At 71.2% G+C, this 49683-nt stretch carries 40 protein-coding genes; 23 read left to right on the plus strand and 17 right to left on the minus strand.

Going from position 1 to position 49683, the window contains the following annotated elements:
- Window positions 1–411: 411 nt before the first annotated feature.
- The 6 genes from RIF68_RS00590 to RIF68_RS00615 form a co-directional block, all read right to left on the minus strand.
- Complete coding sequence (locus RIF68_RS00590; protein ID WP_309049132.1) at window positions 412–708, minus strand: hypothetical protein; 297 nt, start codon at window positions 706–708, stop codon at window positions 412–414.
- Complete coding sequence (locus RIF68_RS00595) at window positions 701–991, minus strand: hypothetical protein (RefSeq protein WP_309049133.1); 291 nt, start codon at window positions 989–991, stop codon at window positions 701–703. Before RIF68_RS00595 ends, RIF68_RS00590 begins: the two co-directional genes overlap by 8 nt.
- 343 nt (window positions 992–1334) lie before the next feature.
- Window positions 1335–2732, minus strand: a complete 1398-nt coding sequence (locus RIF68_RS00600; protein ID WP_309049134.1) for a replicative DNA helicase — start codon at window positions 2730–2732, stop codon at window positions 1335–1337.
- Window positions 2733–2818: 86 nt separating this feature from the next.
- Entirely contained in the window at window positions 2819–4114 is a 1296-nt protein-coding gene (locus RIF68_RS00605) for a hypothetical protein (RefSeq protein WP_309049135.1), read from the minus strand.
- Between the two features lie 585 nt (window positions 4115–4699).
- Entirely contained in the window at window positions 4700–5287 is a 588-nt protein-coding gene (locus tag RIF68_RS00610) for a GNAT family N-acetyltransferase (protein ID WP_309049136.1), read from the minus strand.
- Complete coding sequence (locus tag RIF68_RS00615; RefSeq protein ID WP_309049137.1) at window positions 5284–6084, minus strand: GntR family transcriptional regulator; 801 nt, start codon at window positions 6082–6084, stop codon at window positions 5284–5286. Before RIF68_RS00615 ends, RIF68_RS00610 begins: the two co-directional genes overlap by 4 nt.
- Window positions 6085–6576: 492 nt before the next feature.
- On the opposite strand from RIF68_RS00615, the gene RIF68_RS00620 reads away from it, so the two are divergent.
- The 13 genes from RIF68_RS00620 to RIF68_RS00680 all read left to right on the plus strand — a co-directional run bounded on the left by RIF68_RS00620 (window position 6577) and on the right by RIF68_RS00680 (window position 17806).
- Window positions 6577–6963 carry a hypothetical protein gene (locus tag RIF68_RS00620; protein WP_266478301.1) on the plus strand — a complete coding sequence of 129 codons (387 nt, stop codon included), beginning with the start codon at window positions 6577–6579 and terminating at the stop codon, window positions 6961–6963.
- Between the two features lie 112 nt (window positions 6964–7075).
- The gene (locus tag RIF68_RS00625; RefSeq protein WP_309049138.1) at window positions 7076–7495 is read left to right on the plus strand and encodes a hypothetical protein; all 420 of its coding nucleotides are present in this window, start codon (window positions 7076–7078) and stop codon (window positions 7493–7495) included.
- A 58-nt stretch (window positions 7496–7553) separates the two neighbouring features.
- Window positions 7554–9368: a hypothetical protein gene (locus tag RIF68_RS00630; protein WP_309049139.1), complete on the plus strand. Its 1815-nt coding sequence runs from the start codon at window positions 7554–7556 to the stop codon at window positions 9366–9368.
- 84 nt (window positions 9369–9452) lie between these two features.
- Complete coding sequence (locus RIF68_RS00635; RefSeq protein ID WP_309049140.1) at window positions 9453–10013, plus strand: hypothetical protein; 561 nt, start codon at window positions 9453–9455, stop codon at window positions 10011–10013.
- Between the two features lie 3 nt (window positions 10014–10016).
- The gene (locus RIF68_RS00640; RefSeq protein ID WP_309049141.1) at window positions 10017–10241 is read left to right on the plus strand and encodes a hypothetical protein; all 225 of its coding nucleotides are present in this window, start codon (window positions 10017–10019) and stop codon (window positions 10239–10241) included.
- Window positions 10242–10548: 307 nt separating this feature from the next.
- Window positions 10549–12750, plus strand: coding sequence for a hypothetical protein (locus RIF68_RS00645; RefSeq protein WP_309049142.1), 2202 nt, complete (start codon window positions 10549–10551; stop codon window positions 12748–12750).
- Between the two features lie 9 nt (window positions 12751–12759).
- On the plus strand, window positions 12760–13239 hold the full coding sequence (locus RIF68_RS00650; RefSeq protein ID WP_309049143.1) for a conjugal transfer protein TraB: 480 nt from the start codon (window positions 12760–12762) through the stop codon (window positions 13237–13239).
- Between the two features lie 108 nt (window positions 13240–13347).
- Window positions 13348–15717 carry a hypothetical protein gene (locus RIF68_RS00655; protein ID WP_309049144.1) on the plus strand — a complete coding sequence of 790 codons (2370 nt, stop codon included), beginning with the start codon at window positions 13348–13350 and terminating at the stop codon, window positions 15715–15717.
- 86 nt (window positions 15718–15803) lie between these two features.
- Window positions 15804–16304, plus strand: a complete 501-nt coding sequence (locus RIF68_RS00660; protein WP_309049145.1) for a hypothetical protein — start codon at window positions 15804–15806, stop codon at window positions 16302–16304.
- A gap of 14 nt (window positions 16305–16318) precedes the next feature.
- Window positions 16319–16657, plus strand: a complete 339-nt coding sequence (locus RIF68_RS00665; protein ID WP_309049146.1) for a hypothetical protein — start codon at window positions 16319–16321, stop codon at window positions 16655–16657.
- A gap of 101 nt (window positions 16658–16758) precedes the next feature.
- The gene (locus RIF68_RS00670) at window positions 16759–17220 is read left to right on the plus strand and encodes a Pycsar system effector family protein (protein WP_309049147.1); all 462 of its coding nucleotides are present in this window, start codon (window positions 16759–16761) and stop codon (window positions 17218–17220) included.
- A 19-nt stretch (window positions 17221–17239) separates the two neighbouring features.
- Window positions 17240–17548 carry a hypothetical protein gene (locus RIF68_RS00675; RefSeq protein ID WP_309049148.1) on the plus strand — a complete coding sequence of 103 codons (309 nt, stop codon included), beginning with the start codon at window positions 17240–17242 and terminating at the stop codon, window positions 17546–17548.
- Between the two features lie 3 nt (window positions 17549–17551).
- Window positions 17552–17806 carry a hypothetical protein gene (locus RIF68_RS00680; RefSeq protein WP_309049149.1) on the plus strand — a complete coding sequence of 85 codons (255 nt, stop codon included), beginning with the start codon at window positions 17552–17554 and terminating at the stop codon, window positions 17804–17806.
- 56 nt (window positions 17807–17862) lie between these two features.
- On the opposite strand, the gene RIF68_RS00685 is transcribed toward RIF68_RS00680, so the two are convergent.
- The 3 genes from RIF68_RS00685 to RIF68_RS00695 all read right to left on the minus strand — a co-directional run bounded on the left by RIF68_RS00685 (window position 17863) and on the right by RIF68_RS00695 (window position 20406).
- Window positions 17863–18762 carry a hypothetical protein gene (locus RIF68_RS00685; protein WP_309049150.1) on the minus strand — a complete coding sequence of 300 codons (900 nt, stop codon included), beginning with the start codon at window positions 18760–18762 and terminating at the stop codon, window positions 17863–17865.
- Window positions 18762–19532: a ParA family protein gene (locus RIF68_RS00690; RefSeq protein WP_309049151.1), complete on the minus strand. Its 771-nt coding sequence runs from the start codon at window positions 19530–19532 to the stop codon at window positions 18762–18764. The genes RIF68_RS00685 and RIF68_RS00690 overlap by 1 nt, the downstream gene beginning before the upstream one ends.
- A 181-nt stretch (window positions 19533–19713) precedes the next feature.
- The gene (locus RIF68_RS00695) at window positions 19714–20406 is read right to left on the minus strand and encodes a hypothetical protein (RefSeq protein WP_309049152.1); all 693 of its coding nucleotides are present in this window, start codon (window positions 20404–20406) and stop codon (window positions 19714–19716) included.
- 318 nt (window positions 20407–20724) lie between these two features.
- On the opposite strand from RIF68_RS00695, the gene RIF68_RS00700 reads away from it, so the two are divergent.
- Both RIF68_RS00700 and RIF68_RS00705 read left to right on the plus strand, forming a co-directional pair.
- Window positions 20725–21015, plus strand: coding sequence for a hypothetical protein (locus tag RIF68_RS00700; RefSeq protein WP_309049153.1), 291 nt, complete (start codon window positions 20725–20727; stop codon window positions 21013–21015).
- A 485-nt stretch (window positions 21016–21500) separates the two neighbouring features.
- A complete protein-coding gene (locus RIF68_RS00705) occupies window positions 21501–33926 on the plus strand; it encodes an SNF2-related protein (protein ID WP_309049154.1) in 12426 nt (4141 codons plus the stop codon).
- A 78-nt stretch (window positions 33927–34004) separates the two neighbouring features.
- On the opposite strand, the gene RIF68_RS00710 is transcribed toward RIF68_RS00705, so the two are convergent.
- Window positions 34005–34574, minus strand: a complete 570-nt coding sequence (locus tag RIF68_RS00710) for a peptide deformylase (RefSeq protein WP_309049155.1) — start codon at window positions 34572–34574, stop codon at window positions 34005–34007.
- Window positions 34571–35545: a helix-turn-helix transcriptional regulator gene (locus RIF68_RS00715; protein ID WP_309049156.1), complete on the minus strand. Its 975-nt coding sequence runs from the start codon at window positions 35543–35545 to the stop codon at window positions 34571–34573. Before RIF68_RS00715 ends, RIF68_RS00710 begins: the two co-directional genes overlap by 4 nt.
- 142 nt (window positions 35546–35687) lie before the next feature.
- On the opposite strand from RIF68_RS00715, the gene RIF68_RS00720 reads away from it, so the two are divergent.
- The 4 genes from RIF68_RS00720 to RIF68_RS00735 all read left to right on the plus strand — a co-directional run bounded on the left by RIF68_RS00720 (window position 35688) and on the right by RIF68_RS00735 (window position 39654).
- Window positions 35688–36842 (plus strand): glycosyltransferase family 1 protein, encoded by a 1155-nt coding sequence (locus RIF68_RS00720; protein WP_309049157.1) that lies wholly within the window; start codon window positions 35688–35690, stop codon window positions 36840–36842.
- The gene (locus RIF68_RS00725) at window positions 36839–37543 is read left to right on the plus strand and encodes a hypothetical protein (RefSeq protein WP_309049158.1); all 705 of its coding nucleotides are present in this window, start codon (window positions 36839–36841) and stop codon (window positions 37541–37543) included. Before RIF68_RS00720 ends, RIF68_RS00725 begins: the two co-directional genes overlap by 4 nt.
- Window positions 37544–37825: 282 nt before the next feature.
- Window positions 37826–38755 carry a hypothetical protein gene (locus tag RIF68_RS00730; protein ID WP_309049159.1) on the plus strand — a complete coding sequence of 310 codons (930 nt, stop codon included), beginning with the start codon at window positions 37826–37828 and terminating at the stop codon, window positions 38753–38755.
- Window positions 38755–39654, plus strand: coding sequence for a hypothetical protein (locus RIF68_RS00735; RefSeq protein ID WP_309049160.1), 900 nt, complete (start codon window positions 38755–38757; stop codon window positions 39652–39654). The genes RIF68_RS00730 and RIF68_RS00735 overlap by 1 nt, the downstream gene beginning before the upstream one ends.
- Here the strand turns inward: RIF68_RS00735 and RIF68_RS00740 are convergent.
- Both RIF68_RS00740 and RIF68_RS00745 read right to left on the minus strand, forming a co-directional pair.
- Window positions 39612–40142: an ATP-binding protein gene (locus RIF68_RS00740; RefSeq protein ID WP_309049161.1), complete on the minus strand. Its 531-nt coding sequence runs from the start codon at window positions 40140–40142 to the stop codon at window positions 39612–39614. The two genes, RIF68_RS00735 and RIF68_RS00740, sit on opposite strands and share 43 nt — an antisense overlap.
- 1481 nt (window positions 40143–41623) lie before the next feature.
- Complete coding sequence (locus tag RIF68_RS00745) at window positions 41624–42559, minus strand: hypothetical protein (protein ID WP_309049162.1); 936 nt, start codon at window positions 42557–42559, stop codon at window positions 41624–41626.
- 210 nt (window positions 42560–42769) lie between these two features.
- Between RIF68_RS00745 and RIF68_RS00750 the strand changes: the two genes are divergently transcribed.
- Together RIF68_RS00750 and RIF68_RS00755 are read left to right on the plus strand one after the other, a co-directional pair.
- Window positions 42770–43666 (plus strand): hypothetical protein, encoded by an 897-nt coding sequence (locus tag RIF68_RS00750; RefSeq protein ID WP_309049163.1) that lies wholly within the window; start codon window positions 42770–42772, stop codon window positions 43664–43666.
- Window positions 43667–44638: 972 nt separating this feature from the next.
- On the plus strand, window positions 44639–44998 hold the full coding sequence (locus RIF68_RS00755) for a hypothetical protein (protein ID WP_309049164.1): 360 nt from the start codon (window positions 44639–44641) through the stop codon (window positions 44996–44998).
- A gap of 231 nt (window positions 44999–45229) precedes the next feature.
- Here the strand turns inward: RIF68_RS00755 and RIF68_RS00760 are convergent, their stop codons facing one another.
- A complete protein-coding gene (locus RIF68_RS00760) occupies window positions 45230–45454 on the minus strand; it encodes a hypothetical protein (RefSeq protein WP_309049165.1) in 225 nt (74 codons plus the stop codon).
- A 209-nt stretch (window positions 45455–45663) separates the two neighbouring features.
- Here RIF68_RS00760 and RIF68_RS00765 point away from each other — a divergent pair, with 209 nt between their 5' ends.
- Entirely contained in the window at window positions 45664–46002 is a 339-nt protein-coding gene (locus tag RIF68_RS00765; protein WP_309049166.1) for a DUF6233 domain-containing protein, read from the plus strand.
- A 48-nt stretch (window positions 46003–46050) separates the two neighbouring features.
- On the plus strand, window positions 46051–47010 hold the full coding sequence (locus RIF68_RS00770) for an ATP-dependent DNA ligase (RefSeq protein WP_309049170.1): 960 nt from the start codon (window positions 46051–46053) through the stop codon (window positions 47008–47010).
- Window position 47011: 1 nt separating this feature from the next.
- Here the strand turns inward: RIF68_RS00770 and RIF68_RS00775 are convergent, their stop codons facing one another.
- The 3 genes from RIF68_RS00775 to RIF68_RS00785 all read right to left on the minus strand — a co-directional run bounded on the left by RIF68_RS00775 (window position 47012) and on the right by RIF68_RS00785 (window position 49217).
- Window positions 47012–47737 (minus strand): hypothetical protein, encoded by a 726-nt coding sequence (locus RIF68_RS00775; RefSeq protein WP_309049167.1) that lies wholly within the window; start codon window positions 47735–47737, stop codon window positions 47012–47014.
- A complete protein-coding gene (locus RIF68_RS00780; RefSeq protein WP_309049168.1) occupies window positions 47734–48321 on the minus strand; it encodes a hypothetical protein in 588 nt (195 codons plus the stop codon). The genes RIF68_RS00775 and RIF68_RS00780 overlap by 4 nt, the downstream gene beginning before the upstream one ends.
- A 209-nt stretch (window positions 48322–48530) precedes the next feature.
- Entirely contained in the window at window positions 48531–49217 is a 687-nt protein-coding gene (locus RIF68_RS00785; RefSeq protein WP_309049169.1) for a hypothetical protein, read from the minus strand.
- Window positions 49218–49683: the final 466 nt, after the last annotated feature.

Genomic DNA, 49683 nt, shown 5'->3' on the forward strand with positions numbered 1-49683 from the left:
GCCAGGCTCGCCGAAGGCGACCGCGTAGCGGCTTGGCCTGGCGGCCCGGCGCGGGCTGTGGTCCCCTCCGGGGGCCCCGTCGCGGAGGGAACCCCCCGACCCCACCCACCCCAGCACCACCCACGGGCCGCAAGATCAAAACGGCCCCCCTCCCCTCTGTGGAGGGCCGGGGGTGTGGGGGCGGAGCCCCCGCGTGCCTGAACCCGCACCCACTCCGTCAGCCCTGCGGCGAAATCACCTCTTAAGAGGTGAGGCGGCGCGGTGGCCGGACGACCGCCGGGTGCACGAGGCACGGCGCGGAGCGGAGCGGAGCGCCGTTCCTCGAGCACCGCCCCCGCCGGCGTCGCCGCCGTGAACGCCGAAGGGCCCGGCGGACGGGTGTCTCGCCGGGCCCCGGTCGGGCTGGTCGGGTCAGTAGAGCTGCACGCGGGTGAGGACGATGTGCGGCGGGTCGGCGTCGGCGGCGATGACGTACTCGGCGATGCCGAGCGAGCCGTCCGCGCCGAGCGGCATGCGCCGCTGCTGCGGCCACTTCGCCGACGCGGTGCTGCCCGGCACTTCCCCCCTCGTCTCGTTGATCACGACCGTGGCGGCCACGATCGCACCGAACACCGCGCCGGGCAGGCTCTTGTCCATGAGGAGTTCGGTGACCTCCTCCGACAGCACGCAGGGCAGGCCCGCCGGCTCCTCGCCGTACGGCTCACTCAACGGGCAGGCCCGCCTCACGGCGGCGGCGAACCGCGTCGGCCACCGAGGTGATCGGCAACGTGCCGTCGATCGCGGCCGCGACCAGACGGTCCCCTTCGGGGTCGGTGTCGAGCATGGCCTCGCACCACCAGCGACGCAGTACGCCCTCCGCCTCCTCGGGCGCGGCGGCCAGCAGCTCGCGGTAGAACTCCATGCGGCGGCCGCCGTCCAGCGCGGCCGCAATGCCCTCGGCGTTACGCGGCACCCGCTCCGGGTCGTGCGGGTGGATCGGCTGTGCAGTCATCGGGCGACGCCCCTTTCCGTCTCGTCTGAGTCTGCCCCTTGCGGGGGCTGGGAGTCGACCCGATGCACGGACACCACGCCTTCCCACTCAAGATGCCTTCGTCGTCGTGTAGGTTCTCGCGGCCCGTGTCATCTGCCGGGCCTCTGACCTGGGTGTTCCTTGGCCGTCTCACGCCGTGTCATTCGCTGGAGTCTCAGCTCCGTGTCATTTCCTCGCCGCTTCGGGCGGACCCGCCCGACGCGGTGAGTCTCTGACCTGCGCTGTCTCACGGGGATGTCATAAATGCCATCCAGATGACACAGCGGCTGAGAAAATGACACGGGATTTGAGAACCTACAGCAGGTCAGAAGCCCGTACCGAGGTCGCGGGCGCGGGCATAGTGCCCCTGGAAGGCCACGGTGACGGTGCCCGTCGGCCCCTGCCGGTTCTTGCCGATGATCAGGTCCATCTCGCCCGCCCGCTCGTGCTCCTTGTCGTACGCGTCGGGCCGGTGCAGCAGGATCACGGCGTTGGCCTCGGCCTCGATCGCGCCCGACTCGCGCAGGTCGGCCATCATCGGCTTCTTGTCCTCGCGCTTCTCAACCTCGCGGTTGAGCTGAGCCGCCGCGATGACGATGATCCTGAACTCGCCGGCCAGTTCCTTCAGGCCCCGGCTGATCTCGTCCACCTCGCCGGTGCGGTTCTGCCCGCCCTTGCCGGAGGCCTTCATGATCTGGAGGTAGTCCACGATCAGGACGCGCGGGAGCTTGCCCTGCGCCTGGAGCCAGCGCAACCGCGAACGGAGCCGGACGATGGTCGCCGCCGGGCCGTCGTCCACCACCAGCGGCGAGCCGCCGATGCGCAGTGCCGCGTCGTGGATGCGCTGCCGGTCGTCGTTCTGGTACTCGCGGTCCTTGACCCGGTTCAGCGGCACGCGGGCCTCGGCCGCGATGATCCGCTCCATGAGCTGGGAGTGGCTCATCTCCATGGACGACACCAGCACCTGGCTGCGGTGCTCGATCGCCACACACCGGGCGATGTCGAGCAGCACCACGGACTTGCCGATCGCGGGTCGGGCCGCGATCACGATCAGGTCGCCAGGCTCCATCGGGAGCATGGCCTGAAGGTCGGCGTACGGCAGGGGCAGACGCTCGGGCGGCGGTGCATCCATGCTGACGAGGTACTCCTCCAGCATGTCGTCCACGGTCGCGACCCGGTCCAGCCCCCCGCCGGCGCCGAGCTGTGCCGCCGACTGCATCTCGGCCTGCGCCGCGTTGACGACATCGGCGACCTCGCCCTCGGCCGCGTAGCCCATCTGCACAATCCGGGTGCCCGCCTCGATCAGGCGCCGCAGCTTGAACCGCTCGACCACGATCTCCGCGTAGTACGAAGCGTTCGCCGCCGTCGGCACCGCCTGCACCAGGGTGTGCAGGTAGGACGCGCCGCCGATCCGCTCGATGTCGCCGGACTTCGTCAGATACGCCGCGACCGTAATCGGGTCGACCGGCTGACCCTTCCCGTACATGTCCATGATCGCGTCATGGATGGTGCCGTGCGCGGGGCGGTAGTACGCCTCGCTGGTCAGACCGGTCTCGCTGACCTCGCCGATCGCGTCCTTGGACAGCAGCATGCCGCCGAGCGCGCACTGCTCGCCGGGCACGTCGTTCGGCGGAACACGCTCGAATGGAACGGGCTGGGGTCCCTCATCGAACAGTGAGCCGCCCTCGTCCTCGATGCCGTCGTGCTGAGTGGGTACGCTCATCGGTGAATCCCTTCTGAACTGGGTGATTCGAGCGGCGGCAGGGGCCTTTCCACGGGCTCCCCTGCCGCCGTTGTGCTGCGGAGGGTCTAGGCCAGCACCGACTTCTTGGCGTTGCTGGGGTGGCTCGGGTGGCACTCGCACCGGACCAGGCGGCCGTCGTCGGCCTCGCGCATCCGCTGGCCCGGCTGGCGGGGCTCGATGCCGTCGTTGCACTTGCCGCACCAGTCCGGCAGGGCCGGGCGCTGGCCGGGCACCGCGGTCTTCGGCGGGACGAACTTCTCCAGGTGACGCTCCAGCGAGTACCAGTTGGCCCGGCTGCCCATGTCGGCGGCCGCGGCGACCAGGTGCTCAACGTCGATGCCCTCGGCGAGCAGCGCGGCCGCGTCGCGGACCATCGCCATCCGACTGCGGGCCGGGACACCGTGCCCGTGCTTCTGGCGAGAGGCGATCCAGGCCTCCGTCACCCGCACGTCGTCGTGGGTGTCCGGCTCCTCGGCGGCAGCCGAGGGGGCGGTGTTGTTCTCCGGCGAAGCCGAAGTCTCCTCTCCTCGTCCCGTCCCGGCCTCGGCCGTGACGGTGGGGTCCGTTGGGGCACCCGAGTCACCAGAGAGAGAGGCTTCTTTGAGAGAGCTTCTTAGAGGGTGATCGTTTTCGCTGGTCAGGGGAAGATCCGTTCCAGAAATCTGGGCTGGCGTTCCAGTTTTCTGGAAGGGCGTTCCAGATTTCTGGAACGAAGGGGTCTCAGGGGCTCCGACCTGCGGCGTTCCAGTTTTCTGGAACGGCTCGCCGTTGGCGTCGACCAGCCGCACCCGGGCCCGGATCTGACCGTTCGGCGTGGTCTCGATGTCGGTGAGGTGGGTGGGCGGCGCCGGCGGGTTCTCCCGCCAGTCCGGCCGGTAGGCGTCGAGCTTGTCCCACGCGTTGCGCCACCCGGTGTAGGCGGCGTCGGGGGGCAGGTCGTTGACGATGAAGCCGCGGGAGATGCCCTTGGCGGCCCGCGCCTTGCCCTTGAGCTGGCTGATGCCTTCCAGCTCCAGCGTGTCCTTGGGTACGACGAGGTTGAGTTCCTCCAGCGTCCCCAAGACCTCGTACATGGTCGAGACGCTGGTGGGCTTGTCCTTCGGGCCGGGCAACAGCCAGCAGAGCTGGTCGATCGTCATGCGCCGCATGCCGTTCCACGACTGGCGGGAGGCTTCGGCGATCATCGACCGCAGCAGGCTGTAGAGCCGGTACGCGGTGTGCGTCATCCCCGGCATCAGCATCAGGTAGTCGCGGACCTGTGTGTACGACCAGTAGTCGGTGATGGTGCCGGAGAACTCGAACAGCTCGTCGCCGTCGTCTTGCGGGGCAGCAGCGGCCAGGGCCTTCTTCGGGCGCTTCACGGCGTCACCGCCTCGGCGGTGGAGTCCGCAGCGGACGCGACCGAGAGGGTCGGCGTCGCGACGCTGCGTGTCGTCAGGTGGATCTGGAACATCGTCTGGGGTCTCCCCTGGTGGGTTTGGGGAGTCGCAGACCGGCAAGTGACGGAAAAGAGACGTTGAGCTGGGGCACGCTGCTGCGTGCTGGGCGCTACTCGTTCTATCCTGGGAGTGGTGACCTCGGGCCTGTGGCAAGGCTCGGGCCCCGGCGTCATCGCCGACCTAACGACTCAAGCTGTGGAGGCTGGGAGTCGATCTAGATGGCCGTTCTGCTGGCAGGCAGGGCGGCCATCGGCGTATCAGGGCGCGGGTCCGGCCGGGCGGGCGGCCGCGCCGGCGGACGAACCGGCGACGCGACGGCGCATGTGTACGTGACATCCACCGATCTTGCCTCGCACCCTGCTCTCCGGTGAACGCGTTTTCAGCGAGTCGGAGCGGGGCGGCAGCGGACGGGCCGTCACCTTCGACGTGGAGGCGAAGGGCGATGCGGCCGGGGTGCACGTCATGTCTTGGAGCCTCAATTCCGTGGGCTTCACCGCGCGTACGCGGTTACTCGGATGCGGTGCCATCATGCCCTCTCCCGTTCGGCGATGGGACCGAAGGGGACGTCAGTCGGTGTGTCGCACCGAGACCGGACCGAAACTCGGCCGGTCGCTGGGCTGCCCAGCCCGAGACCACCTCCGGATCGTCGGCGGTCCGGACGTGGGTGAAGCCGTGTTCGAGGTAGTAGGCCTGGAGCCGCAGGTTCGTGCTCCAAGCGTCCAGCCGGAGCCACTTGGCCCCGTGCTGGACAGCCTGGTCACCCGCCCAGTCCAGGAGTGCGCTGCCGAGTCCCGTGCCGGCGTAAGCGCGGTCCACGGCGAGCTTGTGCACGTACAGAGCAGGCTCCGCGATTTCCTCCGGAGTCCACAGGCGGGTGTCAGCGTCGCGATCCAGGGTGATGGTCGCCGCAGCGTCCGCGTGGGGCTCCTCGCGGATCATGAAGACCTCGCCACGGCGGATCGAGTCAAGAATGTGGTCGGCCGGGAAGGGCTTGGCCCACTGGTCGGTGCCGAGAGTCCGCAGCCACGCGGAAGCATCTGTGCGGAACTTGATCAGCCGAGGAAGGTCGGCCTCTTCGGCGGGAGCGATGATCACGGGTTCCCCCACGGGATGCGAGGCGCGTCCGTACCAGCCTCGCGGTGGGTCTCGAACACGATCACGTGCCGATCGCCGGGGATGAGGTTCACGGTGACCTGGACCGCGTTGCCCTCGCTGTCGAAGGTGGTCGACAGGTGCTCGGCGACAGGGACGCCCGCACCGAGCTGAAGCCGCTGCACCTCGTCCGGCATGGGCATCCGGAGGTAGAACTCGTGGAAGCCGTAGACCAGCTCGTGGCCCAGTTCGCCCAGCACCGCGTTCGTGCCGCGCGCAACGTCGCCGGGGTGCATGAAGTCGGTCCCCTGAACGAGGGAAAGGCGCACGTACGAGTCGTTGAGGTTGTACGGGACGTCATCGAGCTTGCGCACTCGCCGGCGGGCGGCCGCCAGCTCGCCCGGCTCAAGGCCCAGGCGCTCGCGGATCGCGGGGGTGGGGTCCACGATCGAGACTTCGATCTCCTGTGACGGCGTCCGGCCGTCCTCCTCCTGGACCAGGTTCGTGAAGATGTCGACCTCGGGCGGCTTCTGCCTCAGCTCCGCCTGGGGGCGGTAGACCAGCCGCTTGCGCTGGATGACGAAGTAGCCCTTCGGGCGGCGAGCCTCGATCAGGCCTTCGTGCACGAGCACGCCCAAGCCTTGCCGGATGGTCTGCCGGGAGCGGACTCCGTGCAGCTCACCGTACTTCTCAAGGAGTTCAGCCTCGGTGGGCATCTGGGAGCCGGGCGGGAACGTGCCATCAGAAATCTGGCGGCGGAGATCATCAGCGATCTGTTGGTAGACGGGCGTGGGCTTCATGCCGTCATGTGTACAGCCCTGCCCCGCGCATTGTCCAGTCAATGCGTGCGGACTGGTTGATGTGCTTGACGTGGCGCCCGGTGGGTGTCAGAGTCGTCCTCGCAACGCATTGTCTGGTCAATGCAATTCGACCGGATGATCTGTGTTGCATGAATGATGCGCACTGCTACGCCGCATAGCGGTCCGGAACCAACGTCGAATGACGGAAGGCCGGTGCGGGAGCGTCCGTTCCTTGAGAACTCAACAGCGTGCCAAAGATGAGTAATTGGGCCGGATTCCGCCGGGCCTCCTCCCTATGGAGGGGCGCCCGGCGGCATTCAACGGCACAGGTCATGAGGGGCGTGCCCGACTGGTTCGGGCTCTCCGGAGACAGGGGTTCGAGTCCCCGCTCGCCTACCGCGCCGTCCCCAGTACGGCGCGACCCCCGACACGGCGTTGCAGCGCCAGATGTGCCGGGGGTCCACGGATCTACCAGCGAAGGAACCGATCCGCATGACCATCATGCCCGCCAACATGCCCTTCTCCGCCACCGGGATCGCCCAGGAGGTCCGGGAGACCGCCATCGAGGTCTTCCCCCTCTTCCAGTCGATCCAGAAGCTGGCCCGCCTCGGCGTGCGCATCGCCTTCGAGGTGGCGCCCTCGCGCATCGTCGCCACGATCACGGTCACCGCGGAGGCGGTGAAGGTCCTGCCGGCGCTGCTGGAGGAGATCGACGACGCTCGCCCGGGTTCGCTGCCGGACGGGAAGCTCGTCGTCACCGGCTCGATGTGCGAGGGGAACGTCACCCTGCGGGTGCTGATCCCGCAGGAGTGGGTGACCGCCGAGGAGCTGGCGGTGCTGACCGGCACCGCCGACGCCGACCCCTCCGACCTGCTGTGAGCGCCGCGTCCGAGGCCGCCGAGGCGGCCCGCAAGGCGGAGGAAGCCCGACAGCAGGCACAGGCCGACTTGCAGCGCCACGGCCAGACCATGACCAGGCTCGGAGGACGACGGTGACGATCAACCTGCTCAGTCGGCCGAAGAAGAAGGCCGTCCAGCACTTCCGCGACCAGCACGGCCCGATGGACGGCTGGACCGCCGATGACTTCGAGCACCTATTGGACCTGCTCGTCGTCGTGAACACCCCCGGCCCGCTGACCCGGCTCCGTCTGCGGCTGACGCTGCTGATGTGGACCGGCGCGGCGATGCCGTTCTACGCCCTCAGCGAGCTGCTGTGGGCCACGCAGAACCGGGTCTCCGAGCGGCTGACCACGGTCATGGACCGACTGGACGACCGGTGCTCGAACATCGAGGCCGCGTGCAGGCGGGCCGGTGACTACGCGCTGGTCGAGTGCGTCGGCGCCGCCATCGAGTGGATCTCGACCACGGCCAACTCCGTTGGCCGGACCGCCGCCCGCCGCGTGCGGGGCTGACGGACCGAACACCGAGGTGGCCGCCGTGAGGCGGCCACCTGCATGAGAGGAGGTCGGTGTGGGGGCCCGAAAGCCAGCCCGCAACGCCAACGCCCGGAAGACGACGACGCCGCGCCGCCCGGCCAAGGCGGCGGCCCCGCCGCCGAAGCCGGAGGCGCGGGAAGACGGCGAGGCCCTGGGCGCGGATCTCCGTGACCGCGCCGCTGACGTGATCGACAGCGCACGGTGGACCGGGGCGCAGGAAGCAGCGGCGCTGATCCAGGCCGCCAAGAGTGAGGTGGAGCAGATCCGCCGGGCGGCGGCCGCCGACGCCAAGCGTGTCCTGGTGGAAGCCGCTGAAGAGGTCGGGGAGCGGCTGCGCCGAGCCGAGCGCGACGCGGACACGATCCGCGCCGGTGCCCGGAGCGACGCGGGGGCGATCCTCGCCCAGGCCCGGACCGAAGCGGTCGCCGAGACCGAGGAGGTCATGGCGGATGCTGAGGAGCAGGCCAAGAGCCTGATTGCCGCCGCCGAGAAGCAGGTGAGCGTCGTGCTCGCCGAGGCGGAGGACCGGGCGAACGCTTTGGTGGAGCTGCGCCGCACCTCGGCGGAGGCCGCCTATCGCAAGGCCCTGGACGACGCCGCCCGCATCGTTGGTGAGGCGCAGGACCAGGCGGTGGAGATCCGCACGGCGCGGGCCGCCCTCGACTCGGAGCTGGAGCTGACCCGACGGTCGGCCCGGCTGGACCTGGACGAGGAGCTGAGCGCACGGCGCGCGGAGATCGACGCCGAACTCGCCGCGTACCGCGAGCAGGTGGACGCTGCCCGGGCGGAGATCGAGAGTCAGTTCCGTCAGCTCGGCGAGCAGCACGAGCGGGAGCGGCAGGCGCAGCGGGCTCGGCTCGCGGCCGAGTTCGAGAACCTGCGCAAGGAGGCGGAGCGGGAAGCCCGGACCGCCGCCGGCGCGGTGCGCAAGGAGGCGGACGCCAAGCTCGCGGAAGCCAACCGCGAGCTGGATGCCGCACGCGAGGCCCGCCGCATCGCCGAGAAGCGCGCGGCCAGCCTCAAGCGGACCCGGAACCGGGCGGAGGTCATCAAGCAGGGCAGCATCTGGGTCGCGCTCGCGGCCGTGATCGCCCTGACCGCCTCCGGCGAGTGGGCCTTCGCCCGGATGGTCGGCCTGGGTGACACCCCGTTCGGAGACCTGGGGTGGGCAATGCCGGTGGGCCTGGACGTCTACGCGGTCACGGCCTTCCGTATGCGGAAGGACGTGCCGTACGCGCTCGGGCTGATGGCCGCCACCAACATCACGTACCACGTGGCCGACATGACGGGCACGGGCGTAACGGTGGTCGACGGCAAGCAGCACCCGAGCATCGGGCTCATCGTCGTCGCGGTCCTTGTCGTTGTCGCCATCGTCTGGCGCGTTCACCGCCTCCTGGAGGACGACCACGAGGAGAAGGGAACGGCGACCGCCGAGCCCGCGACGGACGCGGCCGACCCGTCCGCCGGACGGGGCGAGCCGGACCGTACGGCGAACCCCGAGCCGGACCGTACGGCGAACCCCGAGCCGGACCGTACGGAACCCCGTACGGACCCCGCCCGTACGGGCCGTACGGACGCACCCCGTACGGACCGTACGGCGGCCCGTACGGCAAAGCCCCGTACGGCCCGTACGCCCGCCCCCCGTACGGGCGGCCGTACGGCGGCTGCCCGTACGGACGAACAGGCCATTCAGATCCTGCGGGACCTACCCCGTGGGGCCGACGGATTCGTCACCGTCAACGCCGCCCGTACGGCCGTCGGCTGCAACCGCGACCGGGCCGTACGGCTGCTGGACGAAGCGGGGCTCCTGAGCCCCGCGGACCGAGAGAAGCACCTCGCCGCTCGCTGACCCGCGCGGCGCCGTACGTCGCGGGCCGGGCCCGCCACTGCCCCCGAGAGTCGGCGGGCCCTTCCCCCGAGAGGAGATCACCCCGTGTCCAACATCGAGCACACGAACAACGACGAGGTCCTGAGCCGTGTGCCGGCGGAGTTCCGGCCGCTGCTCAACCTGGACCACCTGACCCATTGGACGCTGGACCGGCAGCGCGAGCACAACGCCGACCACGCCGACTACGAGGCGGCCCGCGCGATGTTCCAGGCCGTACTCCGCTCCCAGCACGTGGAGGGAGACGGCAGGTGGTCGGCCTGGTGGAGGGCCCGGAAAGTCGAGAAGCACCTGAACGCCCTGGTCAAGGCCTCGCGGGACCAGGCGCAGGCCGCAGAGGGCCTGCGTACCGCCTACGCCGACCACGTCCGCACCGTCGCCGCGCTGCCCGGTCAGCGGGCAGCCAAGGCCAAGGCGAAGGCCGACCGGCGCGGCCAGGTGAACACCTTCGCCACGAAGTCGCTGAACAAGACGGTCACCGCGATGACCGCCCGACCCGACAGCGACACCGAGGAGAGCGGCGAAACCGCAGGTCAGAGTGCTGGTAAGGCGTCCGGCGGCCGTACGGTCCGGGGCGTCAACGACCTGTTCGACCGCAAGGGAGCCTGATCAGTGCAGCAGGTGCCCTCGATCTCCGAGGTCCGCCGGGAACGCCGCGCCGCCCACTGGGCGGCGCGGCAGGCCCGGCAGGTCCAAGCGCGAGGCGACGCGGGTCTGGCCGACGCCTGGTGGGACCGGGCCCGCGCGCTCTGCAAGGCCAATCCGGAATTGTGGAACGACCTCGCGCGGACGCTGGAGAACTGGACCAGCCGTCACGACGGCAGTCACGGCGCGTAAGCGTCATCACCATCATCATCACCCGGGGGCGGACCGGTGTTGGGGGGCCAAGGCGGGCGCGCGGGCGCACGGGCGCGCGGGCGCGCGAGGATCTCCTATCCGGTCACCCTCTGTCAACCCTGGAGAGCACGTGGCTGATGACCCTCGGGACGACAACCGGAACGGCAACGTCGTCTCCTTCCGATCTCGGGGAGGGGCCCCGCCGGGGCTCCCCCCGATCCCGGGCGCCCCTCCCCCGGCGCCCCCGGCCCCGCCCGCCGAACCGCCTCCCCCGGCCTCCGGGCCGGAGGGAGGCGGCGGCGACGGAATGGTGGTCCCCTCCCGGCGGCGCCGGTCGGTGGCCGACTCCCTGGCCGACCTCACCCCGGCGCTCCCGCCGGCGCCCGGGTCGACCGGTACCGCGGGCACCGTCGCTCTCCGTTCGGAGGCGACGGCGCCCGCCCGCCAGGATGGCGGTGACGGTGAGGCGGACGGCCCGGGCGTCGCCGCCCTTGGACTCGCGGCGACCCTGGCCATCGCGCTGGCTGCGCTGCGGGGCACTGCGACCGCGCTGACGGACTGGCGCCAGCGGCGCCAGGAACGGGCTGAGGAGCTGGCCCCGCTGCGCGAGGCCCGCCTCAAGCACCGGCTCGCGGGCGAGGAGGCTGCCGCCAAACACGCTGTCGCCATGCAGAGCATCGGCGACAAGGCGGCGCAGCAGCGCAGCAAGTCCATCCCCTCCAGCCAGGACTACGGCCGTAAGGCGCTCGGCGGCGGCCGCGGCTCCCTCAAGGGAGGCGGCGGCAAGGGCCCGGGCGGCGGGCCCGTCGGCAAGGGTGCCGGCGGGACCGGGCCCGGCCGTGGCGGCAAGGGCGGCTCCGGCAGCGGGCTGACCCCGGGCGGCAAGAAGACCTCACCGAAGACATCCACCGGGCTGGGCTCGCTCGGCGCCAAGGGCAAGGGCGGCGGCTCGAAGTTGCCGGGCTCCGGGAAGAACGGCGGCTCGGGGTCGGGGATCAAGTCGCCCTCGGGCGGCAAGTCTCCCAGCTCGAAGAAGTCCAGCCCGGCGCTGGAGCGGGCCCGCGGCCGCCAGGAACGGGCCGCCGCGCGACAGGACGGCAAGAACCAGCGGCGCGCGGACCGGCAGGCGGCCCGGCGGGAGAACCGGGCCAAGGACCGGGACGCCGCCCGCGACCGCAAGACCCGCGCGGCGGACGCCCGGCAGGACACCAAGGACCGGGTCCGCAACGCCCGGGCCGACGCGAAGCAGGCTCGCCGGGAGCAGGTCCGCCAGGACCGGTTCGAGGCCAAGCAGAAGGCGCGCAAGGCCCGGGCCAAGGCCCGCCGCAAGAAGAAGGAGACGGCGGCCGCCGCCGACGCGGACCGTACGACGCTCGGGCAGGCCGTCGCCAAGGCGGCCCGGCGCCGGTTGAAGAAGCGCCGCAAGAACCTCTCCCCGCCGGTGCTGACCACGGTCAAGCGCAAGAAGTCGAAGAAGCCGAAGCCCGCCGGCGGGTCCGCGACCGGCGCCGGGCCGAAGGTCGACCTGACCAAGAAGCCCAAGCCGGGGGCCGCGCCGAAGGTCGACCTCACGAAGGAGCCGAAGCCCGCCGGCGGGTCCGCGACCGGCGCCGGGCCGAAGGTCGACCTGACCAAGAAGCCCAAGCCGGGCGGCGGCGCTAAGGCCTCCGGGCTCGGCAGGAAGAAGAAGGTCCGGGTGAAGTCGAAGTCGAAGAAGAAGACGCGCGGCTCCGCCTCGGGCACCGGTCCTGCCGACCGGCGCAAGGCCAGCCGCAAGGAGCGGGCCCGCCGCGCGAGCGAACGGGCCCGGGCTAAGGCGGAGGACGCCAGCGACTCCCCTGGGAGCGGCTGGGAGTTCTACACCCCGCCGCCGCGCGGGGAACGGCGCAGCGCCTACGACTCCATGCGGGACACCGACCCGCAGCAACAGGAGGTGTGGGTGGCGGAGCAGGTCTTCCCGCCCGGCTACCAGGCCTCCTCGCGTGAGCCCCTGACCACTGGGGCCCGCGGCCTTCCCGCCGGAACCGGCAGCCCCGCCACGAACACGAAGGAGACGCCCGTGGGCAACTCGCCCGCCGTCCCGACCGGAGCCGTCACGACCGCGATGGACGACGGCATGAACCCCGAGCACGCGACGGAGGTCACGCTCGATGACGTCGTGGACTTCCTGGACGAGGTGGTCTCGGAGGCCTTCGCCGCGCACGACGAATGCCTCCAGCTCTCCACGAAAGCCAAGGAGCTGATGTACGCGCTGGACGAGGTGGCCGCCCGGCTGGCCGCCAAGCACAACATCATCGGCACCATCACCGCCTGGGCGATGCGCAAGCTCTCCGAGTCGATGGAGGTCCTCTCCCGCAAGGCCGAGGAGATGTCGGTCAAGTCGCTCCATGCGGCCGAGACCTGCGAGACCGCGAAGACCGAGCTGGACGACGCGTACCGACCGCTCACTCAGGCGACCGCGGACGCGGGCCTTCGTACCCCGTCCGCCCGCGTGCACAACGAGAACTAGGAGGTCACCGTGTCCGGAGAACTCGTGCCCGGTCAGGTCGTATCCGGGGAGATCGTCCCCCGCCAGAGCCACGTCCCCGCGGTCCCTGCCAGCGACGACAACCTCCCGGCGATCCCCGACAGCAACCTGGGTTTCCTCAGCCTCGGTCTCGCCGTCACCACGCTCGCCGCGCGGGCGCTGTGGCTCAAAGAGAAGATCTGGATTCTCCAGGCGCTCTTTCGCCGCAACGCCGATAAGGCGAGCAACATGTCGGAGATGTGTGACGCGGCGGAAGTCGAGCCGCGATTCACCGCCCTCATCATGGAGGGCGCCACCTCGCTGCGGGAAGTCGCCGAAGCATCGGGCGACTTGGTGAATGCCGCCGACCAGATGCAGATGGACGCGCAGGGCTTCGCCGACGCCCACCAGGGCGAATACGGCGGGATCTACGAGACCGTGCAGTCCATGGGCGTGCAGCAGCCCAAGCCCGGATTCAACGAAGTCAAGTAACCGAATAGCCGCCCCGGCATGAAAGCGCCGGGGCGGAAAGCCCTCGGGAGGGGCCCCGGCGAAACCGCCGGGGCCCCTCCCTTCTTTCCTCCCGGAGGGGAAATGACGATGACGACGACCGACGTCGTGAAAGCCGATGCCGCCGCCGGTGAGCGGGGGCTGACACGCAAGACCGCCCGCCGCCTCGCCTGGGCGGAGCGCACGGTGTACGCCGCCGCCGGCACCTGGGCCGCAGTCGGCCCGCAGATGGACCTCCCGTGGTGGGCGCACGGCGCGGCCCTGGCCACCGGCGCCCTCACCGGCGTCGGACTGTGGAAGCGCAGCGACACCGACGACTGGACGCGGCGACTCACCTCGTCGCTGCGGGCCCTGCCCGTGCTCGGCTGGACGGCCGCCTACACCGGCGGCCTGCTGGTCCCCGTCTTCGACTACCCCAACGGGTGGCCGATGCTGGGCGCGGCCGCCTGGACGGCCGGGATGATCCCCATGACGCCCTGGACCCGCTCCAAGGGCCTGAAGAGGGCCGCCGACAACCTCCCGGTCCTCGCCGGTGAGCCGGAAGTCGTGGACGCGGAGCCGGTCACCTTCGCCGACCACATGCGGGCACTGTGGACCCAGTCGCAGGCCACCGGCGACACCACCCTGGAGGGCATCCGCCAGTACGACCTCAGCGAGCCCGACTTCGAGGCGATCGTCCTGGCCCCCGCCGGCCACACCGTGCCGCGCACCCTGGACGAACGGGCCATCGCGGGAGTCTTCGACGTCCCGGTCGACGCGGTCGCCACGGCGCCGGTCCCCGGGTACGGCCCCGGCCGCCTCGCCATCCAGGTCGCGCCCCGCCTCGCCGAGGCCCGACGCGTACAGGAAGCCCTGGAGGTGGAAGCTGAAGACCCGGGCGCCGCCCTGGAACGGATCTGGGCGGAACACGTCAACAACACCGGCGGCGCCGCCCCCGGCGTCGACCTGGTCGCGTACGCGATCGGCGAGGACCAGATCCGCCTACGGATCGCCGCTCCGCGCGGCAAGACGCTTCGGGTCAACCACGAGGCCCTGTGCTCCGCGCTCGGCATTGACGACATCTCCCGCCTCGTCATGGAAGGCGCGGGCCCGCGTGAAGCGGTCGTCTACATCTACCGGGCCAACCCCCTCCTCCACGTCAGGCCTCCCACGAAGGAGGACCTGACGATGGACGACCGCGGCCGCATCTCCATCGGTGTTGCCCATGACGGCACGGTCGCCCGCATCCAGCTGTTCAACTTCGACACGGGTCGGGCCCAACACGGCATCACCGCCGGGACCACCGGCGCGGGCAAGTCCGGCCTGATGCGCCTCCTCGGCGCCGCACAGCGCATCTCGGGCGTCATCTCCTGGATGGCCGACGTCCAGGGCGGCATGTCGATGCCCGAGATGGAGGGTCGCATCGACTGGTTCGCCAAGGGACCTGAAGAGACGATGCAGCAGCTCCGCGCCTTGCATGCGGTCAAGCGGTACCGCGAGGACCACAGCAACGGCCGCGGAGACTTCGACTTCCACGGCCCGTGGCGCCTGATCCAGTGGACCGGCGACGAGATCAACCGCCTCCTGTCCTCCCTGGACCAGGACGTCCGCAGGGAAGCCGCCTGGATGATCGGCGACCTCCAGAAGACCGGCCAGAAGGTCGGCATCGGCATCGACCTCGCCGTGCAGTCCCTCCACCTGAAGGAACTCGGCGACAACCACGAGATCCGCGAGAAGGGCAAGGAAGGCCACGTCTTCCTGCTGCGTACCGCCTCCTCCTCCACCCAGGGCATGGGTCTGGACGGCATCGCCCCGATCGGTGCCCACATCTCCCCCATCCCGGAGCGGATCTACGAGGGCGCGGGCGCCAAGGAGCTGTTCGAGGGCACCGCCAACACCGAGGGCGTACCGACCCCCGGCATGGGCTGGCTGATTACCGAAGGCAAGGCGATCCTCTTCCGCACCTTCGTCCTGAAGAAGGTCAACGGCCTCTACCCCCAGCTCCAGGAGCTGATGGACGGCCACCCGATGCCCACCCTCACCGAGGGCGAGGCTCGTGCCGCCGGCGCCGCGTACGCCCACCGGGGTACCGCGGCCGCCAAGGAGGCAGGAAAGGCCGCAGACGGCCCGTCAACGTCCTATCGGGGCCGGGTCGACATGAATGCCCTCAATGGCGAGTTGGAGCGCATCACGGGCCTCCTGGAGGCCGATAACAAGGCCAAGGAGCAGGACGCCGAGGAACTGCCCGAAGCGCCGTCGCCCATGGCGGCCGCCAAGGCGAAGACCCCGACGATCCGCGAACGGATTCTCGCCGCCCTCCAGGGCCACCCCGAGGGCCTGGCGCTCAAGGAGATCCGCACCGCCGTCGGCTGCGGCACCGAAGGCGGCCCCGCCACCCGCAGCGTGAACAACGAGGTCAGCACGCTCGCCAACGAAGGTGAACTCGTCGCCCTCGGCAGGGGCGTCTACCGCCTGCCCTAACCCCCGAAACGGCAGGGGACCGGCTACTCCGTCAAGACCGGCCGGTCCCCTGCCCACTCCCCCAACGCATCGAAGGAGCCACCCCAGTGAACCACCCCGACCACCCCGCCGGCCGCGCACTCAGCGAAGCCGAGCAGGAGGCCGCCGCCATCCGCCTGATCGCCGAGGCGTACAGCGACAACACCCCGGTCGCCACTCGCTACAAGGACGTGACGCCTGTGCCCGCCACCGGCTATGCCCCGCCCGAGACCCAGCCCGGCCGGGCACCCATGAGCCAGCGTGCGACCGACATCAGCGGCACCATGCTCGCCGCCGGTATCGCCTCCGTGCCCATCTCCGGCGGCATCTCTCTCGTGATGTGGACCGTCGGACAGGTCAACCCGGTCGTCGTCGGCATCGTCTGCGTGGCGCCCGTCGCCTTCCTCGGCGCACTCTCCCGCGTCTTCAAGAGCGCCAAGGCGGCCGCGGAAGCCGCCCCGCCCGTCATCCACCAGCACTACGAGGGCACGGTGATCCAGGACAACACCGAGGTCACCACCCACACCCGCGGCGTCATCGCCCGCACCAACAACCGCTTCGACCGCTGAGGGGGGAACCGACCATGACGCGACCCGGCAACGTCCTGACCACCGTCCTCGAAACGCACGGCGGGCACTGCGCCTGCAACGGCGCCTGCGGCAAGACGCACACGGGCGACGGCGAGCGCTGCAACGCCACGAGCAGCGGCAAGAACAAGCCCCTGCTCGCCGCGCCGCGAACCCCGCACGCCACCGACGTGCAGAACGCGGCCGCCCCGCTGGAGGAACTGCGGCCCTGGCGCTGGCCCTGCTGGCGCGACGCGCTCGCCGCCGAGCGTGCCCGCGCCAACGACCAGCGCAACCAGGAACTCGCGGAGATGCAGATCGGCCTGTTCGACGTCGACACCGACGCCGCGGCGTAACACCCGATCCACCGGGACAGGAGCGGCCGCGCACCCCGCGACGGGATGCGCGGCCGCGCCGTGTCTCCCTTGACCGACTCGGCAACCACGTAAGGGATTCGATGACCACGCCCGACACCCTCGACGCCCGCCTGGACGCGGCTAACGCCACCGTCCTCGCGGAGATTTCCCGAACGGACGCCAAGTCCGGCGTCCTGCTCACCAGCTTCTCCCTGCCCCTCGCCGCGCTCGTCGCGGTAGTCCCGGGGCACGACTTACCGCCCGTCGTCGGTCTCCTCGTCGGCGCCGGTGCCCTCGGCCTCATCGTCGCCATGCTCGTCGTGCTCATCGTCGTCCGCCCCCGGCTGAGCGGCGCCGCGCGCGGCAGCTTCCTCTACTGGTCGTTGTGCACGCCCGAGGACCTGGTGAAGGACCTCCAGACTCCGGACGACCGCGTGGCGCACGTCATCCACCTTTCACAGATCGCCCGTCGCAAGTACGCGGGCCTGCGCCTCGCCGGGGACATCACCGGCGTATCGCTCGTTGCCCTCGGCGTCGCACTGCTCGTCGGCCTCGTCGCCTGACCCGCCCAAGGTGAACTGCATGGCAACCGACCTCGACCCCGTCACTGCCGCCCGCCGCGCCGGGCGCTGGGTGATCGGAACCTTCCACGGAGACCACGACGACACCAAGGTCGTCGCCATCTCCACCCGCGACGACTCCGCTCCGCTCCCGTACGGGTGGGAGTGCACCTGCGGGATCGGCCAGCGCTTCCCCAGCGAGGACGGCGTGTGGCGCAGCGCCCGGCGCCACGTCCACCCGCCCCGCTGGCGCACACGGGCCCGTCGGGTGCCGCTCCTGCGTCGCCTCGTCCAGCCCACGGCGCGTCTCCAGCACCCCCGGACGGCCTGACCGGTGACCGACCGCGCGGTGCCCGCCGACCTGTACGCCGCCTTGCAAGTCTGCTTCCCGCACGGAGGGCTTCCCGGCTGGCTCACCGCCGCCGGCCCCCGGTGCGGGACCGGCGCCGCCCCGATCCCGGTCGGCGCCGGCCAGGAAGACGAACTCGCCGACCTGGTCGCCCTCGCCTGGTGGGAACTCCTCCAGGACCCGGGTGGCGATCCGTTCACCAAGCTGTTCACCGCGGCCTGCGCACGGCATCTGAGCTGACAAAACGAAGCGGGCCCCGTCCTCGGACGGGGCCCGCTTCTTTGCGTTCGGGGTCGTTACGCTGCCGCAGGTTCAGGGTCGTCGGTGGCTGCCTCCAGGGCCTTCGGCTCCTCCGTGGCCTCAACAGCCTGCTCTTGCACCCCTGCCGCCTCTCCTGAGCCCCGCTTCGGCTTGGCCGGTTCGGCGAGCTGCTCCCGGCACTTTGCGATTTCGGCTTCGAGTGCATCGAGATAGCGCTCGGCGGCTGCCCTGTCCCTCCTGGCCAAGCGCCGCACCCAGGGCATGGAGACCGCCTTCTCCGCCCTGGCGGTGATGTCGACCTCCCCCTCGCCCTTCTCGTCGCTCCAGTTGTCCAGGAAGGCATGGATGGCCGCCTTGGCGGCCTCCTTGTTGAACTCCTCGCCCTTCGGGAGGGCGTCGACCGCTCCTCGAAGGACCTCGGCCGTGACCGGGACACCCGAAGCGGCCACCGTCGCGTATACGAAGACGGCGTGCTCCACGTCCCACGTCTCACGGACGGAGACCAGCTCCCATACCTGGGCCTGATTGGCCTTCTTGGCCTGCTCCAGGGACAGGCGAGGCGTTCCAATTGGAACTGAATCGTTCGATGCCAAATCGAACAGGGCTTCCGCGACCTGCCACGTGCGGATCAGCTTCCCTGCGTAGTTGGCCTTCATCCCCCAACGGGTCCAGCAGTAATCCTCGAAGCTGTCGTGCTCTGCGCGGTACAGCCGACTGTCTCGGATGATCTGCAACGCCTTGCCGGCCAGCCAGAAGGCCCACTTCAGAGTGTCGACGGCCGCCTCGCACTGGGCGAGTGACTGCCGCTCGTCCGAGGTGAGAGTCTTGGGCTGTCCCGAGATGGGGCGGAAGAGATTCGGCAGGGCCCGAGCCATGTCGATGGCGCTCTTGAACTCGAAGCGCTCCTGGGCTGACCCGCCGCGCTGGCGTCCCATCAGATCAGTCCTTCCACGGCCAGGGCCAACTTGTAGAAGTCCTCGCGCGCCCGGAGCGCAGTGCCGCTCTCCGGGTACTGGATCACGGTCAGGCCAGCTTCGGGTGCCTTCGCGTGGATCTTGTAGCGCCGGATGGCTTGGGGCATGTACGGGTAGCCGCGCACTTCGCACCACTCCTGCATGTCCTTGAGGTCAGCCCGCGTGCGGTCTGCCCCGGAGTCCCAGTTGTTGATGACCACCCGGAACTTGATCCCGTGCGGGCGCAGCAGGCGCTCGATGGTGTACTCGGCTGGGCCGTGGGTCAGGGTTTCCACTGGAACGACCGGCACCAGGGCGAGGTCGGTGAGGTCCAGAATCTCGCGCATCGCCTCGGCTGCCGGTCCGGTGCCCAGAGGGTCCTCTGCGTCCAGGTCTTTCGTCGGGTCGATGTCGGCGAAGCCGGGAGTGTCGACCACGATCCTGGTCACTGCGGGGTCCTTCATGAGGGCGGGCAGCTCGCCCAGCTTGCCGCGCGTGATGACGTAGTCGAACGGAAGGCGTGCCTCTGGCACCTTCCGCGCCCACTCATCAAGAGAGCCCTGGAGGTCGATGCCGGCGGCGACGATCGGGCAGGGGCAGTTGGGGTCGCTTGGGTCGGAAGGGGGGTTGTTCTCGCCCAGAACGGCCGCCACGTTGACGCCGATGGTGGACTTCCCGGCGCCGCCCTTCTGTTGGAAGGTGGTGATGACCTTGGCGCGGTGCTCTGGCTCGGGATTGTCATGGGGGGGCATGTGACCTCCGTGGGCTTCCCCTGGTGGGTACTCGGACGCGGTCATATTGCCAGAGGTCGAGCCGTCGACCGAGCATCGGTCGTCAAGGGTGAGCGGAGCCCGCGAAAACACGCCCGTTGTTCTATTTCGAGTCGAACGAAAGCGTTCCAATTGGAACGGGTGGAAACAATTGTTTCTACTCTCAGGTCTGCTCGGGGATCTCGGGCTGACTCGCTCCCGTGGCTCGGTCGATCGCGGCGCGGAGCAGGTCTCCGGTGGTGAGGACCTTGGCGCGGAGGCGGTCACGGATCTCCAGCGCAGACTGTGGTGCGGAAGGCCGCCCGGCTGCGGACATGAGGGAGAGTTCGGCGGGGATGCCGTCGCGTTCGGCCTCCCGGAGGGCGACGTCGACCCCGTCGCCCCAGCGGTCGGCCCAGTCCTGGAGCGCTTCGACGGCCTCCTTGCTGGTCCAGTACGCGGCGCGGCGGACGGTGTCGCCGAGCTTGTACGGCAGGTTCACCGACACGCGATGGGTGTAGCCGCCGTCACCCATGGGTGCACTCGGCGGGGTGCCCCACGGGCGTCCCGGCGCCTCCAGCTCGCCTTCCGGGGGCTTGGGCCACTCGCGGTCCAGGCCGCGGGCGCGCAGCTCCTCGCGGACGGCGCGGGTCACGATGTCGTCCCGGGTGCCGCCGAACTCGCCGGTTCGCCGCATCCTCGCGACCCGGGCCCGGATGTCGCGGCGGACGGCTGCGGCCGCACGCCGCGACATGCCGGGCAGGATCAGCTCCTTCCGGCGGGCGGCGATCCACTCCTCCTCGCGCTCGCGCTCGTCGTTGCGGCGCGCGTTGAGCGCCTTCAGGGCGTTCTCGGTCACCGCCACGTGAAACTTCATGTTCACCCTCGCCATGGTGGAAATGTAGCCAGATAATTGGGCCGCGTGCTGCTGCCGCTGTGACGCGGGGTGCCGTGAGGCAACCACCGGTGCGGCAGGGGAAATCCGCTGTTGGTGAGTCGTAGGGTCAAAGAGGATGGATCATGTCCGGCCGCTCTTGAGCATCCGGGCGGGGCCGGGGGGCGCCCCTGGTCCCGTCCGTGGTGACAGTGCGCCGGGCCGGGTCCATGACCTGTGCCCTACCAGCACCACGGGGGAGAACGCGTATGAGCATCGGGGGAGTGGAGCCGCCGCTCCGCGAGGACGAGGAGAACCGCAGTGACGCAGCTCAGCAGGCACGGGCAGACGGCTCGGGAGTATTGGGAGACGTACCGGCCGCAGGCCCTGGAGTCGCTGGGGAGCCCCGAGCAGCAGGCGGCGTTCTTCCAGGAGCTGGACCTGCGGGTGACGGAGAAGATCGGGCAGGTGACGACCGAACTCCTCCAGAAGCTCCCGATGGAGCAGCGCGCGGCGGCCCGGCGGGCGACCAGGTCGCAGGCGCAGGAGCTGGTGTACGCGGAGGAGATCTGGCTGGAGAAGGAGCCGGGGACGGAGCACCGGGAGATGTAGCGCCTCCTCGCTTCCGGCCGGAGGGGCAGCGGGACCTCGCCCCTGCGGGGCAGGGGGAGCGGGCTCGCGCCAACCTCGCGGCCCTGGAGACGCTGCGAGTCCTGGAGCGTGAGCAGCGACCGGCCACCGAGGAGGAACAGCGGACCCTCGCGCGCTGGTCCGGTTGGGGCGCCCTGCCCGTCATCTTCAACCCGCGGCCGGCGCGTGCGGCGTTCGACGCCGACGAGCCCTTCGAGCGGGCCGTAGCGCGCTGGGACGCGGTCAGTGACCTACGCGAGCAGATCCGGGAACTCCTCTCCGAGGACGAGTGGGCGGCGGCCCGCCACAACACCATCAACGCGCACTACACCGACGCCGACCTGGTCCGCTCGATCTGGGGCGCGGTCCGCGGGCTGGGCTTCACCGGCGGCCGCGTCCTCGAACCCGGCTCCGGTAGCGGCAACTTCATCGGCTTCGCGCCGATCCTGACCTCGACCCCGGTGCAGATGACCGGCGTGGAGGTCGAGCCGACCACCGCGGCCATCGCCCGCCACCTGTACCCGGACGCCGAGATCATCACCAGCGGCCTGGAAGAGGTCCCGCTCGCCGACGGCGGCTTTGATGGCGTCGTTGGCAACGTGCCCTTCGGTCGCTACAAGCGGTTCGACAAGGTCCACAACGCCGACCTGTCGCTCTCCATCCACGACCACTTCGTGCTGAAGTCGCTGTACGCCACCCGGCCGGGCGGCGTCGTCGCGCTCATCACCTCGCGCTACACCATGGACGCGGAGAAGCCGGACGCGCGGGAGCGCATGTACCAGCTCGGCGACCTGGTCGGCGCGGTCCGTCTGCCCGCCCGGGCGCATATGGCGGCGGCCGGGACGGACGTCGTCACCGACGTGCTGTTCCTGCGGCGCCGGATGCCCGGCGAGGAGCCGGGGGACAAGACGTGGCTGACGTCCCGCAAGCGGGTGCTGCCCGGCCACGACGACGAACTGGCGGTGAACTCCTACTTCGACGCGCACCCCGAGTACGTGCTCGGCGAGCTGCGCGCGGGCTCCCGGGAGTGGGGGCCGGAGGTCACCGTCGTCGGCCGTACCGACCAGACGCCGGCGGAGTCCCTGGCGGCCGCGGCCGCCGCCATTGCGGTGGAGGCCCGGGCCGCCGGGCTCACCGCGGCCGCCGACCAGCGCACCGAGCCGGTGCAGACGATCGTCACCGGCGGCACCGAGGGAGCGCTCGGGCTGGACGCCGAGGGCAACCCCACGATCATCGACGGCGGCCGCCCGGTCCCGCTGGAGATCCACCCCGACCAGCGCGACCAGCTTGTCCAGCTCATCCGCCTCAAGGGCCTGACCCTGAAGCTGTACGAGACGGAGGCGGACACCCCCGAGCCGGGGGAGACTCCGCAGCTCGCGGCGCTCCGCGCGGAGCTGCGGGTGGCCTGGCGGGACTACCGCAAGAAGCACCCGCCGCTGACCAAGCCGCGCCAGCACTACGTCTTCACGCCCCCCGAGGCCCGCGAGCAGGCCAAGGCGCAGGGCCTGAAGGAAGTCCCGGCCGCGTGGAAGCAGCGCACCGCGTTCGCCTGGATTGACGACGACCCCGACGCCTCGCTGCTGTTCGGCCTGGAGGAGTGGGACGAACGCACGGGCAAGGGCACCGAGCAGAAGGTGCTGCTGACCCGCGTCCTGGAGCCGCGCATCCTGCCGGCCCGGGCCAACAGCCACGAGGACGCCATCGCCCTGGCGATGGAGTACGACGGCGGGCGCCTGGACATGAGCCGGGTCGCCAGCCTCCTGGGGCTGGACGAGGAGAGCGCGGCCGCGCAGTGCGCGGACGCCGGGCTCGCCTACCGCGACCCGCTCCAGGACGACGCGTGGGAGCCCCGGCACCGCTACCTGTCCGGCAACGTCCGCGCCAAGCTCGCGGCCGCCCGGGAGCGGGCCGCCGAGGACCCGACGTTCCAGGGCAACGTCTCCGCCCTGGAGCGGGTCCAGCCCGCCGACCTGGCGCCCTCCGAGATCAAGGCGAAGATCGGCGCCCCGTGGATTCCGGTCGAGACCTACAACGACTTCCTCGCTCACCTGGGCTTCGAGGACGCCAGTGTGCTGCACGCGGGCGGCACCGTGTGGGAGGTCCGCGGCGCGAAGAACGGGGACCTGGCGCGCACCGAGTGGGGCACCAGCTCCCGGCCGACGCAGGACCTGTTCAGTGCACTGCTGCGGCAGGCCGACTCGACCATCCAGGTCACCTACCGCGACAACGAGGGCCGGACCTACGTCGACAAGGCCGCCACGGACGAGGCGCAGGAGAAGGCCCGGCTGATCGCCGAGGCCTTCGAGGACTGGGTGTGGGCCGACGAGACCCGCGCGGCCAACCTCGCGAAGATCTACAACGAGCAGTTCAACAACCTGGTGCTGCCCGAGTATTCGGGCTCCGCGCTGACCCTTCCCGGCCTGATCAGCGGCTGGACGATGAAGGAGCACCAGAACGCCGCGATCCGCCGGATCGTCAACGAGCCGACGGCGCTGCTCGCCCACGTCGTCGGCGCGGGCAAGACGGCGACCATGGCCGCCGGCGCGATGGAGCTGCGCCGAACCGGACTGGCGAAGAAGCCGTGCCTGATCGTGCCCAACCACATGCTCAAGCAGTGGTCGCGCGAGTTCCGGCAGCTCTACCCGAACGCGAAGATCCTGGCGATCACCGCGAGCGACCTGAGCAAGAAGCGCCGCGCCAAGTTCATGGGCCGGATCGCGGGCGGCGACTGGGACGCCGTGATCCTCACGCACGAGGCGTTCAACCGGGTGCCCCTGCGGCCGGACACCCAGCGCAACTACCTCGACCACGAGATGCAGTCGCTGCGCGACCAGCTCGACATCGCCGCTCAGGCCGGGATGCACCGCAACACGGTCAAGCAGATCGAGGAGAGCTTGGCCAACGCGGAGGCCAAGCTCCAGCAGCAGATCGAGTCCATGGGCGACGACAACGGCGTCTACCTGGAGGACACCGGCGTCGACTACGTCTTCCTGGACGAGGCGCACGAGTACAAGAACCTGCGCACCGTCTCGGCGATCCCCGGCGCCGCGATCCAGGGCTCGGCGAAGGCCACCAAGCTCCACATGGTGCTGGACTACCTACGCACGACCAACGAGTCCAACCGCGTGGCGACCCTGGCCACCGGCACCCCGATCGCCAACTCGGTGACCGAGGCCTACGTCCTCAAGCGCTACCTCGCCCCTCAGATCTTGGAGGAGATGGGGCTCGACGCCTTCGACAACTGGGCCGCCACCTTCGGTGAGGTCGTCTCCCAACTGGAGCCCGACCCCAAGGGCGACGGGTACAAGTACAAGGCGCGCTTCAGCCGCTTCTTCAACGTGCCGGAGCTGATGGCGGCATACAGGACGTTCGCCGACGTGCAGATGGCGGAAGACCTGGACCTGCCCACGCCGCCCGTGCTGGAGAACGAGGACGGGCAGCGCGGCGAGACCGTCCTCATCCCGCCCACCCCGGCGCAGCGCCAGTTCATCAAGGAGCTGCCGCACAAGCCCTGGGTGCGTAAGCCCGGCGGCGTCCTGAAGGCCCTCGGCGAGGGCCTGCGCGCCTCCGTCGACCTGGACCTGGTCGACGCCACCGAGGCGCTGCGCAACCTCGGCTTGAGCATCACGGCCGAGCAGATCTCCAGCGAGGACCCGGCGGGCGGCGGGCGCGTGCTGGACATGGAGAAGGTCGCCGACCTCGCCGACGCTGCCGCCGTCGACATGCGCAGCGTCGGCGGCAGCAAGGAGATGGGCAGCAAGATCCCGTATGCGGCCGAGAAGATCGCGGAGATCTGGCAGGAGACGAAGGACATCGTCTACCCGGTCTCCGGGGACGATCCGACCCCGCAGGAACTGCCCGGCGGCCTCCAGCTCGTCTTCCTGGACGAAGGCACCCCCGGCAGCACCGCCAAGCACGCCGCCGACCTGTACGCGGACCTGCGCGACGAACTGGTGCAGCGGGGGATGCCGCGCGAGTCCATCCGCTTCATCCACGAGGCGTCCACCGACCGCAAGAAGGAGAAGCTGTTCGCCGACTGCCGCTCCGGACGCGTCCGCGTTTTGGTCGGATCTACGCAGAAGATGGGCACCGGCACGAACATCCAGGACAGGGCGGTCGCACTGCACCACCTGTCCTACCCGTGGCGGCCGGCGGACATGGCCCAGCGCGACGGCCGTATCGAGCGGCGCGGCAACCTCAACGCCCCGTGGATCGAGAACACCCCCGACCACGTCCGCATCCTGTACTACATCACCGAGCGCACCTTCGATGAGTTCCGGCTGACCACCCTCGCCCGCAAGGCGAGGTTCATCGGCCAGATTCAGCGCAAGGACTTCAGCGCCCGAGAGATCGAGGACATCGGCGCCGACGCCATCAACCTCGGCATGCTCTCCGCCCTGGCCTCCGGTGACCCGGCGATCCTGCAACTGGCTGAGGCCACCGCCGAACGCGCCCGGCTTCAGGGCCTGGCCCGAAGCTGGGACCGCCAGCAGGACACCCGCACGCAGCAGCTCGGCGACATTGACGACTTCCTCGCCCGCGCGGACACCGCCCTGGAAGGCATGCGGGCGGCGGCCCCCAACCGGCGCCCGACCACCGGCGACGACTTCGCCATGACCGTGGGCGACGCCACCTACCGCAGCCGCGACGCGGCCGCGAACGCGCTCGGGGCCAAGATGGTCGCCATCGCCCAGGACCAGTCGCTGCGGCCCGGTGAGCGCGTCCCGGTCGGCACCTTCGGCGGGCAGGACTTCCACGCGGAGGTCGCCTACGGGGCCAGCGGCCGCCGCCAGATGCGCCTGCGCTACGCCTGGGGGTACGTCGTACCGCTGGGCCAGCGCGAGGACCGTGCGCAATGGCAGGCCTCATCCGTCACCCAGTCCAACGGCCGCGGCGCCATCCAGAGCCTGGAGCACTTCCTCAACCACCTGGACGACGACCTCGTCAAGCTGGAGCAGTCGGCCGAGTCCCTGCGGGCCCGCCGCGAGGAGATCGCCTCCAACCTCCGCCCGAAGGACGAGAACCCCTACCGCATCCAGGCCCGTTCCAAGGAACGGGAGGAGAAGGCGCTGGGCAAGCTGGTCGTCGCCAACGAGAAGGAGGCCGCCCTCGCCGAGCGGATCGAACGGGCCGCGAGCGTCAACGAGGACGCCGCCGAGGAGGTCAACGAGGAACTCGAAGCGCTGCGCGAGCACATCGCCAACCTGCGCAAGACCATCGCCGACGAACACCAGATCCAGGCCCGGGCCCGGGGCCTGACGCAGGACGAGAGCAGGTCCGACGACGCGCCCAACCCTAATGCGCCTACCCCTGCGGAGAAGGCCGCACTGGAAGCGTTGGCACAGGACATGGCCGATGCGTTCTTTCCCGAGGACAGTGCCCAACGGCCGACTGCGCGGTCGTCCGCAGGCGGTGCCGAGCCCGGGCAGGAGGACCCGCCGGCCGAAGCGCAGGACCAGTCCAGCCCGGACGCGGGGACCGGACAGAGCACCCCTGAACCCGATGCTCCCGGTGAACCCGAGGCGGAGCCGTCCCCCGGCCCGGTGACGCCCGAGGCCTCGGGCGACGGTGCGGCCGACGACGAAGAGGACAGGGAACAGCGGTTCAGGGAAGAGGTGGACAACCTCTTCTCCGGCGCCGTACCGGAGCCGGAGGGGCCTGACTCGCCCGAGGAGACGGCACCGCTCCAGGAAGTGGTCGACCTGTTCGGCGACCGGGTGTCGGTGACTCACATCGGCGGCCCGCAGCCTCCGGCGGAGTCTGCCACCGAGGTGCCCGCCGGTGAGCCGGACACCCCTGCCCCGCAGTCGGAGCCGGAGCCGGAGCCGGAGTCGGAGCAGCAGCAGCCGGAGCCGGAGCCGGAGCCGGAGCAGCACACCGGCCCCTCGCCGGCCATGGCCCGGTGCGCGGCTGTCCTGCGGTACTACGAGCCGCTGTTGCAGCGCCACAAGCTGTCCGGCCGCGACGTCGTCGCCTACATCGACCGGCCCGGCGTCGGGTTCTCCTACGACCCGGACAACCCGCTGCCCGAGCTGATCCACCAGATCGGCAAGGTCGCCGAACGCGTCGGCGGCTCCTACCGCGTCAGCTACAACGAGTGGGTCAACTACCAGGTCGGCGAGCGCCGCCAGCAGCAGAGCGACGACCTGACCAACCTGAACCTGGACCTGCTCACCCTGTACCAGGGGGAGACCGATCCCCTGTTCATGGTCGACCTGGAGGCGATCCTCGCCGCCCCGCCCGGCACCGTCATCGAGCTGCCGTCCGAGGCGCAGATCGAGGCGGAAGAGGCGGCCGCGGCCCGCATCGTGATCGACCACGACGCGGAGGGCACCGAGGTCCGCAACACCCCGCGCGGCGGGGACCAGCGCATCCGGGACGCGCTGAACGACCTGGACTTCAACTGGTCGCGCCGTCAGCAGAAGTGGTACCAGCGTCGCGGCACCCCCTTCGAGGACCGTGACACGGCCGTACGCGGCCTGCGCGCCGCCTTCGAGCGGCTGGGCGTCCCCTACACCTACAACGGCCCCGACCAGCAGGACACAGAAGAGACCACGGAGGCCACCCCGCAGGAGACCGACGCCCCGGCTGGGCCGGTGCAGACCGAGCCCACTGCGGACGTCTCCGCCACACATGGCGCGGCCCTCGCCCCCGTCCGCCAGTCCGCCGGATGGGCCATCATGGCGGTCCTCAGCGAAGACCAGGTGCGCGGACTGGTCAGTGCCGTCGCGGTCGACGGCCAGCCGGTCAGCACCCAATCCCGGCGCCTGCCGGGGGACCGGGTACGGGAGTGGATCGCCGAGCAGCGGCAGACGCCGACGACAGCCTTCTACGCCTCGGACAGCAGTGAGCTGCCCTCCGCCCTGCGCGGCGCCGGCGACGTGCGCCTGTCGGCCCACATCAACGGGCTGACCATCGACCAGGGCGACGTGTCCTTCCGGACCCCGTGGGAACACCTCCCCGCCTGGATCGACGCCGCCGTCGCGCACGACACCGCCACCCGCTCCAGTGACCTGCCTGCGTGGCGCTACGGCCGTCTGGACCACGAAATCCATTTCCGGATCGACGAGCGCAACGAGTCCGCGGCCCTGGCGCTCCGCGCCCTGGCCACCGCGCTGCGCGAGACCGCCCCGCCCACCGACGAACAGTTCGCCGAAGCACGGGCCAGATTCGCCCCGGTGGCTGCGGCCGCCGACGCGGAGCCCGAGCCGGGCACGGTCAGCCCTGAGCCCGCCCCGCCGGCCGCCGCCGAAACGCAGACCGAGCCCGCCGCACCCGGTGACACCGGGGTGCCGGAGAACGAGCCGGAAGACCCGGAGGCCGACGACACCGACACCGACACCGTCCCGGCGGCCGAGGACGCGGTGGTCGTGCAGACGCCGGACGGGCCCGGCACGGTCATCGGCACCGACGACGGCGACCTGGTGCTGGTCACCACCGAGTCCGGCACCCGCGTCTGGGAACGCGGTGAGGTGCAGTGGCCCGACGGTTCGGTCCAGCCGGAGAACACCGACCGGGCCGCCAAGGAACGACAGAACGCCGCGGACGCCGCGCAAGCCGCGACCTCCGAGGGCATCGAGCTGCGCTACGGCAACGGCAACCGGCTGGTCGACCTGGACACCGAGGCCGGACACGGCACCGTGGTCGACGCCGACGGCGCGGTGATCGGCTGGGTCCGTGCCCGCATCGGCGACGACGGCCGCCGCTACTGGTGGGCGCAGGACGCACGCGGCGGTTCCCCCGACGACATGCCTTACCACGAGTCGCTGCCGCCCACCGCGGGCGTACCGGCGATCCGGGCGGCCGGGAGTATCCGCTCCGAGCTGCACGCGGTGAAGGAACCGGCACACCGCAGCCCCATCCCTGCCGAGTACGCCGCCCGCGAGGTGCGGCTGACCACGGCTCAGGTCCGGGAGCTGCGCCGCCTGGTGCTCGATGCCACCTACTCGGACGGCACCCCGATCGAGCCGCCGGAGTGGGTGGCCTCGCACCGCAAGTACGTCCTGACCGTCGGGCAGATGCAGGCCCTCGGCGACGCGGCGCAGGCCGCCGCCGACGCCTTCCCCGGCGTCACTGCCGAGGAACGGCGCACCGCCCGCGTGCTGCGCAACGCCGCCGAGCGCTTCGAGTTCGAGGTGTACGACACCGCCCGGTGGCGGGCCACCATCCCGCCGATCGGAGAGACGGACCCCTACGCCGGGCCCTACCAGCCTCGCCCCCGGCCCGAGGCGCCCGAGGCGGAGCAGCAGACGACGGAGGCGCCCGCCCCGGCCCCTGAGCCCGCGGACACCGAGACGCAGGACTCCGCCGCGAACGAGGCGGACCCTGCGGCCCCGGCGGACACCGGCGCCCCGGCACCGGCCGAAACTCCGGAGGAGGCGGCCCCCGCCGACCCGCAGCCCGAGGACAGCACTCAGGCGGCACCGGCCACCGCAGCGGGGGACACTCCCGCGCCGGACCCCGCACTCACGGAGGCCGCCGCGCCCGGGCCGCCGACCGACGCAGCACCGGACAGTGAGGGAGCCGAGGACGACGAGACGCAGCTCGACCTCTTCCCCAGCGAGACGCCGGAGCCCCCGGCGACCACACGTCGGCCCGGCGGCCGGCGACGCGTCAGCCGGAGGGAGCCCGCCATCCACCCGGGCGCCGAGGGCGGCCCGGAAGACGGACGCCTGGGCGTCTACGGGCACGCCGGGCACGGCGAGTGCGACCGGTGCGGCACCCCCGACACCGACCGCTACACGATGGTGTGGACCTGGTACACCGGCACCGAGACCGGCGGCGCCATGGCCGCCGAGTGCGGGAGCTGTGTCGAGCTGACCACCGGCCTGACCTACAAGGAGTACCGGCGCCTGGCCGACGTCGCCGAGGCCCGGCGCGGCGGCCGGCGCATCGTGCCGACCCCGTACGCCAAGGGTGACGTCACCGGCAGCCGCACGGCCGAGAACGAGTGGACCTACGTCCACCAGCCCACCGGCAAGCGGTACCGGCTCGCCGAGGAAACCCCGAGCGGATACCGGGGCTTCGTCCTGCGGGACCTGTACGGCATCTCCCAGGGCACGGGCGTCTCCACGAGTTCCGGCTACGAACTGGCCGAGCGGGCGGCCCTGGGGCGCACGGCGGAGACCCACCCGAACGACAGCGACGACTGGGTGTTCTTCGGCTACCGCTCCGACGCGGGCAAGCTGACGCTCCACGAGGGCGAGAGCATCAACACCGACCATCCCAACGGGCCCCGCCGCAGCGATGCCCCGTTCGAGCACGGACCGCGCTGGGACATCACCGTCGGCGGCTCCGACTACCAGGTGGAGATGGTCTACCAGCAGGGCCCGCCCGGGCAGGACGGCCACCGGCTGGAGGTCACCGCCCCCGACGGCACGAGCGCCCGCCACGTCCAGTGGGACGGCGTGCTGGAGTGGGCGCGCGAACGTGTCCGCGCGCCTGAGCCGGAGCGGGCGGCCACAGCACTGGCCGCGCCGCTGGCCGAGGTGGAGGAAGCCCTCACCGCCGCAGAGGGCATCCGTGAAGCCGTCCAGCGCCGCAGCACCACCACGGCCCTGGTCCAGGCGCGCGAGGCCTGGGAGCGGGCACGGTCCCACTACGAGGCCGGTCGGCTCGCCGAGGGAGACGGCCACCTTGCCACGGCGCGCAGTCACGCGATCCTGGCCCGGTACCGGGAGAGCAGTCACGCCGACTTCCAGCCGCTCATGGACGCCGTGCGCCGGTTCCACGACGCAGTGGACGAGGTCCTCTACCCGGGCGGCGCGGGCTGGCGGCCGGCGGTGGGCGACTACGTCCGCGCCCGACACCGCTTCGTGCCGGAATCCGAGGGCTTCTGGATGAAGGTCACCGCGATCGGGGCCGACGGCATCCACGTCGAGTCCGGTTCGACCGGCGACGCCAAGACCGTCGTGCAGCCCACCGACCTCGGGCCGCACGCTGATCTGCCCTGGCAGGAACAGCCCTCCCGCGCCCCCGGCGAGCCGAGGGCGTCGGACCAGGAACGGCGGGACCTCCTCGGCATGCCGCCGCAGCCGGTGCCCGACCCCGCCCCCGCGCGGCCGCAGAGCCCGCCCGCCGACCTGGACGAGGAGCAACTGGACCTCTTCGCCGCCGGGGCCCCGGAGCCGCCCGCCGCCCTGGAGGAGGCCGCACCGGCGGCCGACCCGGTCGACACCACGGCGTCCGACACCGAGGCGCCACGCGAGGGCAGTCTGGGCCTGGTCGACGGCGAGACGCTGACGTACCGCGGCCACTGGGACGGCCGCTACGAGATCACCCTCCCGGGCACCAGCTACCTGCTGTTCCTGCCCTCCATCGAGTACCGGCGCACGAAGTTCGCCGTCGCATCGAACGAGGACCCGGACGCCATGTCCCCGAAGCGGCTGCGTCGGTTCGAGGAGGCGGAGGAGATCATGCCCTGGCTGCGGGCCCATGCCTCCAGGCAGCAGACCGGCTACGTCTTCCGTGACGGTGCGTGGAGTGAAGCCCCGCAGACCGCCGCACCGGAGCCGCCGGCGGACACCGCGGCCGCCGAGGACGAACAGCTCCCCCTCCTCGGGACCGACGACACCGCCCCCGGCCCGGACACGGCGGCCGGAGAGAACCCGGCCGCCCCCGAGGCCTCGCCCGCCGAGGAGACCGCCCCCGACGCGTCGCCGGACGGTGCCCCCGCGCCGCAGGATGCAGACCAGGAACCCGACCAGCAAGACCAGGAGGAATCAGTGGCAGACGAGCCGGAACCCACCTCCGTCGCGACGGACGTCCCGGCCGTCACCCCGGCCGTGGAAGACCTCCCGGCGGAAGCCGACGTGCAGGAGGAAGCAGAGCCTGCCGTGGACGTCGAAGACCCGCCCGCCCCCCGCACGTTCACGGAGGCGTTCCCGCTCGCCGCCGATGCCCGGTACCGGCTCCGGCTGACCACGGTGGAGGGCGAGGGCCCCCGCGACGGCGAGCTGCTGTACGGCGAGGTCACCGTTGCCGCCGTGCGCCTGTCCGCCTCCGGTCGCTGGTTCGCCCGGCTGGCGGTCGACGGCATGCCCGCCGACGTCACCGAACTCAACGGCTCGCCGATGGACGCCGCACGGCAGGGTGCGGTGATGTTCGCGGTCGTCACGGGGGAGCCGTACGGCGACCCACCGGCCGCGGTCAACGTCCGGGGGCCGCAGTCGCGGGCGGACGCGCTGCGCGTCGAACTGCGCACCGCCGCCGAGCAGCACCTGCGCACCATCACCGCAGCGGCCGCGCGAGCGAGCGAGAACTACGGGCAGAACCCCCTGTTCCAGGCCCTGAGCGTCCAACTCGGTCGCCTCGGTGCCGCCGACGTGGAAGACCACGGCTCGCAACAGATGGCCGCGAACCTCCGCGCCGTCCAGGAAGCGGTCAACGCCTGGGGGACCGCGCTGCCGGCGGACCCCGCCCTCGATGAGCGGCAGCACTTGGCCTTCCCGCTCATGAACCTGCTGCACGAGACCAGGCGCATGCAGGTGCGCCTCCAGGCCACCCTGGACGCGATGGTGGCCGACCGTGCCGCCGCCCGGGAGCGGGAGGCCGCGGCCGCCGCAGCCGCCGCGCAGGCCGAACCCGTCCGTGACGACACCGCGCAGCAGGAGGCGGCCCCGGCGGCGGAGCCGGAGCCCGCTGCGGACCCGGCGGCCGCCGAGACGGCGGAACCGCCCGAGCCTGCCGACACACCCGGCCCGGAGCGGACTCCCGACGCGCCCGACCAGCCCGCCCCGCTCCCCGACGCCCCGGAGGACACCGAGATGGCCACGCCCGCCCGACCCGCCACACCCGAGAGTCCGGCGGCCCCCGGCCCGGACGGCGCCGCCGAACCGGGTGAGGACCAGGCACCGGCCGACATCACGCAGCGCGAGGGACGCGTCGAACGCACCGGGCCCGACGAGCCCACGCCGCCCGCCGTCCCGGAGCCGGAGGCCGACCTGCCGCTGTGGACCGGCCCGACGGAGGCCTCCGTCCCGGAGACGGACCGCCCCCTCGGCGTCGTCGCCGACTTCGCGGCCGTCCAAGAGGCGTGGGACGAGCACGTGCCCGCAGACAAGGGCACGGGCGCGGACCTGTTCGCCACCGTGGAGGACGAACTCCAACGGCTGGAGGCACTCTTCGCCGAGGCCGTGGCCAACCTGACCCCGCCCGCCGAACCGCAGCCCGCCCCCGCGCCGACACCGGCACTGGCCGCCGAGCCGCCGCAGCCCGCCCCCGCCTCCCCGCCGGCCGCCATGCCAGAGAAGGCGCCGGACCGCGACCCGCAGCAGGCGGCGGACGCAGTCAACGCGGCGCTGCGGGAGGCGGACGCCCACGCGCCCGCGCTCCAGGACCTGCCGGAGTGGCAGCGCATCCAGAGCGTGCGGGGAGCCTTCGGCCACCTGGTGCGCGTCATGAAGGAGCGGGCAGGCGAGCACTTCGGCAAGCTCATGGCCGACGGGCGCGTCGGCGACTTCGTACGCCGGGCCTCGATCGCCGCGTGCGAGAAGGTCGCCGGGTGGGCGCAGGCCGCCGCCGACAAGCTGCGCCGCCCCGACGAACGCGGCACGGACAAGCGCGAGGAGCTGCCCACCGCGGAGGCGCTGCTGCGGCTGGGAGACGCGGCCCTCGAGTACCGGGGACCGCGACGGGCGGGCGGCAGCACCCCGCCGCCGACGGCGAACGGCGCCGCCCCGGTGGACATCCCGGCGATGCGCAAGATGGGGGAAGCCTTGAACCGGCCGATGCCCGGGGCCAAGCGCGGTGTGTCCGCGGCCGCCGCCCGGGGACGGTCGACCACCACGAAGCGAGGGAAGAAGCCCGCACCCGGCGCCAGCGCCGAGCAGGCCGGACACCTCCGCCGCGGCAGCACCGAGCAGCTGCCATCACGCAAGCCCACCCAACGCTGACCCGCCCGGGCCTGAGTCCGGGCGCTTACGAGGCGCCCGGGCTCCGATCCGTCCTCGTTCGTGGGAGCGTCGGGCCCGCTACTGCTTGTACGCCCACGTCCGGCCGGTCTGCCGGTACTCCTCCACGGGGATGGGCTCGACGCCGGGCTGCATCCGGTGTACGTACAGGTGTCCCTCAAGATGGTCGATCTCGTGGGCCACGAGACGGGCAAGGCCTCGCTCGTACACCGTGGTGGCGGTTGAGCCCTCGATCGTCGTGGTCTCGACCGTGATGCACAGGGGGCGGGGAACCATGCCTCGGACGTCGAAGAAGCTGAGGCATCCCTCGTACTGCTCGTCGGTGTCGTCGGAGATCTCGGTGACGCGGGGGTTGAGCAGCACGATGGCGCCGGCGCCCTGCTCGGCGGGCTGGACGACGGCAGCCGCGCGGCTGATGCCGATCTGCGGGGCGGCGATGCCCATGCCCTTGGCGAAGGTGTGGACGCGTGAGATGCGCTCCATGGAGGCGAACAGTGCGTCCACGGTCTGCTCGGCGGCCTCCCGTTCGGTGGGTAGCTCGAACCGGCGCGCTACCTCGGCAAGGACAGGGGCGCCCTGCTGGACGACGCCGAGGTTGCGCATCTGCTCGCTGGGCCGCACGACGGTCACTTGAACTCCCCTTGATTCACGTTCGGTTCAGGCCGGGCCCGGAACCTCCATTCGAGACGATAGCGAGCGTGCAGGGCCGGGCGGGCGGTCGACCAGGTGAACAGGCGCATCCCGTTCTCCTCGCGTCGCGCGGGGGCACTGGGCAGCGGGGACGCCTCGGCGGTCATCGACGTCTCTGTGCCCCACACCACCGGATCGAGCGCGGCGGGGAAGGCGAGAGCGACCTCCAGGTGCTCGGTGGGCAGCCGTACGGCCCGCTGGAACCACCGGCCCCACTTGGTGTCGCTGACGGTGTAGGCGTACTCGATCCACACCGAATCGCCGGGGTAGAGCGGGAAACGCCCCTGGTCGTTGTCGAACAGCAGCCACACCTCCTTGAAGGCGTCCCGGTCGTGCTTGGCCTCCCAGCGCATGGCCTCCCCCCGGCACGTCGCGGTGAGCGCGAGCTCGTCCCACGTCAGCGGATGCTGCCGGTAGTGGGCGTTGGAGCGTTCGGGGTCGCCGGGGTAGCAGTCGACGGAGATGCGGATCAGGTAGCGGGTGATCGGTGCCGTGCCGGTGTTGCGCAGCAGGCGGCGCATGGTGAGCCGGTAGGCGCGGCCGTCGTAGTCGAGCCGGGCGGCGTCGTGAGCGACGACGATCGCCGACCCGGCGGCGTACGGCTGCTCGGGTCCGCGTGCCGGGGGCACTGCGGCTGCCGCGGTGGTCTGGCGGGCGCGGGCCGATTCGTACTCGCCCCACCGGTGCCAGATCGCCTTGCCGGCGTTCAGGGTCTCGTCCGCACGGCGGGCGAAGTCCTCGGTCGGCTTGTGCCGACCGGATTCCATGTGGCTGACGTAGCTGGGGTGAAAGCCCATCAGCTCGGCGAGAGCCTTCTTCGACATGCCGCGCACCTCGCGCCAGTAGGCGACCTCGGCGGCGAAGTGCCCGGTGGCCTGTTCCACGGTGATCGCGGCGTCCTGCGCGTCCATCAAAGCTCCCGCCCTGCTTGGCCGTTGAGTGCGTGAGTGAACCGTGAGTGAGGACAGTTCACCATTCTGTCGCCATCCCCGGTGCCGGTTTGCTCCCACTCACCGGCCCGACCCTCGCGGCCGCTGAGAAGGGGATCTCGCCATGCGCGTGCTGTATCTGCTCAACGTCTCCAACCCGCACAAGTTGTCCGCCGACTCCGGCTTCACGTTCGCCGAGCTGCTCGCCCCGGCCCTGACCGACGCCGGAGCGAAGGTAACGGTGGCGGCGCCGGTCGCCACGGGGGACGGCCGTGTGGGCTTCGAGCCCACCACGGCGCCGGCCACGAAATACAGGGCGCGCTTCGACCCGGGCGTGAACGAACTGGCGGCGCTGATCCGGCGCACGAAGCCGGAGGTGGTGGTGGCCAACCAGATCGAGGCGGCCCCCGCCATCCGGGCCGCCCTGCTGGAAGCCGGTACGGACGCGCTGATCGCGGGATACTGCCACTACCTGCCGTTCTCGTTCACCGCCGACGGGCGGCTCGTCACGGACCCGTCCCTGGACGACGGCGGACTCGGGGACAGCGTGCTGCTGGCCTTCGCCGCCGGGCTCGCGGCCTGCGACCGCCTCCTGGCGCACTCCTCGACCGCCGCGTCCTGGATCACGGCCGCCGCCGCGCGCACGGGCGTGGACCTGGGGGTGAAGCTGCACGTCGTGCCCGCCCCGCGGGATGAGCGCCTGGTCCGCGACCCTGCCGACGTTGCCGTACCGGACGGCACGGCGGCCGCGCTCTACAACCACCGGCTCTACGCCCACTACGGCACCGCCGCATTCACCGCCCTGGCCCGCCGCCTGGTGACGGAAGCGCCCGTCACGCTCACCGTGATGGACCTGTTCGGCACCCGCAGCCCGGAGCGCATCCGGCTGGACCCCAGCCCGGAGCGGCACCGCGACGAACTCGCCGCCCTCGATGGCATCACCATCGCTTCCGACCGAGGCGACCGCATCCGCTACCGCAACCTGCTGGCCGACGCACACTTCGGGATCGCACCGTTCAGGCCGGGCTGCCCCTGGTCGATGTCCGTCATCGACTGCCAGGGCATGGGCCTGCCGGTCATCGCCCCGCGCACCGGATGGCTCGCCGAGCACATCGACGACGATCTCCTCTTCGACACCCCCGACCAGGCCGTGGCCATCGCCACCCGGCTCGCCACCGACGCGGAGTTCTACCGGGTTCACGCCAAGCGCGCCCACGCCGCCACCGCCGACCTCGCCCCCGCCGCCGTGGCGGCCCGCTACCTGGAGGCCCTGCGATGACCACGTTCGACGCGGTGATGCTGTCCTACGACGAACCCCTCGCCGACCGGCTCCACGCCCGGCTCCAACGGGTTCTCGGGGTGCAGGTGAAACGGCTGCACGGAGTCCAGGGGATGCGCCGGGCCTACCGGCTGGCCGCCGAGGTAGTCGAGACCGAACAGTTCCTCCTCGCCGACGGCGACTTCGTTCTGGCCACCGAGTTCACCCTGTCCGCCGTCGAACCGCTACCAGAAGGGACGTCGATGCGGGTGTGGCGAGCCCGCAACCCGCTCAACGGACTGATCTACGGCTACGGCGGGCTCAAGCTGATCCGCCGCTCGGCGCTGCGGGACCTCGGCGACGCAGTCGACGTGCTGGCCGCGCTGCCAGGCCGGTGCGAGTTCACCGCCAACATCGCCGGGACCACACGGATCAACCAGTCCCCGTACCACGCCTGGAAGGCAGGCTTTCGGGAGTGCGCGATGCTCGCGCGCGGCAGCGAGTACGGCATGGACGACGCCGAGGCCACCGAACGGATCGCCGCGTGGACCGCGGGCGGGGACGGGGAGTTCGCCGAGTTCGCCGTCTCCGGCGCCCGCGAGGGCGTCGCCTTCGCCCACGAAGCCGCCCGCGTCCCCGCCCTGTTCGACAAGCTCAACGACCCCGGATGGCTGTACCAGCGGTTCACCGCCGGCCACGGCGAACAGGCCATCGCCGGATGACCGCCACGCCGCCGCTGGTACTCGTAGAACCCAGCGCCCGCCCGGCCGGGCGGGCACCGCGACCACGCCCTGACCGCACTGGCGGCCGCGCACGGCAACGCGATCGTCGTCGCTCCGTACGGCGTCGCGGGCCAGACCCGGGCCGCCCTGGAGCGCGCCGGGGCACGCGTCACCGGCCCCGCCGGGACGCTGCCCGCGCTGCTGGCGGCCGCCGGGACGTACACCGCGACCGCTGCGGCGTACGGGCAGCGGGCGTTCACCTCCCGCCGCTGGCCCGATGCCGTGCGTCGCCTCCCGCACCAGGTCACGCTGGCCGCCCGCTGCCTGACCGAAGCCGCCTGCGTCCGCACCGGCCGCCGCCTCACCGGCGGCGGCACGGTGGTGGTGCTCAGCGCAAGCGAGGCCCTGCACGGTGCCGCCGGGCTGCTCGGCGGACCGCACCTGCGGTTCGTGCACGAGCTGGTCACCACGGAGGACGCCGCGCTCAGGACACTCGGGCGGCTGACCCGCCGGGGGGAGCGGCGGGTGATGGCACTCGCCCCCACCGGCGCAGTACGCGACGACCTGGCGGCCCGCTTCCCCCGTCTGCCGGTGACGGTGCGGCCATTCGCCGTCGCCGACCCCGGCGACCGCCTCACCGACACCGACCGCCGACGGGCACGGGAAGCCTTCGGTATCCCCTCCCACGAAGCGGCCGTGTGCCTGGTCGGCGGCTGGTGGCCCTACAAGGACCCCGCCACCGTCGGCGCCGCGCTCGCCCGGCTCGACATCCCCGTGCACGTCCTGGTCGTCGGCGGCCCGGCCACCCACCGCCTGCTCAAGACGTGGGCGGCCCTGCCGCACGTCCGCCTGCACACCCGCCCCGGCCCCGTCCCCGAGACGCTCGTCCAGGAGGCGTACGCAGCCGCCGACGCGGCCCTGGTCGCCCGCCACCCGGGGGTGGCCAAGGAATCAGGGCTGGTGGTCGACGCCGTACGCCTGGGTATCCCGCTGATCTGCTCCGACCACGACCCTCAACTCACCAAGGCCCTGGCCGGGCACGAATGGGTGCGCCTCTTTCCGGTCGGCGACAGTGCCGCCCTCGCCGACGTCCTGCGTGATCTGGCCTGGTGCCCACTGCCGAGGCCCGCCGCGTGCGCGGCCGCCGACCTCGGCGTGCCCACCGCCGCCGGACAGACCGCCTTCCTCACCAACCTGAAGGAGCCATGCTGATGTCTGCCCTGCCCCCGCTGATCGCCGTCGTCGGCCCCGTCGAACCCGCCCTGCTCACCGCCTGGATCACCCACTACCGCGGCCTCGGCATCGAGCGGTTCCACCTCGCCTTCCACTTCCCCGACCACGTCACTGCCGACCGACGCCACCAGGTGCAGGCCGCCTGCCGCGAACTCGGCATCGCCCCGGCTGCGGTGAGCGACGGGCCGTGGCACGAGCACACCAACCCTCAGCTGAGAGACGCCCTGCGCGAGCGCGCCGGCGCCGGGTGGCACCTGCTCGCCGACTCCGACGAACTCCACTCCTACCCCGCCCCCCTTCAGGAGGTGATCGCTGAGGCAGAGGAGTCCGGGACTGGCACGGTGGGCGGGCTGATGCTCGACCGGGTCACCGCGGACGGTTCCCTGGCCGGCTGGGAGCCGGATCAGGGCCTGGACGCCGCCTATCCGCTCGGCGCGTTCCTGACCCACCACCTGCTGCGGGGCGACCCCCGCAAGATCGTGCTCGCACACTCCAGCGTGCCTGTGGCCTCCGGCAACCACCGGGCGCCGGGCCACCGCCCTGTCAACCGGCCGCCCGTCATCGTCCACCACTTCAAGTGGCGCGACGGCGTGCGCCGGGATGTCGAGAGGCGTGCGGAGCACTCGGCGGACGGCACCTGGAAGACCGCCTCACCGGCCCGTCTGGCGGAGGCCCGATGCGTCTTGGAGCATCTTCAGCGGCACGGCGGCCGGATCGCCGTCGACTCAGCCCGGCTGGGCTTCCGGCCCGTCTCACTGGCCACCGTGCCCGACTGGTGGGCAGCGGAGGCCACGCGGCTGGTCACCACCTGGCAGCCGCCGACCCCGGCGCCGCGTCAGAACGAGCCGGGCTCGATGATCTCCTCGCCCTCGTCATGAGGGGGCTCGAACCGGGCGTAGAAGTCGTCCAGCGCCTGCGGGGTGACGGTCAGCGCGTTGGCGTCCTCCCGCTCGTTGCGCTCGTTCAGCCGCCGCAGCAGCTCACCGCGGGGCACCGGGAAGTACAGCAGCCTCGGACGGCCGCCCGCCTCGATGACGAGCTTCGTCCACTCCTCGCGGTCCGAGCGCAGCCACAGCCCGTGATCCAGCACCGCATCCCGTCCGGCCGCGACCAGGCTGACCAGCTCCTCGCGGACCTCGGCGACCACCGGCGCCTCCAGCTCGAAGTACTGACGTTCCGGGTAGTCGACGCCGTAGCGGCCGTGCCGGGCGTGCACCCGCTCGTCCACCGACAGCCGCACCGCACCGGCGGGCTCGAGCCGCCGCTTCGCGAACGTGGTCTTGCCCGACCCCGTCAGCCCCACCAGCAGAAACACCACCGGCCCCGACCGCTGACCATGGGTCGATCGGTCGGACACTGCCGCCATCACCGACGCTCCTCCTTCGCCGCGGGAACTACTCTCCACTCCAGCGTGTCACCCTCAGCGCTGCAGCGCGGCCCGATCACCGAGCCTCACCCACGTGACGGTTGCCTCGGAGATCCCGCCGGGACGTCGGTTACCGGGTGACGAGCAGCGCACGGGCCCGCGACGGGCCAGGTAAAACATCGCGCGGGGCACGCCTTGGGCGCAGTAGCCCGCAGCGCAGCTCGTAGCCCCTCCAGTGAAGCGACCCGTTCTGGAGTCGGGTCGCTTCACTGTGCGCCACCAGTCTTCAGCCGCATGGCGTCCGGCCAGGCCGCGATCCTCGAACAGAGCTTGGCGAGGCGGTAAGTCTTGACGCTGCCCAAGCTGCCGGTGATCTCCAGTCAGTCAGCCTCAAGCAGTTCCTTGCGGGTTCGGGAGAGCACCGGCTGTGTCATGGGCTTCCGCAAGTGTCGTTCCTCGGGCGTATTGGGGCCATACCGTCAGCAAGGCCTGCGTCGACAGGGGCCAGGTGGTGGAGCTATAGGAAAGCGTGGTTGATGCCATCTGCGGTTGAGGTGGCATACGCGCACCTGCACGGCTGCCTGACCCGCCACCGTGGCGGGCTGGTTTCCAGCTGAGGTCGAGCAGGGTTTGTGACTAGCGCTGCCCGAAGGCAGAAGGCTTGGAACTCAAGTGTTCACGTCGACGTTCATCGCGTCGGGGCCGTCGGATGTACCGGCGCTTCAGCGAGCGTGGGGCCCCAGGCGGACGTAGGCGTAGTGGGCAGGGGGAAAACCATGTCGATACTCGGGCCAGCAGGACCTGCGCAGAGCGAGTACCTGTATCACTTCACGGGGCGCACTGGGGGACGGCCGATCTGGGTCCCAGATGAAATCCGCACCTCGAGCCCAGAGCAGAGACTTGACGCGATCCTCCGGGAGGAGCAGTTCCGGGCGTACCCCCCGTTCGGGGCCGCGGCTCCGGGTGCCGGGGCAAGCGGGATGCCCTGCCTGTGCCTGTCTGAGTGCCCGGTCGAACACCTCGATCACCTGATCCAGACCGGGCGCTTCAAGCCGTGGGGCGTGGTGACCACGAGGGAGAAGGTGCACCAGAAAGGGGGCGGAGCAGTGGCCTACGTGCCCGAGAAAGTCCATGAGGCTTTCATCCGCGCCAAGCTGGGGCACTGGGGGGTACGGACCGGGGAAGGTTCCTCCTGGCTTCACGAACGAGAGTGGAGGCTCCCCATGCCGCAAGGCGTAGCGCCCATTGGGAGCGTGCAGGCGATCATCGTCGAGAGCGCCGATTGGCGGCCGTCCAAGGTTCCGACTGGCCGATGGCAGGACGGTCACACGGGGGTGGAAGGGCCTGGCCCTGTTTCGCCGGAGTCGGTTGAGTTGGAGGACTATCCACGGCTCTGGCGCGAGTCGCCGGTGTGGGTCTGGCTTCCGGACGCTGGGGACATTTCGGTGTACGAGCCGGGGGAACTCTGCTGAGCCGATGCACTATGGGGTCCCTGGGTGGGCGCGGCCTGGCCGGCGGTCACTGCCCGCGGTGCTCAACCCGTCAGCGAACGGACTTGGAGAGTGCGCGACGGCGTCCGGTAGCAGCGATGACGAGATATCGGCGAGGTCGGGATGGGTGGCGGCGACGTCGCGCAGCATCTTGGGGAAGGTGACCCGGTCCAGGCCGCGCCCGGTGCGCGAGAGCAGCAGTGGGCCGGTCGTCTCGGTGGAGTGCGGGGTTTTGTGGGTACGTACCGGCAGGTACTCGTCCAGTGCCCACACGACCTGCCGGGGGATGGGCTGGAGGTGGGTGACGGCGGAGGTGCTGTTGTTCTTCGCCGGCAGGCGCCAGGTGGGTCCGGCCTGGTTGTGGCGCTGGATGTGCTGGACGACGACAGCGATGGACTGGCCCGGGCGCAGGCCTGCGAGGGTCATGTAGACGGCGAGCCGGGCGCGTTCGGCGTGAGGGCCGCGGTAGCGGTCGGCAGCGGTGCGCAGGGCGTCCATCTGGAAGCGGGTGAGCTGCTGGCGCGGGGATGGCGGGGTGGGCCCGGCAAGTACGCGGCGCGGCGGGAGATGCCAGCGGGCGGCGCCGAGGTCCTCTTCGCAGTGGGTGTAGAAGCTACGGACGGCGGAGACGGCGCGGCCGCGGGAAGCGGCCGCCATCGGGCTGCTGTCGAAATTGGTGAGGCGGGCAGCCCAGTCCTGGATGTGCAGGGGCTCGAAGTGCCAGACGAGATCGCCGATGTAGGTGAACCAGTCGCCGCGCCATCCTGCGGGTGCGTCGATCCCGGCGAGGAGCAGGCCGTAGCGGTAGCGGGTGTCCTCGTCCCACGCGCGGCCGCGAACCTCCTGGCCGTCGGGACGGTGGTACGCCCCGGCCAGCCAGTTGCGCAGGATCGCGTACGGGTCGGGGGCCTGGTTCGCTGTGCTCACCCGGCCACTCTATGAACCTTCGGAGCCTCACGAATCGGGTCCGTTGCGCTACGGTGCTCTCGGCTGGACGCGCACCGCCACCCGCCGCAGGCCGACGCCCACGCCGTCGTCCCGCGATCGGCCAAGGTCCTACGGGGCCCGCGACGCCCTGACGCTGCTTCTCCTCGTCGACGGGCGGCGTGGGTATGCCCGTCGAGCTGGGAAGACTCGATGCCCCGTCATCAAAGCACCGCTGCTCAGCGCGCCCGAGAGGCGCAGCGCGAATCCGGCGGCAAGTACACCGCCGCGCTTCGCGAAGCTTCCCGGGGCCGCGCCTCGGCGGCCGCGTTCCCCTTGAGGGAACTGCTCGCCGAGTGCACGACCTGCCCCGAGTGGAGCGGAGACCATCCGGAGGTCGACGCCGAATGGGCACCGCGCATGTTCGACTCGACTCTGCTGGGCGGCCCGGTGCCGCATTCGGCGGTCCTGATGCTGGCCGGTGAACTCGCCGGGGAAGGCCTTACTGCCGCAGTGCGGATGGAATCGCGCGACGCCGTCCGGACCGTGGTGCTCGTGTGCGGCAGCCGCCGCTTCCAGCTCGTCCTCTCGCAGGACAACCTGGTCTACGAGCTATGCCTGATCCCGGGGTGCGGGCACCAGCCGGTTGCCGCGTCCCTCATCCCCTACTGCGCTGACACGCACCTCACAGCACGCCCCGGGAAGGAACTCGCACAAATGGCCTGGCGATGGGGGAACTGGCGGCGAGAGCTTGCCCGTACGCCGGGGGCTGCGGATGCAGGAGACGAAGGCGACGCGCTGATCGCGGCCGCCGTCGCTCAGGGCGCCTTCTCCGCAGTCATCGGCCAGCTGCTGGACGGCTGCTACGGAGATCCCGACCTGATTGACGAAGTCTGCTTCACCAGCGAGGACGCCGTGGCGCTGCGGCACGCCATCGATCACGAACGCCTGCTCCTGACGAACAGGGCCAGGGCCGCCGCCACCCGTATCCGCGTGCTGGCCGGCGGACAGTGCGACTGCGGAAGGCGGCTGATCCTCGCCCCGGAGACGAACGTACCCGCCCGCTACTGCTCAGCCCGGTGCGCCCCGGTCGAGCGGCAACCGGCGTGATCCGGTAGGCGCCCCCCCCCGGCCCCCCGGCCCCGGGCGGGCGCCCCCGGTTTCCTGAGCTTGTTCAGGTCCCGCTGGCTCATGCCGAACAGCACGTTCGGCTCGTCGTACCGGAAGGGGTACCCGACGATGAACGCGGAGGCGATGAAGACCCCGTTCCGAAATTTGACCGCGCCCGAGGTTAAACGCTTGTCTCATCGTCTCCTGGGGTGCGCGGCTCCCGCCACGCCATGCGAGCCGCACTCAGGGCGCGGCGACTCCGTGCCAACGTACGTCGCCCGCGCCGGCGGAGGGCGGCCGCCGCCATGAGGGTGACCGCGGCACCCAAAGAACCAAGGAATTCCGGCACAGCAGAGCGGAGCAGCTCGAACACGGGCACACCGACGCGCCAATGGGGCCGACCGCGCGCCTACTCCCTCGTGTCCTGGCTTGTCATTTCCTTGTCGCAGTGACACCGACGTCCGGGCCCGCGGACGTCCCCCTAGTAGCCCGAGCTTGGCGGTATCGGGCCACTTCGCAATGCCATGTGTCGCGTATCAGTGTTCCAGGCGAGAAGGCCGGAGGGGCGCGTTCCATCCGATCGGGCGCCCCTCCCGGAATCACGGCGGGCTGCCGCCCGTCAGGGCAACGGCACCGCTGCTTGCGACCGGCTTAGGCGGGGGACGGAGCGGTGCGTGACCGAGGGCCCCGGCCTAGCGATCCAACTTTACGGAACAGACAAGCCGCCTCCGCCAAGAGCCAAGGGGGTGGTCAAGGTCCGTGGAACAGTGCGGAGCACGGCGCGGCGCCGCCCTGCCCGAGCCTTTGGCGAGGGAGCTGGTCTGTTCCGTAAAGTTCATAACCCAAGGTCTGATCCCCTGTGCGTCCAGGGATACACCGCAGTGCTCCCGCACCGGCGGAAGACCGTCCCTCATCGGTGTGGTCGCGCCCCCTCAGCCGTGACGGGCGACCTGTACCGCAGTTGCAGGGATCATGAAGCGATTCGTGAAGACGCTGGTCCTGGCCGCCGCCGTGACGGCACTCGTCGGACAGTCCGCCGTTGCCCTCCCCGCAGCCCCGGCCACGGCACCGGCGGCTGCGGCATGCACGAAGAAGTGGGAGGTCACCGGCAAGAAGGTCGCCGTCCGGATGCCTCGCGGCAACGCGCCGGTTGCGTCACCAGACTCGCCGGTCGTGCGCTACCTGCACCGCGGGGACGTGGTGACCTCATGCGTCGAGGCCATCGCCCGCACGCAGAGCGGCCCGGCCTACCGCAAATGCGGCCGCGAAGGACACGTCTGGAGGATCGTCCGGGGCGGCCAGGTGCCCGCCACCTGCCTGAAACGTGCTTAATTGCATCCAATGCAACATGACGCAGAATGGCGAGCCGGGTGATCTAGGACGCGCGCAGGCGCTTGCCCCACCTCTGCACAGCCAGCGGGTCGCAGTAGTCGCACAGCGGGGAACGGGCGCCACGCCCGTACTTGTGGGTCGGACGACGGCACGTGGCACACGGCCCGACCTCGTCTCCGGGGCAGGTGCGGGCCGATACGTCTGGTTCCGTTACGGGGGGCACAGGGACTGTCATCGTCGGTCCTCTTCTCGGCGGCCGCCGCCGGCCGCCTCGAACAAAGAATAGAACGCCACTCGCGGCAGTCCCGCCTCCCCGGCCGCTGCGCGCAGGTCGGCGGCGATGCCCTCCAGCGCCGCCGGGACGCTGGAGGGGCGGCGTACCGCGAGGGCATGGTCCCGGCACAGGTCCACCCAGCGCGGTCCGGCGTCGGCGAAGGTGACCGCCCGGGCGGTCACGGAATCCGACCCGCAGACGGAACAGAGGCGTGGCGGCCACGCCGCAACCCGATCGACAGTCTCCCGGCGTGCGGGCGGAGGCGGGGCAGGCTCCAGCAGGGCGGGGTCGACCCCACGTTGCGCGAGCAGGTCTGCGGGCTCCATTGCTGTGCGCTCCGTTCTCCACCCCTGGGATTGCAGTGTGACCAGCAAATTCTAAAATCGAACCTATGAGCGATCCATCCGTGCCGCGTCTCGCGCAGCTCCGCTTCCTGGAAGCGGTACAGGAGCGGGACCTGGCGCGCACCCGGCGCTGGATCGGCGACGAGGAACGCCGTCTGGCCGAACGCCGCCGCGCACATGCAGTGCGGCCACCTGAACCGGACTGGCTGCTGGAGCAGGGCCTCAGTGGGCGAACGCCTCCGGTCTACGTCCACGCTGGCGGCTGCTGGAATGCGGGCAAGCGGTCCGCGGGGATCTCCCGGGACGAGGCGCGGCGGGCGCTCGCCGAGGGGGTACCCGCATGCTCGCACTGCCGCCCGGACACTGAGCTGCGGGTGGAGGGCTGAACCTGCGCGGGTGGAAGGGGTTGCCGTATGTGGACGCTGCCCGAGCCGATGCTCGCCGCCCCTGTGTCCGATCGTGCTCTCCCTGCGGGGTGGGCGGCAGAGGTGAAGTGGGACGGATGGCGGGCACTTCTGTCCTGGGACGCCGGGGACCTGGTGCTGCGCTCCCGCCAGGGCACGGCCCTCGCCGATTCCTTCCCGGAGCTGCGTGCCGGCGCCTCTCAGCTCCCGGACGCGACCGCTCTCGATGGGGAGGTCGTCGTATGGGAGGACGACAGGCTCGCCTTCGAGCGGCTTCAGGGGCGGTTTCAGCGGCGCGGCGCCGGCGCGGCCCGGCTCGCCGCCGAGTATCCCGCCCACTTCGTCGCCTTCGACCTGCTGCGCCTGGCGGGCGCCGAGACCACCGCATGGCCCTACTGGCGGCGCAGGGCCGCCCTGGAGGCCCTCTTCGCCGAGCACCGGCTCACCGCCCCGTGGGCTCTGTGCCCGTCGACGACCGACCCGGACACAGTGCGCGAGTGGCTGAGCAGTTGGACGGCCGTCGGTCTCGAAGGGGTGGTCTTCAAGAGGTTGGAGAGCGTCTACCAACCGTCCGTGCGCGGGTGGCGAAAGCACAAGGTCAGGGCGACCGAAGACGCCGTGGTGGGGGCGTACACGGGCCCGGCGGCCGCCCCGCGCACGCTACTGCTGGGCCGGTACGACACCGCCGGGCGCCTGCGTTACGTCGGGCGCAGCACGACGCTCCCGCAGGCCTCGGGCCGGTCGGTCGCCGGGTTTCTCGCCCCGGCCGGAGACCGGCACCCCTGGGCAGGGTGGTCGTTCTCTGCCGGGTGGGGGTCACGCGAGAGTCTGCACGTCACCCTGGTCGTCCCGGAGCTGGTGGTGGAGGTCGGTGTCGACGTGGCCCGGGATGGGGCCGGGCGGTGGCGTCACCCGGCGCGCTGGCACCGATCGCGTCCGGACCTGTCCGCGGCCGACGTCCCGGACTTCGAGTCCGGGACGTCGGGCTGATTCACAGCAGGTCGGCAACCCAGCGTGCGATGACCTGCTCATCGAGGCCGTAGGCGCCCTTGGCGCCCATGCTGTTGGTCGCCTCGGCGTCGTAGCGGGTGGGCCGAGGGCGTTCGCCTCCGGCGAGGCGCTTCCATCGGCGTTCTGTGGTCTGCACCGCCACCCGGTGCTTGCTTGCACCGGGGAAGGCGCGCTCCAGGGAGATGCCTGCCGACACCGGCAACAGCTCCTCCACGGCGTACGACGGCTGCTCGGCGGGCTGTGCCTCGACGGCCTGCATGAGGGCCACTGTGACCGGGGCGTCGTCCAGGAGGGCGGCGACGTCGACGTGGACCATGACCGCGCCCGCGCGGGAGAGGTACCAGGCTTCCTGTTCGTTACGGACGACGCGCCAGCCCCGGGCGTGCAACGTGGCAAGCATCCGTGTCCAGAAGTCTTCGCCGAACCCCGGGGCCCGCAGGTAGACATGAACGGGGAGGACAGGTTCGGCGATGGCGGCCGCGTCCTCCGGGTCCAGCCGGTCCGCCCGCAGAGCGCGGACGATGCCGGTGCGGTCCTTGAGGCCGAGTTCGTCCCTGATCCACGAGACCTTCATTCCGGCCTCGTAGGCGTCCCGGACGGTCTGTTCGTGGACGAGGGCGGCGGTCTCCTTGGCCGCGCGGGAGTCCCGCAGGCGCGATCCCCAGGACTCCTTCAGCGCGTCGGCAGCGGTCTTCTGCTCGCTCATGACGTGGTGCCTCCGTGCTCGGTCAGCTTCCGGTCGACGTCGGCGAGTTCGGCCAGGAGCCTCTCCCGCTTAGCCTTGAGGGCGTCGATGTCCACCGTCTCGCCCACGACCGTCAGGTGCGGTTCGCCCTCGATGGCGGCCCGGGGTAGGTCCCGGATCTCCACCACGGTCCCCTCCTCGGGCGCCACGGCGGGGTACTGCATCGACCCGGCACCGCCGGGGAAACCGCCGGAGACGAGGACGACGCCCTCCCCGAGTCGGACGTCCGCGTCCCGACTGGAGCGGCTGACAATGGTCCGCCCGGCGAGACGGATCTTGTTGTCCCCCTTGGTGTGGCCCAGGTTGCTGATGTTCCAGCGGACGGTGACGAGGTCGGCTTGGTCCTCCGGGCTGCCGTCGGTGCCGTAGACCTCACGGAGCAGGTCACGCACGCGTTCCTCGTCGCGCGGGTCGAAGGTCCAGCAGCGGGACGCCCGGTCCCACTGTCCGCCGATGTACTTCGCCTCGGCGACGAACTCGTCGTCGTACGGGCTCGTGACCGCGAGGCGCCCCCGCTCGTTCGTCGTAATCCCGATGTCGTTCACAGTTCTGGCCTCCCCCGAGCGGGCATCTCCCGCTCTGTATGCACAACATACAACACTGTATGTGAGCCATACAATGCATGGGGAGAGGGTTGGCCGGTTCTTGGGGTGCCGGTAAGAATGCTGTCACCAGCCGCAAACGGCGAGGTTCTTGCTGAGCGGATGACACCGGCCGTGGCTGCGACCTTCGTGCGGTGTCAGAGAGCGCGGCTTCAGCCAAATGCGGCGGCGCCGCGCTCTTGCTGAGACGTGCCGCGACGCCACTCCCTACAGCCGGTGCCCCTGCACGCGGGACGAGGCGCCTCGCCCCGCTCATTGCCCCGGTACCCGCCGGCCGTGCTGCACTGTGGATCGTCCTGGCCCAGCACGCACAGAGACCATGCGGCTTCGTCCAGCTCCTCGGCGAACGCCGCGTCCCAGTTCGCCCGGCCGTAGACCTGGTGCAGGGTCACCCCGGCCTTCGTCGCCGCCTCGGCGACGGGCGTCTGTGCCGCGACCAGGTCCAGCACGAGCCTGCGCTGCTCTGCGGTGAACGCGTCCTCCGCCAGGGCTCGCCGGCGTTCCCGGCTCTCGGCGCTGTGGGCGTCCACGCAGGCGGCGCACCGGCAGCCGACCCGGTACAGGGTCGCCGGGGAGAACTTCTCGTGGTCGTACTGCACGCGCACGGGCCGCTTGGCAAGCCGGAGCAACTGCTTGCCGGTCCACACGTGTTGTCGGCCCCCGCGGGCGTGGGGGCGCAGTCTGCTGCCGGGCAGAAGGCCATGGGTGGCCATGCCACTGACGCTGGTGGGCGCCATACCCAGCAGAGCGGCGACCCGGCGGACCGTGTAGGTCTCCTGGGGGTCGATCTGGTCGGCGTACGGCGCCAGGGGATGGGGCTGTGTAGTCGAGCGGGACACCTCGGATCACCTTTCGAGTCGCCCCCGCAGGCACGGGGAGCACGCGAGATCATCACTGCCGTTGGGGCGGCGGATCATCCCCGCAGGGGCGGGGAGCAGATGGCGCTTCATCCCCGCAGTGGCGGGGAGCACTTCCCGAGGGGAAGGCCTCTGCGTGTCCGTGAAGGACCACCCCCGCGTCGGCGGGGACAAGGTGCGTTCGACCTGCGCGACTGAGTGATCACGGGTCCACCTCCGCTAGCGCGGAGAGCACGACCTCACTGTAGCGATCCGACGCGGCCGGGTGCCCGACTCCCCGCCCACTGCAGCCCTGTACGGCGTGGCTCTGTGCGCGGTGCTCTGGGGCTTCTACGGGCGAAGGCCTCGCACGATGCGCCTGCGGTAGCCCGGGGCGGTCACGCGGAAGGGGCGGTCACCTCGTCGGAGGTGTCCCCCCCAACACGGTTCACCCCCGGGGGCCCGGGCG

It is taken from the genome of Streptomyces sp. (assembly GCF_031178505.1).
In the GTDB taxonomy this organism is placed as follows: Bacteria; Actinomycetota; Actinomycetes; order Streptomycetales; family Streptomycetaceae; genus Streptomyces; species Streptomyces gulbargensis.

Coding starts and splice junctions, on each gene's coding strand:
- RIF68_RS00595 (WP_309049133.1), bottom strand. CDS start 991: ATGACTGCACAGCCGATCCACCCGCACGACCCGGAGCGGGTGCCGCGT.
- RIF68_RS00600 (WP_309049134.1), bottom strand. CDS start 2,732: ATGAGCGTACCCACTCAGCACGACGGCATCGAGGACGAGGGCGGCTCA.
- RIF68_RS00615 (WP_309049137.1), bottom strand. CDS start 6,084: ATGAAGCCCACGCCCGTCTACCAACAGATCGCTGATGATCTCCGCCGC.
- RIF68_RS00620 (WP_266478301.1), top strand. CDS start 6,577: ATGACCATCATGCCCGCCAACATGCCCTTCTCCGCCACCGGGATCGCC.
- RIF68_RS00645 (WP_309049142.1), top strand. CDS start 10,549: ATGGTGGTCCCCTCCCGGCGGCGCCGGTCGGTGGCCGACTCCCTGGCC.
- RIF68_RS00655 (WP_309049144.1), top strand. CDS start 13,348: ATGACGACGACCGACGTCGTGAAAGCCGATGCCGCCGCCGGTGAGCGG.
- RIF68_RS00665 (WP_309049146.1), top strand. CDS start 16,319: ATGACGCGACCCGGCAACGTCCTGACCACCGTCCTCGAAACGCACGGC.
- RIF68_RS00670 (WP_309049147.1), top strand. CDS start 16,759: ATGACCACGCCCGACACCCTCGACGCCCGCCTGGACGCGGCTAACGCC.
- RIF68_RS00675 (WP_309049148.1), top strand. CDS start 17,240: ATGGCAACCGACCTCGACCCCGTCACTGCCGCCCGCCGCGCCGGGCGC.
- RIF68_RS00685 (WP_309049150.1), bottom strand. CDS start 18,762: ATGGGACGCCAGCGCGGCGGGTCAGCCCAGGAGCGCTTCGAGTTCAAG.
- RIF68_RS00690 (WP_309049151.1), bottom strand. CDS start 19,532: ATGCCCCCCCATGACAATCCCGAGCCAGAGCACCGCGCCAAGGTCATC.
- RIF68_RS00695 (WP_309049152.1), bottom strand. CDS start 20,406: ATGAAGTTTCACGTGGCGGTGACCGAGAACGCCCTGAAGGCGCTCAAC.
- RIF68_RS00705 (WP_309049154.1), top strand. CDS start 21,501: ATGACCGGCGTGGAGGTCGAGCCGACCACCGCGGCCATCGCCCGCCAC.
- RIF68_RS00715 (WP_309049156.1), bottom strand. CDS start 35,545: ATGGACGCGCAGGACGCCGCGATCACCGTGGAACAGGCCACCGGGCAC.
- RIF68_RS00720 (WP_309049157.1), top strand. CDS start 35,688: ATGCGCGTGCTGTATCTGCTCAACGTCTCCAACCCGCACAAGTTGTCC.
- RIF68_RS00725 (WP_309049158.1), top strand. CDS start 36,839: ATGACCACGTTCGACGCGGTGATGCTGTCCTACGACGAACCCCTCGCC.
- RIF68_RS00735 (WP_309049160.1), top strand. CDS start 38,755: ATGTCTGCCCTGCCCCCGCTGATCGCCGTCGTCGGCCCCGTCGAACCC.
- RIF68_RS00740 (WP_309049161.1), bottom strand. CDS start 40,142: ATGGCGGCAGTGTCCGACCGATCGACCCATGGTCAGCGGTCGGGGCCG.
- RIF68_RS00750 (WP_309049163.1), top strand. CDS start 42,770: ATGCCCCGTCATCAAAGCACCGCTGCTCAGCGCGCCCGAGAGGCGCAG.
- RIF68_RS00755 (WP_309049164.1), top strand. CDS start 44,639: ATGAAGCGATTCGTGAAGACGCTGGTCCTGGCCGCCGCCGTGACGGCA.
- RIF68_RS00765 (WP_309049166.1), top strand. CDS start 45,664: ATGAGCGATCCATCCGTGCCGCGTCTCGCGCAGCTCCGCTTCCTGGAA.
- RIF68_RS00770 (WP_309049170.1), top strand. CDS start 46,051: ATGCTCGCCGCCCCTGTGTCCGATCGTGCTCTCCCTGCGGGGTGGGCG.
- RIF68_RS00775 (WP_309049167.1), bottom strand. CDS start 47,737: ATGAGCGAGCAGAAGACCGCTGCCGACGCGCTGAAGGAGTCCTGGGGA.